The following is a 55087-nucleotide window of genomic DNA, read 5'->3' as shown; positions in this document are numbered from 1 at the left end:
TTTCAGCTGGGTGCGCAAAAAGTTATCGATACGTTGCCCCGCGTCATCTTCGGCGATGGCAACCATTTTTACGGCTGGAGTCTCTGTTTTCATGGTTGGCGATTCTAAATATCGACAGCCATTAGCGCCACTCATTTTTCTATGCTTATATTTACTTTTATCCGGCCTGTCCCCCGTTTCGCGCAACCGATTTGGTGGTTATTAAACCAATCGCCATTCTGAAGTGAAGAAACTGTGAGTAACCGGGTGATAATTGGTAAAAGTCATCTTGCTATAACCCGGCGAGCAGTGGAATAATGAGGCTGTTTTCCGTGTTAAATCCTGGTTAAGTAAGGATGTTGACGGAATGACCAATTTTGTCTGACCGATCATCCACGCAGCAATGGCGTAAGACGTATTGATCTTTCAGGCAGTTAGCGGGCTGCGGGTTGCAGTACTTCCCGGTATAAGGATTGTTCTCTGGAGAGTTCTACCCAGGCAATTCCCCTGATAATTGCGCTGTGTTTCCGTATGAAATACAGGCAACCGACACTCTGCGCCTCTTAAGCGAGCGACAACCGTGAGGTTGGCGACGTGAACAGACACGAGGCCATCGGTTCATACCCCGGAAAGCGTCACCTTGCCCGCAGCTTTGTCGTCAATGTAAGAATAACGAGTAAGTTACGATGAAAAGAATGTTAATCAACGCAACTCAGCAAGAAGAGTTGCGTGTCGCCCTTGTGGATGGGCAGCGCCTGTACGATCTGGATATCGAAAGTCCTGGACACGAACAGAAAAAAGCGAACATTTACAAAGGTAAAATCACCCGCATTGAACCAAGCCTTGAAGCTGCATTTGTCGATTACGGTGCTGAGCGTCATGGTTTCCTCCCTCTGAAAGAAATCGCCCGCGAATATTTCCCTGCAAACTACAACGCCCATGGCCGACCAAACATCAAAGATGTTCTGCGTGAAGGTCAGGAAGTTATCGTTCAGATTGATAAAGAAGAGCGTGGCAACAAAGGTGCCGCACTGACCACCTTTATCAGCCTGGCAGGGAGCTATCTGGTGTTGATGCCTAACAACCCGCGTGCGGGTGGCATCTCTCGCCGTATCGAAGGTGATGACCGTACCGAGCTGAAAGAAGCGCTGGCAAGCCTTGAACTGCCTGATGGTATGGGGCTTATCGTGCGTACCGCGGGCGTGGGCAAATCAGCCGAAGCGCTGCAGTGGGACCTGAGCTTCCGTCTGAAGCACTGGGAAGCCATCCAGAAAGCAGCGGAAAGCCGCCCTGCTCCGTTCCTGATCCACCAGGAAAGCAACGTGATCGTGCGTGCCTTCCGTGACTATCTGCGTCAGGACATCGGTGAGATTCTGATCGATAACCCGAAAGTGCTTGAGCTGGCGCGCCAGCACATCGCCGCGCTGGGTCGTCCGGATTTCACCAGTAAAATTAAAATGTACACCGGCGAAATCCCGCTGTTCAGCCACTATCAGATCGAATCCCAGATTGAATCCGCCTTCCAGCGTGAAGTGCGCCTGCCGTCCGGCGGTTCTATCGTTATCGATACCACTGAAGCGCTGACCGCTATCGACATCAACTCCGCGCGTGCAACTCGCGGCGGCGATATCGAAGAGACCGCCTTCAACACCAACCTTGAAGCCGCTGATGAAATCGCCCGCCAGCTCCGCCTGCGCGACCTGGGTGGTCTGATTGTTATCGACTTCATCGACATGACCCCTGTTCGCCACCAGCGTGCGGTAGAAAACCGTCTGCGTGAAGCGGTGCGTCAGGACAGGGCGCGTATCCAGATTAGCCATATCTCACGCTTTGGCCTGCTGGAGATGTCCCGTCAGCGCCTGAGCCCGTCGCTGGGTGAGTCCAGCCATCACGTTTGCCCTCGCTGCTCCGGCACCGGTACCGTGCGTGATAACGAATCGCTGTCCCTCTCTATTCTGCGTCTGATTGAAGAAGAAGCGCTGAAAGAGAATACCAAAGAGGTGCACGCGATTGTTCCTGTGCCAATCGCCTCCTACCTGCTGAACGAAAAACGTGCTGCGGTAAGTGCTATTGAAGCGCGTCAGGGCGGCGTTCGCTGCATCATCGTGCCAAACGACCAGATGGAAACTCCGCACTATCACGTGCTGCGTGTCCGTAAAGGTGAAGAGACGTCCACGCTCAGCTACCTGCTGCCGAAGCTGCACGAAGAAGAGATGGCCCTGCCTTCCGATGAAGAGCCAGCCGAGCGCAAACTGCCTGAGCAGCCTGCGTTAGCGACCTTTATCATGCCAGAAGCCCCACCGGAAGCGGCACTGGAAAAACCTGCGGCTAAACCTGAAGCGCAGAAACCAGCAGCAGCGAAAGCCCAGCCGGCGCAGCCGGGTCTGCTGAGCCGCTTCTTTGGCGCGCTGAAGAAGATGTTCGCTGAAGAAGAAGCTCAGCCAGAACAGCCGAAGGAAGAGCCAAAAGCGGCCAAGCCTGAACGCCAGCAGGACCGCCGTAAGCGTCAGAACAACCGCCGCGATCGTAACGACCGTAGCGATCGTAATGACCGCAGCGAGCGTCGTGACAACCGCGACAACCGTTCTGAAAATAACGAAGGTCGTGAGCAACGCGAAGACAACCGTCGCAACCGTCGCGAGAAACAGCAGCAGAATGTTGAAGATCGTGAAATTCGCCAGCAGGCGGGCGATGAGTCTGAGAAGAGCAAACAGCGTGACGACCAGCAGCCGCGCCGTGAACGCAACCGTCGTCGTAACGACGAGAAGCGTCAGGCACAGCAGGAAGTCAAAAACCTGAACCGCGAAGAGCCTGTTGAACAGCAGGACGGCGAGCAGGAAGAACGTACTCAGGTTATGCCGCGCCGTAAGCAGCGCCAGCTTGCTCAGAAAGTCCGCTTCGCCTCCGAAGCAACCGAAGAGTCAGCCGTTGTCGCAGTTGAAACCCGCGAGAACGCAACCGGCACTCAGCTGGCGAAAGTTGATCTGCCTGCGGTCGTTGAAAACAACGTTGAGCAGGATGAAAACGGTGAAAACCGTGATAACGCCGGTATGCCGCGCCGTTCACGCCGTTCCCCACGTCATCTGCGCGTCAGCGGCCAGCGCCGTCGTCGCTATCGTGACGAGCGTTACCCAACTCAGTCGCCAATGCCGCTGACCATTGCCTGTGCTTCGCCAGAAATGGCTTCCGGCAAAGTCTGGATCCGCTACCCGGTTGCTCGCCCGGAGCAGGTTGTTGAAGAGCAGCCTGTAACCGAAGAGGTGATTGCACCTGCGGCAGCGGTAGAAGACGTTGTGACTGAAGCGGCAACCGTGGTTGAACCTCAGGTTGTTGAAACGGAAGCACCTCAGGCAGTTGAAGTCGAAACCACTCATCCGGAAGTAATTGCCGCGCCGGTTGATGCCGCACCGCAGCTTATTGCTGAAGAAGATGTCGTGGTGGCTGAGGAAGTTGCTGAAGAAGCTGAACCTGTAGCCGCAGTGGAAGACACCGCTGAAGCTATCGTTGAAACCACCACTGAAGAAGTCGTTCAGGACGTTGAGATTGAGGTTGAACCGGTTGTTGAAGAACCGAAAGCGCCTGAAGTGAAACCTGAACCGGTTGTCTCTGCGCCAGCCGCTGCCCACGTGGCGACAGCACCGATGACCCGCGCTCCGGCGCCGGATTACGTGCCAGAAGCTCCGCGTCACAGTGACTGGGTACGCCCGGCATTCAGCTTTGATGGTAAAGGCGCTGCTGGCGGCCACAGTGCAACGCATCAGGCGACTGCACCGGCAACGCGCCCGCAGTCTGTCGAATAACGACGCTGAAAGTAAAAAGCCGACCTTAGGGTCGGCTTTTTTTATGGCTGCTGCACGGGCCTTCTCATCCCGGAGACCTCCGGCATGACCTGCCGCATCAGCTCCAGAAAACGCCGCAAGCGTGCCGGATAATAACGGGACCAGGGGTAAACCAGATGCACCGGCAGCGCCGCTGGCTGCCACTCCGGCAGCAAATGCACCAGCCGCCCTTCCCGAATATCATCCTGTACCGTCCAGCTGGATAGCACCGCCACACCGAGACCGGTGAGCACCGTATTGCGTGCGACATACAGGCTGTCGGTGCTGAGGCGTGGCGTAATAGCAATCCGCGCGGTGGCGGGCGAGGCATCGTGAAAAAGCTCCACGTGGCGCTGGTAAAAAGAGCTGATCGCTATCCAGGGAAACTGCTGCAAATCTTCTGGCGTATTCACCGCCGGGAAGCGGGCCAGTAGTGCCGGAGAGGCGACTACCGAGCGCGGCACTTCCGCCAGCAGCACGGATACGGTCGCCGGATCGACCTCCACGCCCACCCGAATAGCGCAGTCAAGGTTGTCGCCGAGGAAGTCCGCCGACCGATCGTTGAGCATCCACTCAATCGAAAGCTGCGGATAGCGTTGCAAAAATTCGGTTACGGGTTTCAGAAGCTGATCCTGACCAAACGCGTGGGGTGCCCGCACCCGCAGCACGCCTACGGGCTCATCTTCCGTCTGCCCCACCTCATCTTCCAGCGCCAGCCAGCTGTCAATCACCCGACGAGCGTGCTGGTAGCAGCGTTCGCCATCATCCGTCAGCCGCGTCGTGTGGGTAGTGCGCAGTATCAGGCGCACGCCCAGCATGGTCTCCAGCGACTGTAGCCGTCTGCTCACCGTGGCCTGGGTGGTGGCCAGCTGCCGTGCCGCCGCAGAGAGGGAACCCGCCTCCACTATCCGGACAAACGTCCGCATTAGCTCCACCCTGTCTATACGCTCAGCTCTTTTCATTGCATTTTCACTTATACGTTAAACGTATAAGCGTTTTACCACCGGGCCCGCTACCGTCGCAAGGCGTACTGATAAAAAATAGCCGCACACGACGAATGAGGAACAACTTATGAACACAACAACGACTCCCCATGCTGTAAGCCGCTGGGTGATTTTTATGCTGGCTCTGGGGGCCGGTTTCAGCGTGGCATCAATCTATTACGCGCAGCCCCTGCTGCCGCTAATGGGTGCCGATCTGCATCTGAGCATTGAAGGTATGGGTCTGGTCCCAACGTTAACTCAGGCAGGCTATGCGCTCGGTATCCTGTTCCTGCTTCCCCTGGGCGATCGCCACGACCGCAGGACGTTAATTCTGATTAAAAGCGCAGCGCTGGCGCTGTTTCTTCTCGGCTGTAGCCTGACCGGGCAGATCCATTCTCTGCTGCTGGCAAGCCTGCTCATCGGCATGGCCGCCACCATGGCACAGGATATCGTCCCTGCTGCGGCGATTCTTGCACCAGAAGGTAAACAGGGGAAAACCGTGGGCACGGTAATGACCGGGCTGCTGATGGGTATCTTATTATCAAGAACCGTGAGCGGCGTAGTGGGCGAAGCGTTTGGCTGGCGCGTCATGTACCAGCTGGCGGCGGCGAGCATTGCGTTCATCGGGGTGATGATGTGGTTTGTGCTTCCCCGTTTTGCCATTCACTCCACGCTGAGCTATCCCGCGCTGATGCGTTCAATGGAACATCTGTGGCGTCGTTATCCGGCGCTGCGCCGCGCGGCGCTGGCTCAGGGTTTTCTGTCGATTGCCTTCAGCGCCTTCTGGTCAACGCTCGCGGTCATGCTGCTGGAACGCTATCACCTTGGCAGTGCCGTAGCGGGTGGGTTTGGTATTGCGGGTGCCGCCGGTGCATTAGCCGCCCCGCTGGCGGGGGGTCTGGCGGACAAACTGGGCGCAGGAAAAGTTACGCAGCTTGGTGCCGTCCTAGTGACCGTTTCATTCGCCCTGATGTTCCTGATGCCCGCGCTGAGCGTTCATGGACAGCTGATGCTGATCGCCGTCTCTGCCGTCGGGTTCGACCTGGGCCTGCAGTCCAGCCTGGTCGCTCACCAGAACCTGGTCTACAGCCTTGAACCGCAGGCGCGCGGTCGTCTCAATGCCCTGCTCTTTACGGTGGTCTTTATCGGGATGGCGCTGGGCTCCGCGTTAGGCAGCAATATCTACTCGCTGGCTGGCTGGACGGGTGTGGTCGCGCTGGCGACAGTCAGTGGCGCCATTGCGCTGGCCATCCGTCTGATAGAAAGCGCGCGTGTAGCCTCCGTACCGGCAGAAGCCGCATAAAAAAAATGCCCAATCCAGACGGATTGGGCAGTAAAACATGCCCAGTTTCAAGACATGTTCCAAGAGGTCAAGATGTTATTTGTTCAGCTGGAACAGAGACATGCCCTGCATATCGCTAAACGCTTTATAAGACGCCTGCAAGGCCGCCTGCTGCATGGTGTAAGAGGAAATCGCTTCGTTCCAGTCGACATCTACCAGATCACTCATCTGCTTAGTCTGACCCAGGGCACGGTCATCTCCCAGCGTATCGAGTTTTTCCAGTTCGTTCATCTTGGTTCCCACATCCGCAACGACCGTCAGGACGTTGTTCTGGGCGTTTTTGATGCCGATCTGCGCATTGGCAATCACCTGGTTTTGCGCCGTTGCGGCAGCCGGATCGTTCTCAATCGGTGTCTTCAGGGACGCAATGGCAGAATCCAGGATTTTGAACATGTTGGTCTGGCCATATCCACCGCCCGGCAGCTGTTCCGCATTACTGGTAATGCTTTCGAAAATTTGCTGTCCGGTATGGCTAATGGTCATATTTCGCGCCGTATCAACCTGCTGCGAGATGGCCTCTGCGCCGCCGTTATAATCCCCGGTCACGGCATCAAACGGTGCGCTCTCGGTTTTGTATCCCGCGAAGATAAAGCGACCATTGCCATCCGTCGTGTTGGCCAGGTTCATCAGCTGATCGCGGATCCCCTGGATATCGGTCGCCAGAGAAAGACGGTCGTCATCGCTTAATGTGCCGTTCGACGCGTAAACTAACTTCTCGCGCACGCTTGAGATTGCGGTGTTCACCTGGGTTAACACGTTATCTTCCAGCGAGACCTTCTGCGTTGCAAAGGTACGCGCAAGCGCGAACTGGCTGTTTTGCGACTGAGATTGCGACAGAACGATGGCCTGCGACGCGGCGATAGGATCGTCCGAAGGACGGTTAACGCGCTTACCGGTGGACATTTGCTCACCGTAGCTCAGCCATCTGCTCTGGGAATCAGTGATCCCGCGCATGTTCTGCTCATACATCATCTGGGTGCTAATACGCATTATTCACCTCAACCTTAACGAATGTTGATAATTGCATCGAAGAGCGTACTGGCAGTCTGGAGAACCTGGGCGTTCGCCAGGTAATACTGCTGATAACGCTGCAAATTGCCATACTCTTCGTCGAGGTTTACCCCAGAGATGGTCTGCTGCTGCTTGATTAACTGCGTTTCCACATTGGCTTTCGTCTGGCTGCTCACCTTCAGTGACGCCGTGGTGCTACCGACGGTACTGACGAGAGAGGCATACGCATCGTTGAAGGTTTTATTTCCACCCACCACTTTGCCGTTTTGCAGATCGAGCAGTTTCTGACCGTTACGGTTGTCACTTTCGCCGCCGTTCTGTACCGACGCCATCGCCAGTTTGGACTCGTCGCTGATCGCCAGATCCATGTTCATGATGACGTTGGAAACCGGCTTCACGGTGAAACTGTCTTTGGTATTTGCCGTACCGCTCACGTTGACGTTAAGGCCATCAAACGACAGATTACCGCTGGCATCCGGGCTCATCGTAAAGCTGGTTTTGTCTGATGTGCGGGTGACCGTCCAGTCAGTGCCGTTAAACTGCAGCTTATAGTCAGTCGCCTGGACCTGTTTGCTGTCCGCCACAGAGGCCGTAACAACCGCCGATCCGCCGTTCTTGCTGTTGGACAGCACCGCAGGCGAACCAAAGTTGAACAGCTTACCGCCCGCATCACCGTTTGCATCAAAACCGGCTTCATGCTGCGTGTTCATCGCATCGGCAAAGGCCAGCGCCATCTGGTTCAGAGTGTTACGCGCTTTATCCAGATCTTCATTACGGAAGGTCAGTAAACCGCCTAAAGAACCGGTGGTGATAAATTTCTCGGGGATCTCAATATTACCCGCCACGTCATCGACGTAGGCAATGGTCGTACGCGCCGGATCGGCGCTGGACTTCACGGCAGCCAGCTGGCTGGCTTTGCTGCCCTGCACCAGGCTGTAACCATTGCCGAGAGAGATATTAAACGTGCCGCTATCCTGTACGGAGACTTCCACGCCCACGATTTTGTTCAGTTCAGTCACGAGCTGATCGCGCTGGTCGAGCAGGTCGTTAGGCGATGCGCCCGCACCGACGCCAGTCAAACGAGAAATCTGATCGTTCAGGTTCGCAATCTGCGTCGCGTAGTTGTTGATCTGAGATACGCTGCTTGAGATGGCGGTATTCACCTGCGTATCCTGGTCACGAAGATACTGATCGTTGGTTTTAAACTGATTGACCAGACCGCCCGCTTTCCCCAGCACCGTCTGACGTGCAGCCGGATCTTCCGCATTGCTCACCAGCGTTTGCAGACTCTTGAAGAAATCCTGCAGCGTGGTGGAGAGCGAGTTGGTGGTATCGGAGAGCACATCGTCAATTTTTGACATCTGCTGATAGCGCGTCGTCAGACCGCTACTCTGCGTCTGCGCGGCGCGCAGCTGGTTGGTGATGAAGGCGTCATACTCACGCTGGACACCGGAGACATAGACCCCGTTACCCACCCAGCCACCGCCGGTCAGCGTGCTGTTAGATGCGCCCAGCACCGTGGTCTGGCGGGTGTAACCTGCCACGTTATAGCTTGAAATATTATTACTGACGGTATTGAGTGCCGACTGAGCAGCACTGAGGCCACTCATGGCACTGTTAATCAAACTGGACATGGGGGTTCCTTTTATACGTTCAGACACGAGTCCTGATGAAGGTTATCGGCAACCTCCACCGGGACTTGAGAACTTTCAGAACAGATTTTCGATATCTGTGCTATAGGCTTTGCTGACCTTCTCGCCCATGGATTTCAGCTGCTGGATCATGCTGGTGAGCTTGCGTGCATAGTTCGGGTCGGTCGCGTAGCCCGCGTTTTGCAGCGCCTGAGCCCCCTGCTCCGCCGTCGCCGCCTGCGTAACGGCGGTATAACGCGGATTTCGGCTCAGCAGGCCGACATAATCGGACAAGGCTTCCAGATAAGAGCTGTAGACGCGGAATTTGGCTTTGACCTTCACCGCCGCACCGTTCTCGTATTCGGTGGTCGTGATCTCCGTTGTCGGCCCCTTCCAGCTGGAGGTGGCCTTCACGCCGAAAATGTTGAAGCTCGGCTCGCCGTTTTCCTTGCGGATCTGACGCTGACCCCAGCCCGACTCCAGCGCGGCCTGCGCCAGAATCAGGTGATGCGGCACGCCGCTCTGTTCGCTGGCAAGGCGCGCAGGCAGAGAAAGCTGCGCCAGGAAGTCTTTGCTGTCACCGGAGAGCGGCTCATCGCCGCTGCCCGTGGCTTTTGGCATCGCTTTACGCACCAGCTGCGTCAGGGCCTGGTTCTGATAGCTGGTCACCGTTTCCAGGTCGAACTTCATCGGCACCTGCTGCGGCTGCTCCTGAGGCTGAATGCCCTGCGCGGCTTCGGTCTGTTTCACAATCATGTCAGCCAGACCGAGGCCTTTACCCGCAGTCATCTGCTGCGCAATCTGCTGGTCATACATGCTGGTGTAGAGACGCGTTGAATCACTGCTGAACATCCCGTCTTTCGGCAGGGTTTCGCGCATGCTTTTCAGCATCATCTGTACAAACATCCCTTCCACCTGGCGGGCGACCGGGCGGATATTCGCCGCCGGGTCTTTACCTGCTTTGGTTTTCAGCTCGTTGAGCGACTGGGCGTCCCAGGCTGCACTGGTCAACAGTTTGCTATCGGTCAGCATTAGATGATTTCCAGTTTGGCGCGCAGGCAGCCCGCGCTTTGCATCGATTGCAGGATGGACATCAGATCCATCGGCGTTGCCCCCAGGGCATTCAGGGCACGCACCACGCTGTTCAGGTTGGCGCTGGAGCGCACGCTTTGCAGTGACCCGCCGCTCTGACGCATATCAATTTGCGTTTGCGGCGTCACCACCGTCTGACCGCCACCAAATGGCGTATTCGGCTGGCTCACGTTCGCGGAGCGGTTTACCGTCACGGAGAGGTTACCCTGCGCCACGGCGCAGCTGTCGAGCGACACTTCCCGGTTCATGACCACCGAGCCGGTACGGGAGTTGATGATCACCTTCGCATCCTGGACCGGAACATTCACTTCCATATTCTGGATATCTGCCAGCATGCGCACCTGGTTGCTGCTGCCGGTAGAGGTACGGATCTGTACAGTGCGCGCATCGAGTGCCGTTGCATTACCGTAGCCGCGGCTGCGGTTGATGGTATCGGCAATCTGCTGCGCCATCGTGAAGTCTTCATTATTGAGCTGCAGGTTAATGGTATTGCCCGCGCCAAACTGGGTCGGCAGTTCACGCTCAATGATCGCCCCGTTGGTAATCCGTCCGCCGTTGAGCTGGTTCACCTGCACGCTGCTTCCGCCTGCGGATGCTCCCGCACCGCCGACCAGAATGTTCCCCTGCGCCAGCGCATAGACCTGGCTGTCGACGCCTTTCAGCGGGGTCATCAGCAGCGTACCGCCGCGCAGGCTTTTGGCGTTACCCATTGAGGAGACCACCACGTCAATGGTTTGTCCCTGGCGCGCAAACGCCGGGTAGGACGCGGTGACCATTACTGCCGCCACGTTTTTCAGCTGCATGTTGGTTCCCGCCGGCACGGTAATGCCGAGCTGGGAAAGCATGTTGTTCAGGCTTTGGGTGGTGAACGGCGTCTGGGTCGTCTGGTCACCGGTACCATCCAGACCCACCACCAGACCGTAGCCAATCAGGGAGTTTTCACGTACGCCCTGAACGCTGGTGAGGTCGCGAATACGGTCAGCCTGGGCAAACGTTGCCACCAGCGCAAGCGCCACGGCGAAGATCGATTTAAACATGGGTCACCTCGCTTACATCGGCGATAAATTAAGGAAGAAGCGCTGCAGCCAACCCATATTTTGCGCTTCATTGATATAGCCGTTACCGACGTACTCAATGCGCGCATCCGCCACCTGGGTGGACGGAACGGTGTTGGTGCCGCTGATGGTGCGAGGGTTAACCACGCCCGAGAAGCGAATGAATTCAGTGCCCTGGTTGATGGCGATCTGTTTTTCACCCACAACGTGTAAGTTGCCGTTAACCAGAACCTGGTCAACCGTGACCGTCAGCGTACCGCTGAAGGTGTTGCTGGCGTTCGCGCCGCCTTTGCCGTTAAAGGTGTTGCCGCCGGACGCGTTCACATCAGCACGCGCGTTGCCGAACAGCCCTTCGAGATAGCGTGGCACGGTATCGAAGCCAAAATTGGTTTTGCCATCGCGGCTGGCATTCGCCGACGAGCTCTTGCTCGCGCTGACGTTTTCCTGCAGCACAATGGTCAATGTATCGCCGACGTTACGCGGGCGGCGATCTTCAAACAGCGGTTGATAGCCGTAATTAATCGGCTGCGCGGTCTGGAAAATGGAGCCGTTTACCACTGGCGCAGGGCCAGGAACGGGCTGGGCAGTCGTCGCACCCTGGACCAATGGTTTGGACGGGATCAAAGCACACCCGCTGAGGGTGACAGCCAGAACAGTCAGTATCGGATAACGAAACGCCGCGTTTTTTTGCATTGCCTTCATCTTCGAAAACAGGGAGCCGGCGCGGCGTTTACCGCACCGGGCTACACCTTAGAGTTGCGTCAGTTTCTGCAGCATCTGGTCGGTCGTCGACACTGCTTTACTGTTAATTTCATACGCGCGCTGAACCTGGATCATATTCACCAGCTCTTCCGCCACGTTCACGTTGGAGGTTTCAACATAGCCCTGGTACAGCAGGCCCGCACCGTTCAGGCCCGGGGTGCTCTCATTTGGCGTACCGGAGGATTGCGTTTCGGTGTAGAGGTTCTCACCAATGCTTTCCAGACCGGTATCGTTCATGAAGGTGGTCAGGTTGAGCTGCCCAACCTGAACCGGCGCGGCCTGTCCCTGCTGGGTCACGCTGACCACACCGTCACGTCCGATGGTGATGCTCAGGGCGTTGGCCGGGATGGTGATCGCAGGCTGGACCTGGAAACCGCCCGCCGTCACCAGCTGGCCGTTCTGATCGACCTGGAACGAACCGTCGCGGGTATAAGCAGAGGTGCCGTCAGGCAGCTGCACCTGGAAGAAGCCCTGCCCTTTGATTGCCACGTCTTTACTGTTGTTGGTCTGAGACAGGTTGCCCTGACTGTGCAGACGCTCGGTGGCCACCGGGCGAACACCGGTACCGATCTGCAGGCCCGAAGGCAGAGTCGTCTGTTCAGAAGACTGCGCCCCCGGCTGGCGGATGGTTTGATAAAGCAAATCTTCGAAAACGGCGCGCTGACGCTTGAAACCATTGGTGCTCACGTTTGCCAGGTTGTTGGCAATCACGTCCATATTGGTTTGCTGGGCGTCCAGGCCTGTTTTCGCGATCCATAAAGAACTGATCATAAGGAGTCCTGTTAACTCATAGCCAGAAGTTGGTTAGCCTTGCCCGCGTTTTCATCCACGCTGCTGATGATCTTCATCTGCATTTCAAAGCGGCGGGCGCTGGCGATCATGTCGGTCATGGCTTCAACCGGCTTGACGTTACTGCCTTCCAGAACGCCGGACATCACGCGGATGCTCGGATCGGCCTGTAACGTGGCACCCCGCGTCGCCTGCGCCGCCTGGGTCAGACGGAACATGCCGTCATCGCCACGCTGCACCTCTTTGCCTTCCGCCTTAACCAGCTTCAGACGTCCGACGGGCGCAACGGTGTTGGCCGGGTCGCCCGTGTTCAGCGCCGAAATGGTGCCGTCCGCGGCGATAGTCAGCTCAGAGCCTTCCGGCACGGTCAGCGGACCCGCTTCCCCCATCACCGGATGCCCCTGAATCGTCAGCTGGCCCGTCGCGCTCACCTGGATGTTCCCGTTACGGGTATAGCCTTCGCTGCCGTCGGCCGTTTGCACCGCCAGCCAGCCGTCCTGCTGCAGGGCAACATCCAGCGGGCGTGAGGTATAGTCCATCTGGCCTGGCGTCATATCTGCGCCAGGGGTCGATGCCGTCACCAGCGTACGGGTTGGCAGAGAAAGCCCTTCTACCGGCACCGCGCGCAGCGCATTAAGCTGCGCGCGAAAGCCCGGCGTTGAGGCGTTTGCCAGGTTGCTGGCGGTAACGGCCTGCTGATTGAGCGTCTGGCTTGCCGCGCCCATCGCGGTATATATTGCGTGATCCATTGCGCTTTCCTGTTAGCCGCTTAACGCAGGTTAACCAGCGTGTTGAGGATCTGATCCTGGGTTTTGATGGTCTGCGCGTTCGACTGATAGTTACGCTGCGCGACGATCATGTTCACCAGTTCTTTACTCATATCCACGTTGGAGGCTTCCAGCGCGCCGTTGGTCAGCTTGCCGAAGTTACCGGTGCCCGCGGTACCCAGCAGCGCCACGCCGGAGGACTGAGAGGCAGACCAGACGTTGTCGCCTTCTGATTTCAGACCTTCGTTGTTGGCGAAGTTTGCCAGCACGATCTGACCCAGAACCTGAGACTGTTCGTTAGAGTAGCTTCCCACCACGGTGCCATCGTCGTTGATCTGGTAGCTCACCAGATCGCCTGGCTTGTAGCCGTTCTGATTGGTTGCCACAACGCTGTTCGCACCGGTGTTCTGCTGCATGGAGTTCAGGAAGCTCAGGGAGAAGGTCGCCGCCGTCGCACCGCTGACAGAACCCGTGGTGATGTTAATGGCCGGCGTGGCGTTTGGCGTTGCGCTCAGTACACCCGCAGCGTCGTAGTTATAGACACCCGCCAGGTTGCCGTTCGCATCAAAGTTCATCTGCGCCGCTTTCGCTGCTGTAGAACCTGCAACGCTGCCGTCCTGAGTGTAAAGATCCCATTTATTGTTGGCCGTCTTCACGTAGTAGACGTACATGTTATGGGCGTTACCCTGGCTGTCGAATACGGTCACGGTCCCTTTTTTGTTATAGGTGTCCGGGTTGGTCGCATCGAAAGGGGCAGTTTGAACAGGGTCGGTTGAGTTCAGGTTGATCTGCTGCGTCGCGGTGGTGGTCGATTTTGCCGCCATCAGGGTATTCGGGATAGTAATCGCCTGAGGGTTCGCACCGGTCTGAACGGTAGGCGGCGTACCCGCTACCGGGTAGCCCGTCAGCTGCATGCCCTGCATGTTCACCAGCGTACGGTTTTCGTCCAGCTTGAACTGGCCGTTACGGCTGTAGAACACGGAACCGTTGGAATCGACCATACGGAAGAAACCGTTCTGGCTGATGGCAACGTCCAGACCACGACCGGTGTTGGTGGTGGTGCCGTCGCTAAAGTCCTGAGTGATGCCCGCAACTTTCACGCCCAGACCCACTTTGGAACCGGCAAACATGTCTGCAAATGATGCAGAACCGGATTTAAAACCATAGGTCGCGGAGTTGGCGATGTTGTTGCCAATGACGTCCAGGTTGGTGGCCGCAGCATTCAGGCCGCTGACCGCTTGAGAAAAGGCCATGACTTACTCCTGATAAGTGATAAGGCTTAGATAATCTGCCGAACTTCGTCGAGTGTGGTGGAACCCGAGGTTCCCAAATCCAGTTTGTTGCCGTCGCTTCCTTTAATCACGCCCTGGACCAGCGCGAACTGCAGCGGCTGCGCTACCAGCTGGGTTGTCCCGTTGCTGGCGCTGATCGCTACTTTGTAGGAACCGTTTGGTGCTTTCGTGCCGTCGGTCAGGCTGCCATCCCACGTAAAGGTGTGAACGCCCGCCTTCAGCTCACCGATATCAATGGTGCGAACCACCACGTTATTGGCATCCATGATCGTTGCAGTCACCTTCTCAGCCGGCTGCTGGAGCTCAACGCCAAACGGCGTGGTCGTCGTGGTGGTATTGCCGTCGGTGGTGCTGGTGCCTGCCAGAATCGTGGTTCCCGGGATCATCACCCCGTGGCCAATCAGGCTTGCCGCCTGCAGAGACTGGGCGCTGTTAATCTGCCCAGAGACGGAACCGAGGGTGGTGTTCAGTTTCTCAATGCCGCTCACGGTACTGATCTGCGCAAGCTGCGTGGTCAGTTCGTTGTTCTGCATTGGGTTGGTGGGATCCTGGTTCTTAAGCTGCGCCACCAGCAGCGTCAGAAAGCTGCCCTGAAGATCGGCGGCGTTACTCCCCGTCAGGGAGTTAGAACCCGTCGTACTCTTGGTGTTGTTAACACCCGAGTTCGTAGGATCATTCACATTTACGGCGATGGACATGCATGTCTCCTTTACTGGCCGAGAGTGAGTGTTTTGAGCATCATGCTCTTCACGGTATTAAGCACTTCGACGTTGGCCTGGTAGCTACGGGAAGCCGACATGGAGTTCACCATCTCACCCACCACATCCACGTTTGGCATCTTCACGTATCCGCTGGCATCCGCGAGCGGGTTACCCGGCTCATACACCAGCCTGTCAGGCGCCTGGCTCTCTACCACATCAGACACCTTCACGCCGCCCGTCGCCGCGCCCGGCGCAGCATCGACCTGAAAGACAACCTGTTTGGCACGATAAGGCTGGCCGTCGGGTCCGGTGACGCTGTCGGCGTTTGCCAGGTTACTGGCAGCCACGTTCAGGCGTTTGGACTGCGCGGTTAACGCCGAACCGGCGATATCAAAAATATTCAACAAGGCCATCTATCAGTTCCCCCCCTGCAGGACGTTCATCATGCCTTTGATTTGTCCGCCGAGTACGGTCAGGCCCGTCTGGTATTTCAGGCTGTTATCGGCAAACTGCGTACGCTCCCGGTCCATATCCACGGTGTTACCGTCGAGTGAGGGCTGATCGGGAATGCGGTAAAGTAAATCGGTCGCTGGCGCGGTCATCGCCTGAGCAGGAATATGGCGAGAGGATGTCATGGCAAGTGCAACACCCGTTCCTTCGGCACGTCCACGCTCCATCACCTTTTTGAGTTCACTGGAAAAATCAATATCGCGCGCCTGAAACCCCGGGGTATCGGCGTTAGCGATGTTGGCGGCTAAAATCTCCTGCCGCTGGGCGCGTAAATTGAGCGCTTCCTGCTGAAAACGTAACGCGGCGTCGAGTTTATCGAGCATGTCTCCTCCGCTGATGGCAAAATTTCAGTTCACAGCTTAAATCTCACCCGGTCTCCCCTATCGACGGAATAAGCGCAAAATGCGTCGCTATTTATTGCGTTGATGCAAAACCACTGCAGGTAGAATTCATTCAACTCTGGAAACGGTGGAACTTGCGATGCAAACGTTAAAACGTGGCCTGATGGCAATTTTCTGGCTGTTTAGCCCGCTGGTGCAGGCTGAAGGCTTACAGGATCAGTTGACGGCTTTCTTTGCTGAGAAGCTGGCAGGCTTTAGCGATGACGTTACCGTTACCGTGCGCACGCCACCGAATCTGTACCCGACGTGTGACCAGCCTTCGTTCAGCGTGGTGGGGTTCACAAAGCTTTGGGGGAATGTGAACGTGCTGGCACGCTGCGCCAACGAAAAACGCTATTTACAGGTTGCAGTTCAGGCGACGGGCAATTATGTTGTCGCCGCCGTGCCCATTGCGCGCGGCAGCGTGCTGCAGACGAACAGCGTGACGTTAAAACGCGGTCGTCTGGATCAGCTGCCTCCACGCACCATGCTGGAAATAAACCAGGCACAGGACGCCGTCAGCCTGCGTGATGTTGCACCAGGCCAGCCGATACAGCTCTCAATGCTGCGCCAGGCATGGCGGATAAAAGCGGGCCAACAGGTGATGGTGGTGGCCAACGGAGAGGGCTTTAGTATCAACAGTGAAGGGAAAGCGTTAAATAATGCCGCGGTGGCGCAAAACATCCGCGTCAGAATGTCCTCAGGCCAGGTGGTGAGCGGAACCGTCGATTCTGATGGGAATATTCTGATTAACCTATAATCTTTTTAAAGATTTCGCGGCGCGTGCCGATAAATATTCCACTAATGATGATGTCAGGCGCAAACGCCGCGAACCCTCGATGAGGACAACACTATGAGCATTGATCGTACATCAGCCCTGAAGCCGGTAAGCGCTGTACAACCTCGCGAAACGAATGACACTCCTGCGCAAAAAACGCGTCTGGAAAAACCGTCAACGTCCAACAGCACCAGCGTGACCCTGAGCGATGCGCAGGCGAAACTGATGCAGCCAGGCACCAACGATATCAATATGGAACGTGTTGAAGCGCTGAAAACGGCTATTCGTAACGGTGAACTGAAAATGGATACCAGCAAGATCGCTGATGCCCTGATTCAGGAAGCACAGAGTTTCTTACAGAGTAACTAACCGTATGAGTCGACTGTCAGAAATACTGGATCAAATGACGGTTGTCCTGAACGACCTGAAAACGGTAATGGACGCTGAACAACAGCATCTCTCTTCCGGTCACATCAACGGCAGCGCGCTGCAGCGTATTACTGAAGATAAGAGTTCGCTTCTGGCGACGCTGGATTATCTGGAGCAACAACGCCGCGCTGAGCAGGATCCGAAGCGCAGCGCCAATGACGATATTATTGAGCGCTGGCAGACCATTACCGAAAAAACCCAGCACCTGCGCGATCTTAACCAGCATAACGGCTGGCTACTGGAAGGTCAGATTGAGCGTAATCAGCAGGCACTTGAGGTGTTGAAACCGCATAAAGAAACCGGACTGTACGGTGCGGATGGTCAGACAGCGACTGCGCGTATTGCGGGTGTGAAAAAGATTTCGATTTGACGCATCAGCGACAAATCATGCAGTGGGGAGCACCATAAGGTGAACTCCCCTTTTGGCGTTTATGCCGTCCGACGGGCAAACTCTTTCACTTTGAAGCCCAGCACCGCGAGCGTGGCAAAGTACGCCACCACCCCGACGCCCACCACGGCCATCAGCCGCATCAGACGGTAGGGCATGGTGCCCTGAGACCACTCCGGCATCACGTACATCATGCCGAGCAGCGCGGCAGACATCACCAGTACCGCCACGATCAGACGCACCAGGAAACTTCCCCAGCCCGGCTGCGGCGTAAAGATATCCTGCTTGCGCAGCTGCCAGTACAGCAGTCCGGCATTCAGACAGGCCGCCAGACCAATCGATAATGACAGGCCCGCATGCTTCAGCGGACCAATAAACGCCAGGTTCATCAGCTGCGTCATAATCAGCGTCACAATGGCAATTTTCACCGGCGTTTTGATGTCCTGACGCGAGTAGAACCCGGGCGCCAGCACCTTGACGACGATCAGCCCCATCAATCCGACCGAGTAGGCAATCAGCGCGCGCTGGGTCATGGCGGCATCAAAGGCGGTGAATTTCCCGTACTGGAAGAGCGACACCGTCAGCGGTTTGGCCAGAATACCCAGCGCCACCGCGCTTGGCAGGGCCAGCAGGAAGCAGAGACGTAACCCCCAGTCCATCAGGCGGCAATACTCATCATGATTACCGCTGGCAAAACTTTTCGACAGCGACGGCAGCAGGATGGTCCCCAGCGCCACGCCCAGCACTCCGGACGGGAACTCCATCAGACGGTCGGCGTAGTACATCCAGGAAACCGAGCCGGAAACGAGGAACGAGGCAAAGATGGTGTTGATAATCAGCGAGATCTGGCTGACGGAGACGCCGAGAATAGCGGGCCCCATCTGCTTGATGACGCGCATCGCCCCGGCATCTTTGAGATTGATGCGCGGCAGCACCAGCATGCCGATTTTTTTCAGATGCGGCAGCTGATACGCCAGCTGCAGCACGCCGCCCACGGTGACCGCCCAGGCCAGCGCCAGCACCGGCGGGTTGAAGTGCGGCGCAGCGAACAGGGCAAAGCCGATCATGCTGACGTTGAGAAACGTTGGCGCAAACGCCGGAACAGAGAAGCGGTTCCAGGTATTCAGGATCGCCCCCACCAGCGAGGCCAGCGAGATCAGCAGAATATAGGGGAAAGTAATGCGCAGCAGCTGCGAGGTGAGCGCAAACTTGTCGGCCGTATCGGCAAAACCTGGCGCGGTTACCATAATCACCCACGGCGCGGCCAGCATCCCGAGTACCGTCACCACCGCCAAAGCCAGCGTCAGCAGCCCGGAGACATAAGAAACAAAGACGCGCGTCGCGTCTTCACCCTGCTTGCTTTTATATTCCGCCAGGATAGGCACGAATGCCTGGGAAAACGCCCCTTCAGCAAAAATACGACGCAGCAGGTTCGGCAACTTGAACGCGACGAAAAAGGCGTCCGTGGCCATCCCTGCACCAAATACCCTTGCCACAATGGCGTCGCGCGCAAAACCCAGCACGCGGGAAAACATGGTCATCGAGCTGACGGCCGCCAGCGATTTTAATAAGTTCATTAACGTGAATTTCCAGAACCATACGGATTTGTAGGCCAGGTGAGCCTAAGCGCCACCCGGCAAAGCCAACAAGCGGCGCTTAGTCTAACCGGATTTCAACGAATTACTATCCGCAGATGTTACAGCGAGTTATTCGCTCATGGCCTCGCGCCAGAGCCTTTCCACAATGCGCTGCGCCATAATGGCCTGCTCGCCGGACGTTTCAGGAACCGTCTGATTTTGCACGCAGGTGATAAAGTGACGGACACAACCGGCAAAACCGCGCTGTTCAAGCGTGCTCTGCCAGCCAGGGGCAGGTAGCGTCACCACGCCGCTGCCCTTCTCTTCCCACCATTCACGCATGTCGGTTATGTCGTACAACGCGCCGTCTGTGACGGCCTGGACGGATTCACGCTGACTCCCCGCACGACGATGCATGCTGGTCGTGATCTGTAGATGGTCAATCGCGAAATGATGTTCGGCGTAGACCATTTCACCCTGCTCGTTCGTAAGTAGCGTGCCACTTTGCAGCTGTGCATTGCCGCTGGCGAGCCACAGCGCCGTATCCACAACGTGCAGATAATCATCCAGCAGCGTGAAGCGCAAATCGTTTGGCCCAATGCTGTCGGTACGGTGCTTATCCATCCGCAGCGAGGCGAGCGTGCCCGACTGCGCCTTCAGCTGTTGATAAAGCGGCGCAAAGCGGCGGTTGAAGCCCACCATCAGCGTCAGTTTTTTGCGCGCGGCCAGCTCAATCAGCCGTTCGGCATCCTGAACATTTTCAGCCAGCGGTTTATCCACGCAGACGTGAACCCCCAAATTGAGCAGCTCGCTCACCACCTGATAGTGGGTTGCCGTTGAGGTATGAACAAAAACCGCATCACACTCGCGGGCCAGATCCTGCAGGGAGGCAGCATACGGCATGCGCCAGGTTTCGCAGATACGTTCTGCCTTTTCTCGGGTGGGTGACCATGCCCCTTGCAGGGTCCAGTCCGTCGCCGCACCTAAAACATGCAGCCAGGCTTTTTGCGCGATGCCGCCCAGCCCCACCACGCCTACGCGTAATTTTTTCACCGTCAGTCTCCTAAATGTGCCAGCAACGCATCCAGACGCTGTTTCAGCCCGGCGACCTCGTCTTCCAGCGCCTCTACGCGCGCGGCAAGGCTGTCATTGCTTGCTGAGGCTCCCGCGTCGCTCTCCATGGTAGCGACATCGACGTCACCGCTGAACAGATGCATATAGCGGCTTTCGCGTTTGCCCGGCTCGCGCGCCAGACGCACCACGTATGGACCGTCTTCGCGAGAAGCCAGCCCTTCCAGGGTCTGCTCGACCTCCTGCATATCGCTGAACTCATGCATACGGGAAGCGCGCGTGCGCAGTTCCCCCGGTGTCTGCGCCCCGCGCAGCAACAGCGTGGTGATGACCGCCACTTCCGCACTGCTCAGCTTCAGGTCCCCAAATTCGGAGTTACAAAAGCGCTGTTCGTATTTGGTCACGCGGTTGCCGAAGCCGCTGACGGTGCGCAGATAGTGGCGTTTTACCAATGCATCGAGCACGTCCTGAACCTCATGCTCGCTGAGGTTCATCACCGGCTCGCGGTTGGTCTTCTGGTTGCAGGCCATGGTCACGGCGTTGACAGAGAGCGGATACTGCTCCGGCGTGGTGACCTGTTTTTCGAGTAAGCACCCAATCACGCGCGCTTCTGTACCGTTTAGCTGATACTTCATCTTTTCTCCTTAACGACCTGCGGTCCAGTCCCGGGTGGTTAACGCCGTCAGAACGTGGTCGCGCCACTCTCCGTCTATCAACAGATAGTCTTTGGCGTAACCCTCTTTCTCGAACCCTAAACGCGCCAGCAAATTGCCGCTGCGCTGATTATGCGGCATATAGTTCGCCATGATGCGATGGATATGCTGCGTGCGTTGCATATAGCGGATCGCCACCGTTAACGCCTCGTACATCAGCCCCTGCCCCTGCCATTTCTGGCCGATGGAGTAGCCAAGGTAGCAGGCGTGAAACGATCCCCGCACCACGTTTGAAAAATTGGCGATCCCGATAATCTCTTTCTCTTCAGGATCCAGCAGCGCGAAATAAAACGCGCTGCCCTGCTTGTGAAATTCCGTAATCATGCTGAGGCGCGCCTGCCAGCCGGAAGGGTAACAATGGCTCTCATCCCGAACGGGTTCCCAGGGTTTTAAAAACTGGCGATTCTCGGCGTAATAATCCGCCAGACGCCAGGCATCACGCTCATGCACCAGACGAACGACCAGCCTGTCCGTTGTCAGACGCACTTTTGGCACATTACTGCGATAGCCAAACATCGTTACCACTCCTTCCCGTCACTTCTGCTTACCCATTAGCTTTACTATACCTGCGCCTGCGCCGTCTGTGAAAACAGTGACATACCATTTTGCCCTCTTTTCACACTTTTCGATGAGAACTCTCTATCAAAGCACCCTTTTGATAAAAAAATATTGTCGCGTTCAGGGGTGGGAAAAAACGCGGCGACACCGCAGAATGTTAGCGTGCTCACCATCTTATTTTCCCTGGAGGGAAAATGTCCCGCGTCTCACAGGCCAGGAGCCTGGGTAAATACTTCCTGCTCGTCGATAACATGCTGGTCGTGCTCGGCTTTTTTGTCGTTTTCCCGCTGATATCGATTCGCTTTGTCGATCAAATGGGCTGGGCGGCATTAATGGTCGGCATTGCTCTGGGGTTACGCCAGTTTGTCCAGCAGGGTCTGGGCGTCTTTGGTGGGGCCATTGCCGACCGCTTTGGCGCTAAACCGATGATCGTGACCGGTATGCTGCTGCGCGCGGCAGGCTTTGCCACGATGGCGGTCGCTCAGGAGCCGTGGCTGCTCTGGTTCTCCTGTTTCCTCTCCGGTATCGGGGGCACGCTGTTCGATCCGCCACGCACCGCGCTGGTGGTGAAGCTTATTCGCCCGCAGCACCGCGGCCGTTTCTTCTCGATTCTGATGATGCAGGACAGCGCCGGGGCGGTTGTCGGCGCCCTGCTGGGAAGCTGGCTGCTGCAGTATGACTTCCGTCTGGTCTGCGCGGCTGGGGCGGTGCTCTTTATTCTGTGCGCGCTGTTTAATGGCCTGTTCCTGCCCGCCTGGAAACTGTCGACGGTCAAAGCACCTGTCCGGGAAGGGCTTGGCCGCGTCATGCGCGACAAACGTTTTGTCACCTATGTGCTGACCCTGACGGGCTACTACATGCTGGCTGTGCAGGTCATGCTGATGCTGCCGATCATGGTTAACGACATTGCTGGTACGCCTGCTGCCGTTAAATGGATGTACGCCATCGAAGCCTGCCTGTCGTTAACGCTGCTTTATCCGATTGCCCGCTGGAGCGAACGACGTTTTCGTCTGGAGCATCGCCTGATGGCCGGGCTGTTCCTGATGACGCTGAGCATGATGCCGATCGGCCTGGTGAACTCTCTCCAGCAGCTGTTTACCCTGATTTGCACCTTCTATATAGGGTCGATCATCGCCGAGCCTGCGCGTGAAACGCTGAGCGCCTCCCTTGCGGATGCGCGTGCGCGCGGCAGCTATATGGGTTTCAGCCGGCTGGGGCTGGCGCTTGGCGGCGCCTTAGGTTACGCCGGGGGCGGCTGGTTGTTTGATGCCGGCAAAGCGTTAAACCAGCCCGAACTCCCGTGGATGATGCTCGGCGTGGTGGGCTTTATGACGCTCCTTGCCCTGTGGTGGCAGTTCAGCCAGAAACGCAGCGCGAGCGGCATGCTCGAGCCTGGCGCGTAGCCTTTCCCTCGGGCGGGAGTCCCTCCCGCCCCACTTCTCAGTTTTTTCTGCTGGTTTCTGCCCATTCACGCTGACATACTGGCGTAACAGGACAGAAGCGCCGATTTTTCGTTGAGGAACACTATGAAGAAAATTGTCTTTGCCGCTGCATTAGTTGTCAGCGGTCTGCTGGTTGGCTGTAACCAGCTCACGCAATATACCGTCAGTGAACAGGAAATTAATCAGGCGCTGGAAAAACATAACAATTTTTCTAAAGACATTGGCGTGCCGGGGCTGGCGGACGCGCATATCGTGCTCACGAATCTGACCAGCCAGATCGGACGTGAAGAGCCAAACAAAGTCACCCTGGCCGGTGACGCGGATCTTGATATGTCCTCCCTCTTTGGCAATCAGAAAGCCAACATCAAGCTCAAGCTGAAGGCACTCCCCGTTTTTAACAAAGAGAAAGGGGCGATTTTCCTCCAGGAGATGGAAGTCGTCGATGCGCAGGTGTCGCCGGACAAGATGGCGCCGGTTCTGCAAACCCTGATGCCCTATCTCAACCAGTCGCTGCGTAATTATTTCAACCAGCAGCCCGCGTACGTCTTAAGCGAAGATAAAAGCAAGGGCGAAGCCCTGGCGAAAAAATACGCAAAAGGAATAGAGGTTAAGCCGGGTGAAATCATCATTCCTTTCACCGATTAACCTGAAGGGCGCTGCGGCGCCCTTTTTTTTACGGAAAAGTGTGCAAACGAAAACGTTTCCGCTTATGATTTGTGTCCGGCAAAAACAGCCATCCTTATGACTGATTCCTGACAAGCCGGAGCTTCCATGACTGCACAACCCCAGGTTCTTAAAATCCGCCGCCCTGACGACTGGCATATCCATCTGCGTGATGGCGATATGCTGAAAACCGTCGTGCCTTATACCAGCGAAATTTATGGCCGCGCGATTGTCATGCCTAACCTGGTTCCACCAGTCACCACCGTCGATGCCGCGATAGCCTATCGCCAGCGCATCCTGGATGCCGTGCCTGCGGGACACGATTTTACCCCGTTGATGACCTGCTATCTGACCGACTCGCTGGACCCGAACGAAGTGGAGCGTGGGTTTAACGAAGGCGTATTTACGGCGGCGAAACTCTACCCGGCGAATGCCACCACCAACTCCAGCCACGGCGTCACCAGCATTGATGCCATCATGCCGGTTCTGGAGCGCATGCAGAAACTGGGCATGCCGCTGCTGGTCCATGGTGAAGTCACGCATGCCGAGATTGACATCTTCGACCGTGAAGCCCGGTTTATCGAGACCGTGATGGAGCCTCTGCGCCAGCGCCTGCCCGCGCTTAAAGTGGTCTTTGAGCATATCACCACCAAAGACGCGGCAGAGTACGTGCGCGACGGCAACGATCTTATCGCCGCCACCATTACGCCGCAGCACCTGATGTTTAACCGTAACCACATGCTGGTGGGCGGGGTGCGCCCTCACCTGTACTGCCTGCCGATTCTCAAGCGCAACATCCACCAGCAGGCGCTGCGCGAGCTGGTTGCCAGCGGGTTCTCCCGCGCGTTCCTCGGCACCGATTCCGCGCCTCACGCCCGCCACCGTAAAGAGGCAAGCTGCGGCTGCGCAGGCTGCTTCAACGCCCCAACGGCGCTTGCCAGCTACGCGACCGTATTTGAAGAGATGAATGCGCTGGAACATTTCGAAGCGTTCTGCTCCCTTAACGGCCCGCGCTTCTACGGCCTGCCGGTCAACGACAGCTTCATCGAACTGGAGCGTAAAGCGAGCCACGTTGAGGAGTCCATTGCGCTGACGGATGACACCCTGATCCCCTTCCTGGCGGGCGAAACCGTTAACTGGACGGTAAAACGTTAAAAAATCAATGCCCCTTGTTGTCAAACCGATAATATGCCTGTATAAATAAACAGTATATTACACAGGGGGCATTTATGCGTATTGAAGTCACCATAGCCAAAACAACTGTTCTGCCTGCCGGCGCACTTGATGCACTGGCAGGCGAATTATCCCGCCGTATTAACAACACCTTTCCCGACAACGCGGGTGCCGTAACGGTGCGTTACGCCGCGGCGAACAACCTCTCCGTCATTGGTGCGGCGAAAGAAGATAAAGATCGCATCAGCGAAATCCTGCAGGAAACGTGGGAAAGCGCAGACGACTGGTTTATCACAGATTAATACTGCTCCCTCATTGTGTTTTTTTGCCGGGTCGCCCCGGCTTTTTTTTGTCTAAAAATACGGTAAGTTCAAATTAATTCGGCATCTTCTTTAAGAATCGTGAACAAGATGGTGTTTTATTGTTCGAACAATCCTAAAAAGCAGAAAAATGTGTTGCCACCTGTTTATTTTTCCCTTCGGAACCCTTATTACTTGGTATACTGAAGATGCTTTCAGAAAAACATGCATTGAACCTCAAAGCCGTTGTCTTCTAACACGCATTAAGGGGGTTATAATGGAAAAGAATAGTGAAGTGATCCAGACCCATCCACTTGTTGGCTGGGATATCAGTACCGTAGATAGCTACGATGCGCTGATGCTGCGTTTGCACTACCAGACCCCGAATCAACTCAACCGTGAAGAAGCGGAAGTTGGACAGACGCTGTGGCTAACAACAGACGTCGCCCGTCAGTTTATTTCTATTTTAGAGGCAGGTATTGCAAAAATAGAATCTGGCGACTATCAGGAAAATGAGTATAAACGGCACTAAGCTTATGCCCACTTTTCTCTCTACAGGCACCCTCGCGGTGCCTTATTTATTTCTCCCTTGTCTAACTCCGCGTTGTTAATTACTCTGCTAACAAAACGTCAGTTTATGAGATGCATATGAGATACGACTTAATCATTATTGGTAGCGGCTCCGTGGGTTCCGCTGCCGGTTATTACGCAACACAGGCAGGTCTGAAGGTCCTGATGATCGATGCCCACCGCCCTCCCCATGCGGAAGGCAGCCATCATGGCGATACCCGCCTCATGCGCCATGCGTATGGAGAAGGCGAGCGCTATGTCCCGCTGGTGCTTCGCGCCCAGACGCTGTGGGATGAACTGGCGAAACAGACCGAAGAGCGTATTTTCGAGCGTACCGGGGTTATCAATCTTGGCCCGGCTCATTCGGAATTTCTTGCCGGCGTCGAGCGCAGCGCAAAAGCCTTTAATCTGGACGTTGAGAAGCTGGACGCAACGGGCATAACCGCGCGCTGGCCTGAAATTAGCGTCCCGGACGATTATATTGGCCTCTTTGAAGCCCACTCCGGCGTACTGCATTGTGAAACAGCGATCAAAACCTGGGTCGACCTTGCCGCGAAAGCTGGCTGTGCACAGCTGTTTAACTGTCCGGTGGAGGCCATCACCCATGACGAGAATGGCGTCACGGTAACGACCATTGACGGCGACTACTCAGCCTCTCGCCTGCTCGTCAGCGCAGGAACATGGGTCACTCACCTGCTGCCGGAGCTGCCAATCCAGCCGGTGCGCAAAGTCTTCTCCTGGTTCCAGTCAGATGGACGCTACAGCGCGCAGAATAAATTCCCGGCCTTCACCGGCGAATTGCCGAATGGCGATCAGTTCTACGGTTTCCCTTCCGAGAAAGACGCGCTGAAAATTGGTAAACACAACGGGGGCCAGGCGATCACCTCCCCTGAAGAGCGTAAGCCTTTTGGCGCCTTTCCTCAGGATGGTTCGGAAGCCTTCTCATTCCTGCGGAATATTCTTCCGGGCGTCGGTGGCTTGCTGTATGGCGCGGCCTGTACCTACGACAACACACCGGATGAAGACTTCATCATTGATACGCTGCCCGGGCATGACAACACCCTGCTAATCACCGGGCTGAGCGGCCACGGCTTTAAATTCGCTTCCGTGCTGGGTGAAATCGCCGCGCAGTTTGCTCAGGGTATCACGCCGCAGTTTGATCTGACGCCCTTCTCACTCTCGCGTTTTAACGGATAATCCACACGGGCTCCGGACGTCCCGGGGCCCGTTTCACTCACACTGCATTACGAGGCGTTATGCGCAGGATCGTTAGCTTTCTGATGAATAATATTCGCGAGCATTTTATGCTCTATCTCTTATTGTGGGCGCTGTTGGCCATTATTGATTTTGTTTACATTGTATTTTACTGAAAAGCCTTACTGACAATAATTGACGTTAATTTATCTTTATTGAAACTCATCATTTCGCTTGCACGAAGAGATTGAATTAGCGTTAGCGATCCTTTTCAAAATTGCTGAAATAAATAAAATAAAAATCAATAGACAATTATTTCAGTTGCAATATCCCGCCTTCCCGTTCATTTTTACTTTCCGGTTAATTTGAAAATGGACATTCTGATGCAATTGCGTAACTCCTCCCGGCGCTACGGAATAATATCCATAGGTTTGCACTGGATATTTGCTCTTGCCGTCTACGGTATGTTTGGACTTGGGCTCTGGATGGTCACGCTCAGCTATTACGATGGCTGGTATCACCAGGCACCGGAGTTACATAAAAGCATTGGTGTCCTGCTGATGCTGGGCCTGGTTTTCCGCGTGATCTGGCGACATATTTCCCCACCGCCTGCCGCGCCGAAGACCCACAGTAAATTTACCCGCGTCAGTGCAGTCGCCGCGCATATTGCGCTCTATGCGCTGCTCTTCGCCATTCTGATTAGCGGATACCTTATCTCGACGGCGGACGGTAAGCCGATTAGCGTCTTTGGCCTTTTTGACGTCCCGGCAACGCTCAGCGATGCGGGCGCTCAGGCAGACACCGCAGGGGTCGTACACCTCTGGCTTGCGTGGAGCGTCGTGATCCTGTCCGTACTGCACGGGCTCGCCGCCCTCAAACACCATTTTATTGATAAAGACGATACGCTAAAGCGCATGCTTGGCCGCTCGTCAGTTGACTCTGGAGCATAAAATGAAAAAACACCTGCTGGGTATCGCCCTGGGTTCTCTGTTATTCACCGCCGGTTCCGCCGTGGCGGCTGATTATAAAATTGATAAAGAGGGCCAGCACGCTTTCGTCAATTTCCGTATTCAGCACCTGGGTTACAGCTGGCTGTACGGTACCTTTAAGGATTTTGACGGCACATTCACCTTTGACGAGAAAAATCCTGCCGCCGACAAGGTCAACGTGACCATTAATACTAACAGCGTTGATACCAATCATGCTGAACGTGATAAACATCTGCGCAGTGGGGAATTCCTCAATGTCGGGAAATACCCACAGGCTACTTTCACCTCCACGGAAGTGAAAAAAGACGGTGATAAGCTGAATATTACCGGCAACCTGACGCTTAACGGCGTAACAAAACCGGTCACGCTGGAGGCTAAATTATTGGGTCAGGGTGACGACCCGTGGGGCGGTAAACGCGCAGGTTTTGAAGCAGCGGGTAAAATTCACCTGAAAGATTTTAATATCACAACCGATTTAGGCCCGGCGTCTCAGGACGTGGAGCTGATTATTTCCGTTGAAGGTGTACAGCAGAAATCATAATAGATTCGCCCGGCAGGCTTTTGCCGTGCCGGGCGTTATTATCATTCCGGGTCAGGGATACCCAGTTTGGTATTCAGACGGCCGCGGGATTTATTGAAAATCTTGTTGCCGTTTTCACGTCCTGCACGACGACGACGCTGCTCTTCTTCCGGCAGGATGCTCTCTTCGCTGCACAGCTCGCTACAGCAGCCGTTAAACTTCTCGGCACAGGCCGGGCACTGAATAAACAGCAGATGACACCCGTCGTTTTTGCAGTTGGTATGGGTATCGCACGGCGCGCCGCACTGGTGGCACTGGGCAATAACGTCTTCCGAGATACGCTCCCCCATACGCTCGTCAAAGACAAAGTTTTTCCCGATAAAGCGTACCGGTAAACCCTGTTCACGGGCGCGGCGGGCATACTCGATAATGCCGCCTTCAATATGCCAGACCTTATTAAAACCGTTGTGCTTCATCCACGCGCTGGCTTTCTCACAGCGGATACCGCCGGTGCAGTACATAACGATCTTTTTATCTTTATGTTCCTGCATCATCTCAACCGCTTTGGGCAGCTGCTCGCGGAAAGTGTCGGCCGGGATTTCCATCGCGTTCTCGAAATGCCCCACTTCGTACTCATAGTGGTTACGCATATCAATGAACACGGCATCCGGATCGTCCAGCATCGCATTCACTTCTGCAGCCTTCAGATATTCGCCGACATCCGCCGGGTTAAACTCAGGATCGTCGATACCGTCCGCCACGATGCGTTCACGCACCTTCATGCGCAGCACCCAGAAGGATTTCCCGTCATCATCCAGGGCAATGTTCAGGCGTAAGCCGTCGAGGGCCGGATCGAAGTGATAAAGAACGTCGCGGAAAGCGCTGACTTTGCTTTCCGGTACGCTAATCTGCGCGTTGATGCCTTCACGGGCAAGGTAGACGCGTCCGAAGACGTTCAGGGCCGTGAACGCCTGATAAAGCGCATCGCGGGTTGCCTGCGGATCGTTGATCGTGAAGTATTTGTAGAAAGAGATGGTGGTGCGCGGTTCGGTTTCAGCCAACATACGCGCTTTTAACATCTCATTCGACACGCGGTTGTGTAACACTGGCATGGTGTACAGTCCTGGAATCGTTAGAGAGAATGAAAAATCGGTCGGCATCATATAGCAAATAAAACTAATTTACATCCACACAATTTACGCTACATTTCACACACCCTGATTAATCAGGCTTAACAATTGCTGTATTCGTGCACGCTTCGAAAGCAGATATTTTGGCTACGTCTAAAAAAATGAGACACTAGCAAAACAGGACGTTTGAACACAGGAAAGACATGACCCAGTTACCAAAATTTACTGCCGCCCTTTTGCATCCCCGCTATTGGTTGACCTGGCTTGGCATTGGCTTTTTATGGCTCCTGGTACAGCTTCCCTACCCTGTAATTTTTCGGTTGGGTAAATTTCTGGGCCGTTTCGCGCAGCTGTTTATGAAGCGTCGCGCCAAAATCGCGTACCGCAATCTTGAGCTCTGTTTTCCGCAGATGAGCGAGACAGATCGTCACGATATGGTCTCGAAGAATTTCGAATCCGTCGGGATGGGGCTCATGGAAACCGGTATGGCGTGGTTCTGGCCAGACAAACGCATGGCCCGCTGGAGCGAGGTGACGGGAACCGGCATGGATCCGGTGCATACGCTTCAGGCCAACCAGACGGGCGTTCTGCTGATCGGCGTCCATTTTCTGACGCTGGAAATCGGGGCACGCATGTTCGGCATGCAGGCACCCGGCATTGGCGTTTATCGTCCTAACGATAACCCGGTCATCGATTTAATCCAGACCAACGGCCGCATGCGCTCCAACAAAAGCATGATCGACCGTAAGGATCTGAAGGGCATGATCCGCGCGCTGAAATCCGGTGAAGTGGTCTGGTATGCCCCCGACCACGACTATGGTCCGCAGGCCAGCGTATTTGTCCCCTTCTTCGCCGTTGACGAGGCCGCCACAACCACCGGCACCTGGATGCTGGCGCGGATGTCCAAAGCTGCCATCGTGCCTTTTGTTCCTCGCCGTAAACCGGATGGTTCAGGCTACGAGCTGATGATGCTGGAGCCGGAACTCGCGCCGCCGCTTGACGATGCAGAAACCACCGCGCGCTGGATGAACAGCGTTGTGGAGAAGTGCATCATGCTCGCCCCGGAGCAGTATATGTGGCTGCACCGTCGCTTTAAAACGCGGCCAAAAGGCACGCCGTCCCGCTATTGATTTTCAACGTGCGGCCCTCAGGGCCGCATGCTGTTTTAGCTTTAAAAGCTCCCCCTCATTGCGGCAATCATAACCCAGGCGCATAATTAGCATGCTTATTACTTCATGCTTCAGGTGCTCAGCACCTCATTATGCGGATTGTTATGTCACCCTCAGATGCCCCCATAAACTGGAAGCGTAACCTCACGGTTGCTTGGCTTGGCTGTTTTCTTACCGGCGCGGCGTTTAGCCTGGTCATGCCCTTCCTGCCGCTCTACGTCGAACAGCTGGGCGTGACGGGTCACAGCGCGCTCAATATGTGGTCCGGCCTGGTATTCAGCATCACGTTCCTGTTTTCTGCGATAGCCTCGCCCTTCTGGGGCGGCCTTGCCGATCGCAAGGGACGTAAAATCATGCTGCTGCGCTCGGCGCTGGGGATGGCCATTATCATGGCGCTGATGGGCGTGGCGCAAAACGTCTGGCAGTTCCTGATCCTCCGCGCGCTGCTGGGCCTGCTGGGGGGCTTTATTCCCAATGCCAATGCCCTGATTGCCACACAAATTCCCCGCCATAAGAGCGGCTGGGCGCTGGGCACGCTTTCAACCGGCGGCGTGAGCGGCGCCCTGCTGGGGCCACTGGCCGGTGGACTCCTGGCCGATAGCTATGGCCTGCGGCCGGTTTTCTTTATCACCGCCAGCGTGCTGTTCCTGTGCTTTATCGTCACCCTGCTCTGTATTCGGGAAAACTTCACGCCTGTCGCCAAAAAAGAGATGCTCCACGCCAGGGAGGTGCTGACCTCGCTTAGAAATCCCAGACTGGTGCTGAGCCTGTTCGTGACGACAATGATTATCCAGGTGGCTACCGGGTCGATTGCCCCTATTCTGACGCTGTACGTTCGCGACCTGGCGGGTAACGTCAGCAATATTGCGTTCATCAGCGGGCTGATTGCCTCCGTACCCGGCGTGGCGGCGCTACTGAGCGCCCCGAGGCTGGGAAAACTGGGGGACCGGGTGGGTCCGGAAAAAATCCTGATCTGCGCGCTGGTGATTTCCGTCCTGCTGCTTATCCCGATGTCGATGGTGCAAACGCCATGGCAGCTGGGCGTCCTGCGCTTTTTGCTGGGTGCCGCCGACGGCGCGTTGCTGCCCGCCGTACAGACCCTGCTGGTCTACAACTCCACGAACCAGATTGCCGGGCGTATTTTCAGCTATAACCAGTCATTCCGGGATATTGGTAACGTCACCGGACCGCTGCTCGGGGCCGGGATCTCTGCCAGCTTCGGCTTTCGCGCCGTCTTTATCGTGACGGCGGGCGTCGTGTTGTTCAATGCCATTTATTCGTGGTTCAGTTTATCCCGCGCGTTACGGCCCGTGACGGAATAAGACGAACGCCTGAAGCTTATTTTCGCATTCATACTTGCAGAATCTTATATTCAGCTATTCTTTCCCTGAAACCTTCTGGAAAACAGGGAGACACTAATGACCATGTACGCTGACCTGCTCCTCGTTGATTAAGACACCGCGATGTAAGTAATGTCTTCATAAGCCACATGAGGACATCCCCATGAAGAAGCGTTTTTCCGACGAACAGATCATCAGTATCCTCCGCGAAGCTGAAGCAGGGGTTTCTGCCCGTGAGCTCTGCCGCAAGTACGCCATTTCCAACGCCACCTATTATACCTGGCGTAAGAAGCTGCTTGCCGAAGCCATGCTGGATAAGGAGGCTCTTCAGTGGCCCTGGGGCGAAAGTACTGACGACAGACCAGAAGCGGGAAGCCGTGGTATTGATGTGTGATGCGACCGGTCGCAGGATCAAGTGCCTGACCTGTGTGGACGACTTCACGAAGGAGTGCCTGACATTACCATCGCATTCGGGATTTCAGGCGTTCAGGTCACGCGTATTCTGGACAGCATTGCACTGTTTCGAGGCTATCCGGCGACGATAAGAACTGACCAGGGGCCGGAGTTCACCTGCCGTGCAATGGATCAATGGGCTTTTGAGCATGGTATTGAACTGCGCTTAATCCAGCCGGGCAAGCCAACGCAGAACGGATTTATTGAGAGCTTTAACGGGCGATTTCGCGATGAATGTCTGAATGAGCACAGGTTCAGTGATATCGTTCACGCAAGGAAAGTCATTAATGACTGGCGGCAGGATTATAACGATGTCGTCCACATTCAGCACTGAATTATCAGACGCCATCAGAGTTTGCAGCACGGTGGCGGAATGGAAAATGTGAAAGTAAACAAACCGACATTACTAACTGATGGTTGTATCTAATACGGGGGGCAGGTCAGGACGGTTATCACATTGCCAATAACTTCATAAACAAAATCGTTAATAATATATTTTTCCATAAACTCACCTCATCTATTGTTGATGTATTTATTGTTATAGTCAGTAATTAAGTACCAAAAAACACCCTCACCATATACAGTGAGGGTACTTAATAAAATGAGGTATTAGCGATTGGCCTGAAACTTTCTTAGTACCAAACGTGTGAGCAAGAACAGTATGGTAGCGTAGATAAGTACCATCAGGATTAAGGCGATGAACCTTACCGGATCTGCATCAGCTTCATATGAACCACTCAGGCCGGAACCGAAAGTACTATAGGCGGTATCCATGACCCATTGCGTTAGTCCATTGAGAGGCTTACCGAAACTTGATAGCCACCATGCAAAGACAATACAGATACTGTATATGGCCGCATTCTTAACGAATCCTGCACTTCGCATAGTCGCTCCCCCCTTGCACATCAACATAACCATATGCCATCAATCCAGTCCTTGATCCTGGTACTTTAACCTTTTTAGTACGGAGCAACTGACTACGTACAGTATAGAAATCGGGTCGATTGACGAAAGTAATACACCCCTCAGAGAAACCAGAACCATCCGGCCTGAGTGGATGTAACCGGAAACTACCACGCGATACACCGTTAATCATTATGCTATCTGTCATGGTTTGAGCACTGAAGAGTGCAAACCATTCGGAGTGGTCATTACCTGTGATTGTATCAACGCCCCATGCCCGGATCTTATTCAATGTAGAGCCAGTTGGCCTATCAACTATCCAGTACCGTCCAGTAGGTATTGCACTGTTTGGTAAGTACGCACAGTTGGGATCATTGGTATATGGGTTTTGCCCACTGAATGCAGAGAAAGTTCCTATTCCATAGACGTGTAATTTGGCATAGCCATTTTTATCAATGTCGTCGTATGTCATCCTCATTATTTGCATTTTGTTTTCCCTGCTGTTTGCATAGGGCGATTCTATCATGTGTCGAGTAATCGAACATCACCACTATAAGGTAGGTAAGTACGCGAAGGGATTCAACAGCCCGCAACCCTGACAAGGAGCAAGGCGACGCGTAATTACTCGCAAAGACTTTAGGTACGTAGTACCGACCCCAATCACTTTGATTCAGTACTATCATCTGTCGAGCAAAGTGAGTAATAACGCCTTGCGGGTTTTCGAGTACTGGCGTGACCTGCCTCCATCGGTAGATACATCTTGTTTATTATTCGGAGGTTTATTACTGTTATGTGGAATATGGATAGGGAGAAACATGGGAAGGATTCATGAGCTACAACTCGCTTATACTGAACAAACTTGATGCTGATCGCTACATGGCTAACCTGCTGGATAAAGCCTTGCTGGTGTTCAACAGCAAGCCGTACAACAGGCTCATTTAATATACTCTGGGGTGGAAAGGCTTTCGTGGTATAGCTCGTGCTTCCTCGACAACTACCAGGACGTATGTACACGTTTGAAGCAAGAAGATAAGAGGTTCTTGAAGGCTCTTGTAGTACTCGTAAAACATCATGACACTATAAGAGAGATGCTTGAAATCTATATCAACTATATGTTTGAAAATCTCTCAGACCAGCGCATCAGGAACATTACGTTAATCTTGTCTAAAGCAGGAGCTGGGTTTACAACTGCCACCCTTACCAAGTTTACCATTGCGTACACTATCGCTACGTTAGCGGCTTCAAGTCTTTCAATGCAAGTATCGATCTCCTCGGCACTCACCAAATGGTCAACGCGTGGTGTAGCTGCGGCGGGAATATATGGGTACGCACAGGTAGCTTCACAGGCTGCGGAACGTCTTTTATATAAACATAGTCGGTACTATAGAGATCTCTATAATCGTGATCTGGAAATGTTATACTTCCTGGTTGAACCAATAATTGATCGTGTTGACGTACACAACCAATACCAAAAAAGCGATAACGATATTGTTTCTGATATTCTTAGGATAGTACGATGAAAAAAATGTTTAGCGTGTGGTGGCAGGAATTAGTTAGGCTTGTTATGCAAGTTTATATACCTATTGGTTTAACTATTATTTTCGGTATGCTCGCCGTCACCTTTTGGGAAGATTATGCATTAATATCTACTGTTATATTCCTGATAGTTGCATTTATTGTCAGCGATCGTTTATTCAAACCAAAAAAGAAGCGTTGATATGGAATCAAGAAAAAGCCCCGCTTAATGGGCAATGCCGTTCAGTTAAGGAGCGGTTGACCGATTCTTTACCGCGGCACTATAACGGCTTCCACTACAGGGAGCCGTTTTCTTATGCCATTTCTCAACGACCTGCTCGTTTTCAGCGACGGTTCGCCCATGTCGTCGTCTGCCGCCATCGGAGATGTCAGTACTGGTGAATACCGTCAATCCAAAAACAATTAGAGCACATGTGTGGAGATCTGGAAGCGGTGTTCATAACAAAACGCCTCCAGCCATTAAGGCCGAGGGCAGTTAAGATGTCAAAAATCCGTTACGCGGTGAACTCTCGTGCCGCACCGCTTAAGTGGGCGGCATTGAATGTGTGACGTCTTATTTTCACATTCATACTTGCAGAATCTTATATTCAGCTATTCTTTCCCTGAAACCTTCTGGAAAACAGGGAGACACCAATGACCATGTACGCCACGCTGGAAGAAGCTATTGATGCCGCTCGTGAAGAGTTCCTCGCCGACAACCCCGGCGTTGATGAAGAAGATGCTGACGTGCAACAGCTTAATATCCAAAAATACGTTCTGCAGGATGGGGATATTATGTGGCAGGCCGAATTCTTTGCCGATGAAGGTGAAGAAGGGGAATGTTTGCCGATATTGAGCGGTGAAGGTGCGCAGGCCGTCTTCGATGGCGACTATGACGAAATCGAACTTCGGCAGGAATGGCTGGAAGAGAACACGCTACACGAGTGGGATGAGGGCGAGTTTCAGCTCGAGCCACCGCTGGATACGGAAGAAGGTCAAACCGCAGCCGATGAGTGGGACGAGCGTTAATTTACGCTATTCGTAAGGGCCATGGCTGGCATCAATCGGCAGCAACAGCGTGTCGAAAATCAGCGAAAACGGCAGATCGAGCATGGTCAGGTAACGCCATGCGGAATCACGGAGATCCCATTTTACCCCCGGGTAATACTGATTACCGTGGCCTTGCCCTGGAATGGTGCGACTGATGATACTGCCGCAGCCGCTGAGCAGGCATGCCATCATGACGACGATGGTTATTCTCATCTCTAACCTCTAAAAAAATACCGGCCTCGCAGCCGGTATTTTATCTGGCGGGTAGCGCTTCGCTACCCGCCCTGCTTAACGACTTACTTCGCCTTCAGTGCAAGCGGATTCAGCTTCACGCCCTTATAGTAGTTCACCCACGAAGAGTATTTCTCCGGAGCGGACCACACGCGGTAGTGAAGACGCGCCATGGTCACCGGGTCGCTCAACAGCACCAGTCGACGGTCGCGGTTGAGTTTTTCCGGGGTCTCGTTAAGCGCCTGCTCAACGTGACGATCGCGGGCAATCTCCAGCACCTGGCTGGCACGGTGACGCGCAGTGGCCATCGCCGTTGCCAGGGCGTTGAATGACGGGTTAAACACGGCGTGCATAAAGCCGTCATCCAGCGTGCGATTGCGGTTCTGCTCGAGATAACGATCGGTATCCACCAGCACCTGCGGCGGGGAATACTCTTCCGGGATCAGGAACAGTTTCCAGCGTTTGGTCCGCAGCCCCACCGTTGAACGGCTGGAGATCACGGAGACAAACGGCGACAGGATCAGCGAGAAGACAATCGGCGCCAGCCAGAACAGAAAGCGCAGATCCAGCCAGGCCATTCCGGCCGCCCACACCAGACCCAGCAGCAGCTGAGAACCGTGGCGCATAAAGGCTTCGCTCCACGGCGTGGAGTCGTCATCACGCTGCGGTGAGTTCCAGACCACTTCCCAGCCCAGGAACGCACTGACCACAAATACGGTGTGGAACAGCATACGCACCGGTGCCAGCAGCACGGAGAACAGCACTTCCAGCAGCAGTGAAAGGGTCACGCGGAAGAAACCGCCGTACTCTTTCGAGCCTTTGCACCAGATCAGGATGATACTGAGCAGCTTAGGCAGGAACAGTAGCACCATGGTGGAGGCAAACAGCGCAATCGCCAGCTCCGGACGCCACTGCGGCCACACCGGGAACAGCTGCCGCGGTTGCAGGAAGTATTGCGGCTCCGTCAAGGCATGGACCACCTGCAGCGCAGTGGAGAGCGCAAGGAACATAAACCACAGCGGTGCGGAGAGATAAGACATCACGCCCGTCAGGAACACCGCACGGTGAACCGGGTGCATCCCTTTAACAAGGAACAGACGGAAGTTCATCAGGTTACCGTGACACCAGCGGCGGTCACGCTTGAGCTCGTCCAGCAGGTTCGGCGGCAGCTCTTCGTACGATCCCGGCAGGTCGTAGGCAATCCAGACGCCCCAGCCAGCACGACGCATTAGCGCTGCTTCCACGAAGTCATGCGACAGAATAGAGCCTGCAAATGACCCCTCACCCGGCAACGGCGCCAGCGCACAGTGCTCAATGAACGGCTTCACGCGGATGATGGCGTTGTGACCCCAGTAGTGCGACTCACCCAGTTGCCAGAAGTGCAGACCCGCGGTGAACAGCGGCCCGTAGACACGGGTGGCGAACTGCTGGCAGCGCGCATAAAGGGTGTCCATGCCGGACGCTTTTGGCGAGGACTGAATGATACCCGCGTTAGGGTTGGCTTCCATCAGACGCACCAGACCGCTCAGGCAGTCACCGCTCATGACGGAGTCCGCATCCAGCACGACCATATAGCTGTACTGATTACCCCAGCGACGGCAGAAGTCATCGATGTTACCGCTTTTACGCTTCACACGACGGCGGCGACGGCGGTAGAAGATCTGCCCTTCGCCCTGCACTTCTGCAATCAGCTCCATCCACGCTTTTTGTTCTGCAACGCAGATATCCGGGTTGTAGCTGTCGCTCAGGATGTAAACGTCAAAATGCTCCGCGTTACCGGTCGCCTTTACGGACTCCCAGGTCGCACGCAGGCCCGCAAATACGCGGTCAACGTCTTCGTTACAGATAGGCATAATCAGCGCGGTACGGTGCTCGGGATTGAGGGGTTCATCCCCGACCGTTGACGCCGAAATGCTGTATTTGTCACGCCCCATCAGCAGCTGCAGGAAGCCCATCAGCGCGGTCCAGAAACCGGCCGAGACCCAGCAGAAGAGAACCGCGAACAGCAGAAGGATGCCGCTCTGCAGAATATACGGCAGCAGCTGCATGAAGGAGACCCAGAGATCCTGGCCCATCATGTCCGTCGGGTTGATGAACGCCCAGCCCTGATAAGGCAGGATGGTTTTCATGTACCAGGTCGCGACGACCGTCTGCGCCAGCGTAAGAAGCAGCAGGATATAGCGACGGATGGTCCCCACGGTACGCCATTTCTGTTCGGACGCCTGCTCTTCTTTTGTCAGGCGCGACAGATAGCGCGGCGTCACATCACGCCCGCGCAGGCGATCCCAGAAGCGGCCCACCGGGTTGGTGCGCCATGGATCGGGGAACATTGAGGAACGCGTGGCCTTCGGCATCGCCTGAAGCTGATCGCGTCCTTCATCGTCTTTAATCAACTGCCCTTCCGCCAGCGAGTCCGGCCAGGCCTGCTCCAGACGCGCCTTGACTGACCCGAGCGGCGTATCATCATCACGGGAAAACTGACGATGTTCACCATCCAGCGCGGTGTGAACCGCGCGGATGTCGCTCTTAGGCAGTGCCGCTTTTTCGATATCCGTCAGCGGCATGGCATCAATATATTCAGATGTATTATTCATTGGCAGGTAGCTGATAGCTCCAGGTTTCACTCAGCGGCTGATCGTTACTGACCAGCGCAGCACGCATTTCAGTGGTCTGTTTCGGATCTTTCACTTTCACGCGCAGGGTCAGACGCCAGCCTTTGGTTACCGGGTTGTAACGCACGGTATTCTCAACGATTTCACCGTTATCACCGATGCTGGCCTGAGCGGCAACGGCGGTGTCCGGCGACAGTTTCTTCATATCCTGGCCGGTGAAGTCCACGACAAACGCCACGGTCCCGTCAGGCTGACGGATAAGATTAGACTGCTTCACATCACCCGTTGAGCGGCGAGTCTGCATCACATACGCGTTATCCGGCGCATGCAGCTTATCTTCGTCGCGGCTGAAGGTAATGGTGTACTTGAAGTTCATCTCTTTACCGGCTTCCGGCAGCTGATCCGGTGTCCAGTAAGCGACGATGTTATCGTTGGTTTCATCGTTGGTTGGAATTTCTACCAGCTCGACTTTACCTTTACCCCAGTCACCGTTTGGCGTGACCCAGGCGCTTGGACGCTGGTCATAACGATCGTCCAAATCTTCAAAGCGGGAGAACTGACGACCACGCTGTAGCAGGCCGAAACCTTGCGGGTTTTCCATTGCGAAGCTGCTCACCGCCAGATGTTTCGGGTTATTCAGCGGACGCCAGATCCACTCACCGTTACCGGCATGAATAGACAGACCGTTGGAGTCATGCAGTTCCGGGCGGAAGTTGGTTGCCGGAGACGGCTGGTTCGGCCCAAACAGGAACATGCTGGTCAGTGGCGCAACGCCCAGTTTGCCTACTTTGTCACGCAGGTAAACCTTGGACTGTACGTCAACCACCGTGTCACGACCCGGCATAATCACAAAGCGATAGGCGCCGGTTGCACGCGGGGAATCCAGCAGCGCATAAATGGTCAGACGTTTGTCAGTTGGTTTTGGACGCTCAATCCAGAACTCACGGAAACGTGGGAACTCTTCACCTGATGGCAGCGCGGTATCAATAGCCAGACCACGCGCAGAAAGCCCGTATACCTGCCCCGCGCCAATGACGCGGAAATAGCTGGCACCCAGCATGCTGACGATTTCGTCGTTTTTATCTTTGCTGTTGATCGGGTAAAGCACCTTGAAGCCTGCGAAGCCCAGGTCTTTCACCGTATCTTTATCGTGTTGCACATTGCCAAAATTGAAATAATCCGGGCTGTACTTAATCTTACGAACCGCTGTCGCCGTCACTTCATTGATGGCAACAGGCGTGTCGAAGTACATACCCTGATGATAAAATTCAAGCTTGAACGGGGTTTTGATATTGCTCCAGTACGCTTTATCGTGATTGAACTGGATCTGCTGATAGTCCGCATACTTCATGTCGCGGAAAACGGAGGGCAAGTTACTTTTCGGCGCTTCGTAGCTCTTGCCTGCCATCGATTTTGCCTGTTTTGCGACATCGTCGATGTTAAAGGCCAGTGCCGATGAGGTATACAGTGACAACACCACTGCAGCACCCAACCAACGCATTTTCATCATCTGTGGTTTATGTTTCATAATAAGTAAGCACTTCCCCCTTTGTGTGCTTATATCGATCCGATCCATTTTAATGGAAACTCAGGCAATCCGACAACATTATCACTGCTTTGTTCAGCTGCTGGCTCAGGGATTAAGCAAATGAAAGAACCCGCTATTCACTTTGCGTGCTTATCCTGGAGACAGGGTGTCGGTCTTGGTGTAGGGTTGCCTTCGAATGTAACCATTATGAGTCTTAGGGATAAGACGAAAAGTCTGAGAATGCACAACGTTATATGAGCACAACACCAACAGAACGTGAATATTTCCTCGACTCGATCCGGGCATGGCTGATGCTATTGGGGATCCCCTTTCACATTTCACTGATTTACTCCAGCCACACCTGGCACGTGAATAGCCAGATGCCCTCCTGGTGGCTGACGCTGTTTAATGACTTTATTCACGCCTTCCGTATGCAGGTGTTTTTCGTCATATCCGGCTATTTCTCTTACATGCTGTTTCTGCGATACCCGCTCAAGCGCTGGTGGAAAGTGCGCGTAGAGCGCGTGGGGATCCCCATGCTGACCGCCATTCCGCTGCTGACGCTGCCCCAGTTCATTATGTTGCAGTACGTGAAGGGTAAAGCGGAGAACTGGCCGAATCTGACGCTGTATGAAAAGTACAATACGCTGGTCTGGGAGCTGGTATCTCACCTGTGGTTCCTGCTGGTCCTGGTGGTGCTCACCACGGTGAGTCTGTTGATTTTCAGCCGCCTGCGCCACCATCTAAGTACGAAAGCCGACGTCTTTTTCGCCAACGTTACGATGGGCAAACTGTCAGTGCTCTTCTTGCTGTTGGGGATTGCCTATGCCGCCGTGCGACGGACCCTGCTTATCGTCTACCCGCCGATTTTGAGCGACGGGTTATTTAATTTTGTGGTGATGCAGTCGCTGTTCTACATTCCGTTCTTTTTAATCGGCGCGCTGGCGTTTATTCATCCGAAGCTTAAATCGCTGTTTGTCACCCCGTCACCGTGGTGCGCACTGGGAGCCACTCTCGCGTTCGCGGCCTATCTGCTGAATCAGCGCTACGGGAGCGGCGACGCCTGGATGTATGAAACGGAAAGCGTGATCACGATGCTGTTGGGCCTGTGGATGGTGAACGTAGTATTCGCGCTGGGCCACCGTTTGCTGAACTTTAAGTCTCACCGCGTGACCTACTTCGTTAATGCTTCGCTGTTTATCTATCTGGTGCATCACCCGTTGACGCTTTTCTTCGGGGCTTACATCACACCGCACATCGCCTCCAACACGCTGGGCTTCTTTACCGGGCTGGTGTTCGTTGTGGGGGTGGCGATCGTACTCTACGAAATCCATCTGCGGATCCCGCTGCTGCGTTTCCTCTTTTCAGGAAAACCGCAGGCGAAAGCCTCTTAGAACACGCGGCGCACCGGATGCGCCGCGTTTGCTTCAGCTTTCCAGCTCTTGTCTGCGCTGAGTTAGCAGCCGCTGATAAAGATGCGTGGTATCGTCGTCGAAACAGACAAAAATCACCTTCTCCGGCAGCGGTTTTAACGACAGGTAGCGGTAAACGGTTTCTACGGCGATCGTTGCGGCGGCGGCCTTAGGGTAACCATACACGCCGGTGCTGATGGCCGGGAACGCCATCGTTTTATAGCCGTTGTCGGCGGCCAGCCGCAGACAGTTCCGGTAAGCCTCTTCCAGAATACTCGCTTCGTGCTGGTCCCCGCCATGCCAGACGGGCCCTACGGCATGAATAACCGCTCTGGCAGGCAGATTGCCCGCAAGCGTAATCACCGCGTGACCGGGAGGACATTCGCCCTGCTGTTGCCGCACGGTTTTACAGGCTTCCAGCAGCTGCGGTCCGGCAGCCCGGTGGATAGCCCCGTCCACGCCGCCTCCCCCCATCAGGGAGGGATTGGCCGCATTGACGATAACGTCGACGTGCATGGTCGTAATATCGCCATGAATAATGTCAATTTGCGGTTTCATAAAGCCCCTCTGCAACCCGCCTTTTTCTTAAGTGTATCGCAGAGGAGACCGGGAGAAAAAACTATCAGATAAAATCCTCTTCCACCGCTGGGCGGAAGAGTGCGCATTAGCGATACTGGATTTCGACAACCGCGAGCGTTTTTTCAGGATTTAGGTATTTCATATTGAGCGTCGCCAGGTTTGAGTCGCTCACTTTCCCGTTAAGCGCCTCTTCATAGCTCACCATACGCGTTTGCATACGGTTATTATCTGGACATGACATTGCAAACTGTTGCTTCTGGGGAGTGACTTCACAGGGGTCTGCAACAATGGCACCGCGAAAATGAATGACACCACCGTCAACAACTGTGGCCGAATAAGCCGGGATACTCAAAGCAGAAACGACCAGACCCAGACCTGCCGCGAGTCGAGCAAAATAGTTGTTCATTATAGGTACTCCTCAATGAAAATCGTCCATGAGGGGTAAACGCGCTTCATTTATTACGGCAAACGAAGTCTCACGTTAAGGAACATGACGACCAGGTCCCTGATATCAGCATAGCTCAACGGCGCAGACCCGCCACATTCGCAACACATTGATTTCATGAATATTTAGATCGGACTTCCCGCCGGTGACCACTGTTGTGATAAATGAAGCGATTTTCCATCTGAAACGGTGACCACGATTTTTACCGTGTCTCCTGCGTTAATATTTAAACTCAGGCGCATTAAATCAATCGTCTGATTAGCGGGTATAAAAAGGGTATTTTGCTGTCGGGACGAACTTTGTCCCCCCTGCCCTTCCCGAACAGAAACAATTTGAACCTGACAATCACACGATTGCGCCAGAGTGACCTGCGGAATAATGGTGGTCATGTTTTCCTGCTGCGACGTTTTGAAGGTTATCTGGCTGGAAAGCGCGGCGAGTAGAATTAAGGTATTCATGATGAACTCCCGAAAAAAAACAGGGCTGATGCCCTGTTTTTTTGTAGCACAGATTTCAGTATCAGTACTGATGAGCTGTCGCGTGGTTACCAAAACCGATCTGGGTAACGTTAACAGTTGAGTTGGACGCAGTCTGGTCTACGAGTGCACCGTTAAAGCCGCCGGTCTGGCTAACATTCATGACGGATTTTTTACTGTTCCACTGATCAAGTGTCGCACTGTTGCCAAATCCTTTCTGGGTCAGGTTGATTTTACTGTCATCAGAACCCTGACCAACGTCAGCACCGTTACCGCCACCTTTCTGGGTAATATTCAGCACGGAATTTCTGGCGTCTGTCTGCAGAGCAACCGCGGAGTTACCGCCACCGTCCTGATAAATATTCAGGGTTGAATTAGGGCCACTGTATCCACCGTGACCATGTCCATGACCCCAACCGCCCTGATTAATAGAACCCGCCATAGCACTACCAGAAACTACGATTGCTGCAAGTGCTGCCACTTTGATAAATTTCATGGTAAACCCCCATCGGATTGATTAAAGTCGTCGCGAAAGCGCTAATGTTGAATAACGTTAATAGCCATTTGCGACTGTTTCTGCACTACAACTGCGGTTTTCTGCGTACCGTACTGCGTAATATTTGCTCTATTACCCGACCCTTTCTGGATAATTTTCGCGCTATTACCGTATCCATCTTGCGTAATACCTGCATCATTCGCGTTACCGCTCTGATCGATCCAGGCTAAATTGTAACTCCCTGATTGATCAACCCTCGCTCTGTTGCCTGCCCCATCCTGGGAAACAATGGATAAGAGTCTTGAACCGTCCTGGCGAACCTCAGCGTTATTGAAAACGCCCCGTTGACCAATAATGGCTGCCTGATTTAGTGATGAAAGACTTAATTCGTTAACCGCAAAATTATATTCAGAATTTGCCAAATCTGAATTCGCTGCGGTTACAAATCCAGGCGCACCCAGTAATGTAAACATCATAATTAACGATGTGTTTTTCATGTTGTCACCCTGGACCTGGCTATTTAATCACTCCATGTTTAAACGACTCGTATTGTGTTAACGCGTCGTTACGGTGAAGAGTATGTCCGCTGAAACATTTTAAATATCTCACCCGCGTGGCTTATTTTTATTTATCGGGTCACCACAAAGTCGTAATTTACATCAAAAATCACTTTAATCAGGCCAGCTTATATTTTTTATTAAAGGTGTGTTGCGAAAGGGTGTACAACGAGACGAAGGCTGTCCACGCTTCCTCCCGGGTTGTTTAAACGTAACGGCAGGAGAACATTTTTCTCATCGCGTGACACGTAGCTTCTTTTCTTAAGCCAGACAGTCACTCATTCGCGGGCTTAGAAATAATCTGAAACTCATACTTAATTAATGCTTTATAAAAATAGCAAATAACATTAAAAATCAAATAATTAAAAATATTTGTATGATTTTTAAAATCTGTGCACATCTATTTCTGTGTACAACTTTCTCATCAATTATTGCCATTCCAAACATCCTAATTTCACAAATTAATATTGATTTTTACATCCTGTTACATGTTTAACACTTGCTTTAAACTTCGTAAAAGCTAGATTGAAATTAGATGTACGAAATTGGTTTTATATTTACCTCCCTGTGGAGGTTATGGTCTGATTCTACACACAGCAGTGCAACATCTGTCAGTACTTCTGGTGTCCTCTTTTAAACAGGAGGACAGCTGTCAGGTGCCAAAATAAAGTGGGGTTTCATCATGTATAATGAAGTCCATAGTTTACATGGTCATACATTACTGTTGATCACAAAACCTTCTTTGCAAGCGACAGCATTATTACAACATTTAAAGCAATCTTTATCACTGAACGGGAAATTGCATAATATTCAACGTTCTTTTGATGATATTGCACCTGGCAGCATCATTCTTTTCGATATGATGGAAGCTGATAAAAAGCTTATCCATTACTGGCAGGATATTTTAAGCAGGAAAAACAATAATATCCGCGTGCTATTGTTGAATACGCCTGATGAATATCCTTTCAGAGATATTGAAAGCTGGCCGCATATCAATGGCGTGTTCTACGTCACGGAAGAAGAAGACCGGGTGGTAGAAGGGCTGCAAGGTATATTGCGCGGAGAGTGTTATTTTTCGCAAAAGCTTGCCAGCTATCTCATCACGCACTCCGGAAATTATCGCTATAACAGCACAGAGTCAGCACTGCTCACGCACCGTGAGAAAGAGATCCTGAATAAGTTACGCATTGGTGCTTCAAATATTGAAATCGCCCGTTCGTTATTTATCAGCGAAAATACGGTAAAGACGCACCTTTATAATCTTTTCAAGAAGATAGCTGTGAAAAACCGAACTCAGGCGGTTTCGTGGGCAAACGATAACCTCAGGCGTTAATCACATGAAGCGCACGTTGAGTTGGATCGCCGCAGCGAGTTTCCTGCTCGCTGCTGGGAATCTGAAGGCCGTCGAGGTCGAAGTTCCCGGATTGTTAACAGACCACACTGTCTCATCGGTCGGGCACAGTTTTTACCGTGCCTTCAGCGACAAATGGGACAGTACCTACACGGGTAATATAACAATCAACGAGCGGCCCAGTGCACGATGGGGAAGTTGGATAACAATAACGGCTAATCAGTACGTTATTTATCAAACGTTTTTATTCCCGACCAAAATAGACTTCGATAAAAACGTAGTCTTAGCACTGGCACAATCAGAAGACGCTATTAATCGCCTGCAAATAGATAAAGCCCTATTAAGCACCAGCGATTTAGCAAAAGACGAGTTCTAGCGAACCGATATGCGGAGGCTGTCATGCGTATTGCATATGCAGTTGTTTCGATAATGCTGATCACACCCATCAGCTGGGCCGGAAACATGACGTTTCAGTTCCGTAACCCTAACTTTGGCGGTAACCCTAACAACGGTGCGTTCCTGCTGAATGAAGCTCAGGCGCAAAACTCCTATAAGGACCCAAGCTTAAAGGATTTTAGCATTGATACCCCATCCGCCCTGGACAACTTCACGCAGGCTATCCAGTCGCAGATTTTAGGCGGGTTATTGACCAACATTAATACCGGTAAACCCGGCCGAATGGTGACCAACGATTTTATCGTTGATATCGCCAACACGGACGGACAGCTTCAGCTGAACGTGACCGATCGTAAAACCGGAAGGATCTCCACCATTCAGGTTTCCGGTCTTCAAAGTAATTCAACTGACTTTTAAACAATAGCTAAATAAGGACAACGATCATGCAGCGCTTCCTGATATTTGTTGCAGTGTGCTTATTGAGCGGTTGTTTAACTGCTCCACCTAAAGAAGCTGCAAAACCAACATTAATGCCTCGGGCCCAGAGTTATCGTGATTTAACGCATTTACCTGCTCCAACGGGGAAAATATTTGTCTCCGTATACAATATTCAGGATGAAACCGGGCAATTCAAACCTTACCCGGCAAGTAACTTCTCCACGGCAGTGCCGCAGAGCGCCACCGCGATGCTGGTTACCGCGCTCAAGGATTCGCACTGGTTTATTCCGCTGGAACGTCAGGGTCTTCAGAACCTGTTGAATGAACGAAAAATCATTCGTGCCGCACAGGAAAATGGTACCGTCGCGGCCAATAACCGCACGCCTCTGGAATCTCTGGCGGCAGCGAACGTAATGATTGAAGGATCGATTATTGGTTACGAAAGTAACGTTAAATCGGGTGGTGCGGGCGCGCGGTACTTTGGTATCGGTGCGGATACCCAGTACCAGCTTGACCAGATCGCCGTTAACCTGCGTGTGGTTAACGTCAGTACAGGCGAAGTGCTCTCTTCGGTGAACACCAGCAAAACCATTCTGTCTTATGAAGTTCAGGCAGGTGTATTCCGCTTCATCGATTACCAGCGTTTGCTGGAAGGTGAAATTGGCTACACCTCTAACGAGCCGGTCATGATGTGTCTGATGTCGGCCATTGAAACCGGCGTGATCTACTTAATTAACGACGGTATCGACCGCGGGCTGTGGGATCTGCAAAACAAAGCAGACGTGCAGAACCCGATACTGGTGAAATACCGCGATATGTCAGTCCCTCCGGAATCCTGACAGGAAGCGCATAAAAAAGGCGAGATGATCATCTCGCCTTTTTTTATTCGCTCACTGCCGTGATGTTTTGCGCTTTTTCCCGCCGCGATGCCAGCCACAGACCGCTGTTTTTCATGGCATAGCCAAACAGCAGCCCCAGCGCCAGTGAGGGGACCACCAGCTTCCAGTCACCCTGTCCTGCAAAGGTCGCGCACGCCCCCATAAAGGTTCCCGGCACAAATGAAAGCAGCAGATGCTTAGCCTGGATGCACATTAAAAAGGCGACGACACCCGTCATGACGTATCCCAGAATTTCCAGATGCGGCGCCAGCGCGCTGCCTTTCATGATCACCAGCGCCCAGATAACGCCGCTCATCAGCGTGCAGCCTGAGATAAAGAACCCTTTGACTCCCCCCTGCGGACAGGCGAAATAGGCGGTACAGCCGAGGAATCCGGCCCAGCTGAGCAATCCGAGAGACACGGCTACCCATCCCCAGAGCCCGGAGAGAATACCTGTCGTTATTGCGATACAAAGTAATATGTTCATGGCGCGCATCTTAGCAGAAGCGCACCATAGAAATGCGATCATCAGCACATTACATGCAAAATGAACTGATGAGTTGCAGAATTTATGTGACTTACATCACTCTTCGTTCTCTTCTTCCAGCTCATCCCACATTGCCGCGATAGCGTCGCGGGTCAGCGGCGCCAGCGTTCTCCAGAATGGCGAGGTGGCATGCGCTTCAACTTTACCCAGGAACGTCCCGACCCACGGCAGCAGGTACGTTTCGAACAAGGTTTCAATGGCTTCGTTCTCATCATCACCGGCGTTATCTTCAATCCAGGACGCTGCCAGCAGCAGCGTACCGATATGATCGGCTGGCGTATCGCTCAGCGGCATACCGCGAGTGGAGAGGAAAGCACGGACTTCCGCTTCCGTCGCCCCTTCCTGCCAGGCAGAACGGTATGGCGAAACGCGGCACTCATCGCCGACAAACAGCGCATTGTAGTCGGTCGCAATCTGCTGCATGTCGCAGCTTTTTTGCAGACGTTCCAGTAAATCATCCTGTTCCAGCGGCCAGTTCTGCGCCAGTTTACCTTCACGAATTAACGTAAAAAGTGGCACCAGCAGCGGGTCTTGCGGCTGGCGATAATAGAGCGTACCCAGCACGCGGCAGAGGATGGAAAACTCGTTCATTTTTTTTATTCCATTACACAATTAAAGATCGGCAAATTCGGCAATCGGTTCCATTCCGCGCGACTCGAGGAAATCGAGCATGCGGCGTGGGGTCACGTTCAGGATTTGCGCTTCCGGGAAGTTAACATCATTCAGCACTTTCAGGCACTCGCTGAAATCACCCAGCGTAAACGCGGTATGAGAGTCTGAGCCCAACGCCACCATGCCACCCGCTTCACGCACGGCGGCCGCCACGGCGCGACAGTTGTCTTCGCTGCCCTTACGCGAGTGAACAAAGGAGGAGTTATTAATCTCCAGCGCCACGCGGTGTTTTGCTGCCGCCTGCGCGACAGCCTGAATATCAATCGGGTACTTCGGGTTACCGGGGTGGCTGATAATGTGCACATTGCCGCTGGCGATAGTGGCAATCATCGCCGCGGTGTTGGTCTCTTTATCCTGAGGCGGGAAAACCGGCTCATGAAAACCGGCGAGGATAAGGTCCAGAGACGTCAGCATCGGGCCGGTGCAGTCGATCTCACCGTCGATATTTTTGATGTTCGCCTCAATGCCGCGCAGTATCCCAATGCCGTCCACCAGACGTGGCCAGATCCGCATATTCACAAAGTGCCAGTAGTGCGGCGCATCCGCCATGTCCGGGCCATGATCGGTGATCGCGAACAGCTTAATACCTTTAAGCTTCGCCTGAGCGATATAATCATGGAGGTTGCTATACGCGTGGGTACTGGCGACGGTGTGCATATGCAGGTCAACGGGATACATCTCTTTCTCCTCTGCGGTTTTTCCAAAGGATAGCAGTTATCAGCGGCGAATATTAGCAAAAACCCGGCGAACGCCGGGTTTCTCTCAGTAGCCGCGCTGCCTAACGACCTGCCCGGTGACCGCATGACCCTTTTCCATTTCGCTGATGGTATGGGATATATAGGCCACCGCTTCTGCCGGACGCGTCACGGCAGCCACATGTGGCGTCATCGCGACGCGCGGGTGCTTCCACAGCGGGCTTTCAGCGGGCAGCGGTTCACGGCTATAGACGTCCAGCATGGCACCTTTTAGCTTTCCGTTGTCCAGAGCCTTCAGCAGATCGCCTTCCACAACATGAACTCCGCGCGCCAGGTTCATCAGGTAGCTCTGATCGACGAGCTGATTGAGCAAGGTTTCATTGATGATCCCTACCGTTTCCGCCGTGTTTGGCAGCAGGTTGATCAGCACGCGCGTGCCGTTCAGAAAGGCCGGAAGCTCATCCGTTCCGGCAAAGCTCTCTACGCCCGGATAGTCCTTACGGCTGCGGCTCCAGCAGCGCAGCGGGAAGCCCCACGGAGCGAGAGCTTCAGCCACTTTTGAGCCCAGCACGCCCGCACCGAGGATGCCGATCGTAAAGTCTTCGCGACGGTACTCAGGCAGCGGCTCCCAGTGGGCCTGCTGTTTAAAGGCCTGATAGTCATCAAAGCGGCGGAACCAGTGCAGCACCTGGCTGACGGCATATTCCTGCATTTGCTGGCCCATTCCGGTATCTTCGAGACGGAACAGCGGGATCTCTTCCGGCAGCATTTCAGGGTGTGCCTTCAGTTTGCTCAGAATGGAATCCACCCCAGCTCCCAGGGCAAAAACGGCCTTCAGCTTGCGGCCCTGCAGCATCTCAACCGGCGGGTGCCAGACCAGCGCATAGTCGGCATGTTCATTATCGCCACGCTTCCACTCACGTACGCGTGCGCCGGGTAACGCCGCCGTAAGCGCCTTGATCCAGTATGCCGTATCAAACGTGGGGTGATAGAAGAGTATATCCATAGTTATTCCTGCCTTTTATTGCGCTGTTTTGTTTTCATTTTCAAATGGATTGCCAGCATAACAAATTTATTGCGTAACTGTGTTGCTGATAAAAAAGACGCTTTCAGCACATTTAAGAATCATGTTGCCTGAAGTTTGTCTAAACGCGCTAAATTACTGAAAAAGTGAGTTGACGGCAGTTCGGCTTTTCCTTACATTAGCGCCCGTCCCGGCAGCAACGGGATGACAATATGGTGAGGTGTCCGAGTGGCTGAAGGAGCACGCCTGGAAAGTGTGTATACGGCAACGTATCGGGGGTTCGAATCCCCCCCTCACCGCCATATTCGAGATGAGAGCTCGTACGAAAGTACGGGCTTTTTTCTTTTATATTCTCCGAAAGGGGGGATTCGAACCTTGAAACTCCCTGCGCTCTTTATGTCGGGTGGCGCTGCGCTTACCCGACCTACGAAAAGCTACTCTTCCACCATCTTCGCATACTCTTCAGTCAGAAAATCCACCAGCGTCCTGACCGACGGCAGCATGCCGCGCCGCGAAGGATAAACCGCGTGAATCACTTCCCGTCGGGGTTCCCACGCGTCCAGCACCCGTACCAGTTCCCCTGACGCAAGCTGATCCTTCACCATCAATATCGGCAACTGTACAACGCCCACGCCCGCCATCGCCGCTTCCCGCAGTGCCAGCATGTCGGTGGTAATAAAGCGCGGTGCGTAGTGGATCTCCGCTTTCGCCCCCTCTGGACCACTGAGCTCCCATTTATGCACCTGTTTACCGGCCCCCATACTTAATCCAGGCCATTCACTGAGCTCGGAAGGCATTCGCGGTTTACCCATACGTTCAATCAACTGCGGACTTGCCACCAGGCAGTGCCCCCTGTCAGCCAGCACCCTTAAGACCAGATCGCTATCATCAAACGGACGCGGACGCACGCGGATAGCGACATCAATACCTTCGCCAACAAGATCGACCCGACGATTGGTGGCCTCAAGCTGGAGATTAATCCCGGGGTAGCGCGCCATAAACCGCGCCAGCATCGGTCCCACGTGGACGTGCAGTAACGTGACGGGACAGGTGATCCTGACGACGCCGCGCGGCTCAGCCTGCAGCGCAGCAACGGCCTCCTCTGCCGCTTCTGCTTCTATCAGCATTGCCTTACAGTGCTGATAGAAAGTGTGCCCCACTTCCGTCACCGTAAACTGCCGCGTCGTGCGCTGTATCAACCGTACGCCAAGCCGCTCCTCCAGCTGCGCGATCCTACGGCTCAGTTTGGACTTGGGTTGGTCAAGCGCCCTTCCCGCCGCCGCAAACCCCCCGTAGTCCACCACCTTCACAAACCAGACGAAGTCATTGAGATCCTGCATAAGTCCTCATTGTTCTATTTTCGGAACAGTGAATGCCATTTTCACTATCTACCGGGATATTAACCCTGAATATAAGCTAATTACATCAACAGAACATCAGGAGTTAATCATGAAAAACGTAACAGGCGTTTATACCGCTCCTCGTCAGCACTGGGTTGGCGATGGTTTCCCGGTCCGTTCAATGTTCTCTTATCAAACCCACGGCGAGCCGCTGAGTCCGTTCCTGCTGCTGGACTACGCAGGCCCGTACACCTTTCCGGCAGATGGTGCGAAACGCGGCGTAGGCCAGCATCCTCACCGGGGTTTTGAAACGGTCACCATCGTTTATTCAGGTGAAGTGGAGCATCGCGACTCCACGGGTAAAGGCGGTGTGATTGGCCCCGGCGACGTGCAGTGGATGACCGCAGGCGCAGGTATTTTGCACGAGGAGTTCCACTCAAGCGCGTTCTCGCAGAAAGGCGGCGAACTGAAAATGATGCAGCTTTGGGTCAACCTCCCTGCGAAAGACAAGATGGCCGCACCGGGCTACCAGAGCATCACGAAAGCCGACATCCCGGTGGTGACGCTGCCTGACAACGGTGGAACGCTGCGGGTCATTGCCGGTCGCTACGACACGGTTACCGGCCCGGCGCACACCTTCTCACCGCTCAACGTCTGGGACATCGCGCTGAACCAGGGAAGTCATCTGGCGCTCAATCAGCCCGAAGGCTGGAGCACCGCGCTGGTGGTGCTTGAGGGCAACATCACGGTGAACGGTACCACTCAGGCAGGTGAAGCCCAGCTGGTCGTACTGAGTCAGGAAGGCGACAAACTGCACCTTGAGGCAAGCAGCGATGCAAAAGTGCTGCTGATGGCCGGCGAGCCGCTGAATGAACCCATCGTGGGCTATGGCCCGTTTGTGATGAACAGTAAAAGCGAAATCAACGAAGCCATTCGTGATTTCAACTCCGGCCGCTTCGGCCAGATCTGAACGTAATAAAGGAGAAGAAGATGTCTACACCTGCTAATTTTAATGGCTCCCGTCCGGTTATTGATGTGAACGATGCGGTGATGTTGCTTATCGATCACCAGAGCGGTCTGTTCCAGACCGTCGGAGATATGCCAATGCCAGAGTTGCGCGCTCGTGCGGCAGCGTTAGCGAAGATCGCGACCCTGGCGAAGATCCCGGTGATCACCACCGCGTCAGTTCCACAGGGACCGAACGGACCGCTTATCCCGGAGATCCACGCCAACGCACCGCATGCGCAATATGTTGCCCGTAAAGGTGAAATCAACGCCTGGGATAACCCGGAGTTCGTGGCCGCGGTAAAAGCCACCGGGCGCAAAACGTTGATTATCGCGGGCACTATCACCAGCGTCTGTATGGCCTTCCCGTCAATTAGCGCGGTGGCGGACGGGTACAAAGTATTTGCGGTGATTGATGCCTCCGGCACCTACAGCAAGATGGCGCAGGAGATCACCCTGGCGCGCGTGGTGCAGGCCGGTGTGGTTCCGATGGATACGGCGGCGGTGGCCTCAGAGATCCAGCGAACCTGGAACCGTGAGGACGCGGCGGAGTGGGCTGAGGTGTACACCCACATCTTCCCGGCTTACCAGCTGCTGATCGAAAGCTACGGCAAAGCACAGGAAGTGGTTAAAAACAGCGAAGTGCTCGATTCTCAGCGTTAATAACCCGTGCTGCGACAAGAGCTGATTAAGGCTTAACCGAACGCACACTAATACAGAAAATCTGCTTGACCGTTTTAGCGCAACTCCCTATAGTAGCGCCCCGTTGCCCCCCAAGCGGTCAGGCAGCAAAACAATATGGTGAGGTGTCCGAGTGGCTGAAGGAGCACGCCTGGAAAGTGTGTATACGGCAACGTATCGGGGGTTCGAATCCCCCCCTCACCGCCATATTTGAAGAAGAGCTCGCATGAAAATGCGGGCTTTTTTTTCGCATGTTGCACGCCTGCGGGGGGATGAGAATCCCCGACCGGGGTTCGACAACTGGCGACAGCCAGTTGGACAGACTGAGAGCGTAGCGAACAGTCTGCCCGCAGGGCGAGCGAAGCGAGTCAATCCCCCCTCACCGCCATATTTGAAGAAGAGCTCGCATGAAAATGCGGGCTTTTTTTTCGCATATTGCATGCCTGCGGGGGGATGAGAATCCCCCCGGTGCTATATGCAGCTCGATGCGGCCTGAGCCCCTCACCCTAGCCCTCTCCCCAAGGGAGAGGGGATAAAATGCACAAAAAACAAAGCCCGGTTTCCCGGGCCTTGAACACAACAGCAAACTCAATAATACGCTTGCAGCGTGCGCTGGCAGAGCGCCGAACGCACGCAGTCCTCTTTGGTGAAGCGTACCACCCCAATCATCTCATCTTCCTCAAAACGTGACATGGCGTCGCTCAGCCCGGATTTCACGCCGGATGGCAGGTCACACTGGGTAATATCGCCGTTAACGATAACCGTCACGTTCTCCCCGAGGCGCGTTAAGAACATCTTCATTTGCGCAGCGGTCACGTTCTGAGCCTCGTCAAGAATGACGACCGCATTTTCAAATGTACGTCCGCGCATATAGGCGAACGGCGCGATTTCCACCTTGCCAATCTCTGGTCGCAGGCAGTACTGCATGAAGGATGCACCCAGCCGCTTCACCAGCACGTCATAGACGGGCCTGAAGTACGGGGCAAACTTCTCCGAAATATCTCCGGGCAAGAAGCCGAGATCTTCATCAGCCTGCAGTACCGGACGGGTAACAATGATTCTTTCCACGTCCTTATGGATCAGCGCTTCCGCCGCTTTGGCTGCACTAATCCAGGTTTTCCCGCATCCGGCTTCACCGGTTGCAAAGATGAGCTGTTTACTCTCGATAGCATTCAGGTAGTGCGCCTGAGCCTCATTGCGCGCCACAATTGGAGAATTATCACGGCTGTCTCGGGCCATGCCAATTGCTTCTACGCCACTCATCTGCACAAGCGAGGTGACCGATTCTTCTTCACGCTGTTTATGGCTACGTGAATCCCGTCTCAGCACACGTTTTGCTTCGCGACGAGCTTTGATCACTGCTTTTTGTCTTCCCATGGATAGCACCTTGAGTTGTTGGTATTCATCACACGCGCCAGCTTCGGCACGATTATGCGCACGAACATCAGAGGGTTGGCTTCCTTGTAAGCCATTGCTTGCTTTATCGGATGACGATACGGAACAGCTACGCGCACCGTTCTGCACGTCGGTCGAATCAGATTCTTGAGGAAGGGGGGAGAATTTAGTGGTGAGGAAATCGCTGCCGGAGTCTGAGCCTCCGCGCCGGGTGCTGCGGTTGTTATGTTTACCTTGTCCAGTACAGGACGCAACCATTCGCGATCTCCATAGTGATTCAGCATCACTGCCGG

The 55087-nt window shown here is 54.2% G+C and carries 59 protein-coding genes, 2 tRNA genes, 1 other RNA gene and 2 pseudogenes (1 of these 64 only partly in view); 31 read left to right on the top strand and 33 right to left on the bottom strand.

The annotated features are described in order from the left end of the window. On the bottom strand, positions 1 to 93 hold the start of the coding sequence (gene rluC / locus GXP72_RS08685; RefSeq protein ID WP_024909023.1) for a 23S rRNA pseudouridine(955/2504/2580) synthase RluC. Its footprint begins 855 nt before the window's first position; 93 of the gene's 948 nt are visible here — the first part of the coding sequence; it begins with the start codon at positions 91 to 93; the stop codon falls past the left edge of the window. A gap of 572 nt (positions 94 to 665) precedes the next feature. Here rluC and rne point away from each other — a divergent pair. After that, a complete protein-coding gene (gene rne, locus GXP72_RS08680; protein WP_208763757.1) occupies positions 666 to 3779 on the top strand; it encodes a ribonuclease E in 3114 nt (1037 codons plus the stop codon). A 41-nt stretch (positions 3780 to 3820) separates the two neighbouring features. Here the strand turns inward: rne and GXP72_RS08675 are convergent, their stop codons facing one another. Then, a complete protein-coding gene (locus tag GXP72_RS08675; RefSeq protein WP_208763756.1) occupies positions 3821 to 4759 on the bottom strand; it encodes a LysR family transcriptional regulator in 939 nt (312 codons plus the stop codon). A 109-nt stretch (positions 4760 to 4868) separates the two neighbouring features. On the opposite strand from GXP72_RS08675, the gene GXP72_RS08670 reads away from it, so the two are divergent. Then, positions 4869 to 6083 carry an MFS transporter gene (locus GXP72_RS08670; protein WP_090417360.1) on the top strand — a complete coding sequence of 405 codons (1215 nt, stop codon included), beginning with the start codon at positions 4869 to 4871 and terminating at the stop codon, positions 6081 to 6083. 75 nt (positions 6084 to 6158) lie between these two features. On the opposite strand, the gene flgL is transcribed toward GXP72_RS08670, so the two are convergent. From flgL to flgB, 11 genes are all read right to left on the bottom strand, one after another. Next, entirely contained in the window at positions 6159 to 7112 is a 954-nt protein-coding gene (gene flgL / locus GXP72_RS08665; RefSeq protein ID WP_024909019.1) for a flagellar hook-associated protein FlgL, read from the bottom strand. Positions 7113 to 7126: 14 nt separating this feature from the next. Beyond that, positions 7127 to 8767, bottom strand: coding sequence for a flagellar hook-associated protein FlgK (gene flgK / locus GXP72_RS08660; RefSeq protein WP_032650846.1), 1641 nt, complete (start codon positions 8765 to 8767; stop codon positions 7127 to 7129). A gap of 75 nt (positions 8768 to 8842) precedes the next feature. After that, positions 8843 to 9796 (bottom strand): flagellar assembly peptidoglycan hydrolase FlgJ, encoded by a 954-nt coding sequence (gene flgJ / locus GXP72_RS08655; RefSeq protein WP_024909017.1) that lies wholly within the window; start codon positions 9794 to 9796, stop codon positions 8843 to 8845. Beyond that, on the bottom strand, positions 9796 to 10893 hold the full coding sequence (locus tag GXP72_RS08650; protein WP_029740346.1) for a flagellar basal body P-ring protein FlgI: 1098 nt from the start codon (positions 10891 to 10893) through the stop codon (positions 9796 to 9798). The genes flgJ and GXP72_RS08650 overlap by 1 nt, the downstream gene beginning before the upstream one ends. Positions 10894 to 10905: 12 nt before the next feature. Further along, positions 10906 to 11604: a flagellar basal body L-ring protein FlgH gene (flgH, locus tag GXP72_RS08645; protein ID WP_024909015.1), complete on the bottom strand. Its 699-nt coding sequence runs from the start codon at positions 11602 to 11604 to the stop codon at positions 10906 to 10908. A 57-nt stretch (positions 11605 to 11661) separates the two neighbouring features. Further along, positions 11662 to 12444, bottom strand: a complete 783-nt coding sequence (gene flgG / locus GXP72_RS08640) for a flagellar basal-body rod protein FlgG (protein WP_008500810.1) — start codon at positions 12442 to 12444, stop codon at positions 11662 to 11664. An 11-nt stretch (positions 12445 to 12455) separates the two neighbouring features. Beyond that, positions 12456 to 13211 (bottom strand): flagellar basal body rod protein FlgF, encoded by a 756-nt coding sequence (locus tag GXP72_RS08635; protein ID WP_146826501.1) that lies wholly within the window; start codon positions 13209 to 13211, stop codon positions 12456 to 12458. 20 nt (positions 13212 to 13231) lie between these two features. After that, positions 13232 to 14482 carry a flagellar hook protein FlgE gene (flgE, locus tag GXP72_RS08630; protein ID WP_024909013.1) on the bottom strand — a complete coding sequence of 417 codons (1251 nt, stop codon included), beginning with the start codon at positions 14480 to 14482 and terminating at the stop codon, positions 13232 to 13234. A gap of 26 nt (positions 14483 to 14508) precedes the next feature. Then, complete coding sequence (gene flgD / locus GXP72_RS08625; RefSeq protein WP_048990267.1) at positions 14509 to 15219, bottom strand: flagellar hook assembly protein FlgD; 711 nt, start codon at positions 15217 to 15219, stop codon at positions 14509 to 14511. 11 nt (positions 15220 to 15230) lie between these two features. After that, positions 15231 to 15635 (bottom strand): flagellar basal body rod protein FlgC, encoded by a 405-nt coding sequence (gene flgC, locus GXP72_RS08620; RefSeq protein ID WP_008500814.1) that lies wholly within the window; start codon positions 15633 to 15635, stop codon positions 15231 to 15233. A gap of 3 nt (positions 15636 to 15638) precedes the next feature. Then, entirely contained in the window at positions 15639 to 16055 is a 417-nt protein-coding gene (gene flgB, locus GXP72_RS08615) for a flagellar basal body rod protein FlgB (protein ID WP_023311135.1), read from the bottom strand. Between the two features lie 157 nt (positions 16056 to 16212). Here flgB and flgA point away from each other — a divergent pair, with 157 nt between their 5' ends. From flgA to flgN, 3 genes are all read left to right on the top strand, one after another. Then, positions 16213 to 16872, top strand: a complete 660-nt coding sequence (gene flgA / locus GXP72_RS08610; RefSeq protein ID WP_024909011.1) for a flagellar basal body P-ring formation chaperone FlgA — start codon at positions 16213 to 16215, stop codon at positions 16870 to 16872. A 93-nt stretch (positions 16873 to 16965) separates the two neighbouring features. Beyond that, positions 16966 to 17259 carry a flagellar biosynthesis anti-sigma factor FlgM gene (flgM, locus tag GXP72_RS08605; RefSeq protein ID WP_032650838.1) on the top strand — a complete coding sequence of 98 codons (294 nt, stop codon included), beginning with the start codon at positions 16966 to 16968 and terminating at the stop codon, positions 17257 to 17259. A 4-nt stretch (positions 17260 to 17263) separates the two neighbouring features. Beyond that, complete coding sequence (gene flgN, locus GXP72_RS08600) at positions 17264 to 17689, top strand: flagella biosynthesis chaperone FlgN (protein ID WP_008500818.1); 426 nt, start codon at positions 17264 to 17266, stop codon at positions 17687 to 17689. A gap of 59 nt (positions 17690 to 17748) precedes the next feature. Here the strand turns inward: flgN and murJ are convergent, their stop codons facing one another. The 4 genes from murJ to rimJ form a co-directional block, all read right to left on the bottom strand. After that, positions 17749 to 19284 carry a murein biosynthesis integral membrane protein MurJ gene (murJ, locus tag GXP72_RS08595; RefSeq protein WP_024909009.1) on the bottom strand — a complete coding sequence of 512 codons (1536 nt, stop codon included), beginning with the start codon at positions 19282 to 19284 and terminating at the stop codon, positions 17749 to 17751. A 129-nt stretch (positions 19285 to 19413) separates the two neighbouring features. Further along, positions 19414 to 20337, bottom strand: a complete 924-nt coding sequence (locus tag GXP72_RS08590; RefSeq protein WP_208763755.1) for a Gfo/Idh/MocA family oxidoreductase — start codon at positions 20335 to 20337, stop codon at positions 19414 to 19416. 2 nt (positions 20338 to 20339) lie between these two features. Then, the gene (locus GXP72_RS08585; RefSeq protein WP_090417364.1) at positions 20340 to 20990 is read right to left on the bottom strand and encodes a YceH family protein; all 651 of its coding nucleotides are present in this window, start codon (positions 20988 to 20990) and stop codon (positions 20340 to 20342) included. 9 nt (positions 20991 to 20999) lie between these two features. Then, entirely contained in the window at positions 21000 to 21584 is a 585-nt protein-coding gene (gene rimJ / locus GXP72_RS08580) for a ribosomal protein S5-alanine N-acetyltransferase (protein WP_008500822.1), read from the bottom strand. A 236-nt stretch (positions 21585 to 21820) separates the two neighbouring features. Between rimJ and mdtH the strand changes: the two genes are divergently transcribed. The 9 genes from mdtH (at position 21821) to GXP72_RS08535 (ending at position 28497) form a co-directional block, all read left to right on the top strand. Next, positions 21821 to 23029 (top strand): multidrug efflux MFS transporter MdtH, encoded by a 1209-nt coding sequence (gene mdtH / locus GXP72_RS08575; protein ID WP_090417366.1) that lies wholly within the window; start codon positions 21821 to 21823, stop codon positions 23027 to 23029. Positions 23030 to 23152: 123 nt separating this feature from the next. Beyond that, entirely contained in the window at positions 23153 to 23713 is a 561-nt protein-coding gene (locus tag GXP72_RS08570) for a lipoprotein (RefSeq protein ID WP_023311126.1), read from the top strand. Positions 23714 to 23839: 126 nt separating this feature from the next. Continuing rightward, a complete protein-coding gene (gene pyrC / locus GXP72_RS08565) occupies positions 23840 to 24886 on the top strand; it encodes a dihydroorotase (protein ID WP_032650832.1) in 1047 nt (348 codons plus the stop codon). A 74-nt stretch (positions 24887 to 24960) separates the two neighbouring features. Then, positions 24961 to 25206, top strand: a complete 246-nt coding sequence (dinI, locus tag GXP72_RS08560; RefSeq protein ID WP_008500826.1) for a DNA damage-inducible protein I — start codon at positions 24961 to 24963, stop codon at positions 25204 to 25206. A gap of 274 nt (positions 25207 to 25480) precedes the next feature. Next, positions 25481 to 25735, top strand: a complete 255-nt coding sequence (gene bssS, locus GXP72_RS08555) for a biofilm formation regulator BssS (RefSeq protein WP_008500827.1) — start codon at positions 25481 to 25483, stop codon at positions 25733 to 25735. 116 nt (positions 25736 to 25851) lie between these two features. Then, on the top strand, positions 25852 to 26970 hold the full coding sequence (solA, locus tag GXP72_RS08550; RefSeq protein ID WP_208763754.1) for an N-methyl-L-tryptophan oxidase: 1119 nt from the start codon (positions 25852 to 25854) through the stop codon (positions 26968 to 26970). Positions 26971 to 27029: 59 nt separating this feature from the next. Then, positions 27030 to 27143: a DUF2770 family protein gene (locus GXP72_RS08545; RefSeq protein WP_032645429.1), complete on the top strand. Its 114-nt coding sequence runs from the start codon at positions 27030 to 27032 to the stop codon at positions 27141 to 27143. A 207-nt stretch (positions 27144 to 27350) separates the two neighbouring features. After that, the gene (locus GXP72_RS08540) at positions 27351 to 27917 is read left to right on the top strand and encodes a cytochrome b (protein WP_208763753.1); all 567 of its coding nucleotides are present in this window, start codon (positions 27351 to 27353) and stop codon (positions 27915 to 27917) included. A 1-nt stretch (position 27918) separates the two neighbouring features. Then, positions 27919 to 28497, top strand: coding sequence for a YceI family protein (locus GXP72_RS08535; RefSeq protein ID WP_048990275.1), 579 nt, complete (start codon positions 27919 to 27921; stop codon positions 28495 to 28497). A 41-nt stretch (positions 28498 to 28538) separates the two neighbouring features. On the opposite strand, the gene GXP72_RS08530 is transcribed toward GXP72_RS08535, so the two are convergent. Beyond that, a complete protein-coding gene (locus GXP72_RS08530; protein WP_024909001.1) occupies positions 28539 to 29588 on the bottom strand; it encodes a rhodanese-related sulfurtransferase in 1050 nt (349 codons plus the stop codon). Between the two features lie 221 nt (positions 29589 to 29809). Between GXP72_RS08530 and GXP72_RS08525 the strand changes: the two genes are divergently transcribed. From GXP72_RS08525 to GXP72_RS08515, 3 genes and pseudogenes are all read left to right on the top strand, one after another. Further along, positions 29810 to 30736 carry a Kdo(2)-lipid IV(A) acyltransferase gene (locus tag GXP72_RS08525; protein ID WP_090417373.1) on the top strand — a complete coding sequence of 309 codons (927 nt, stop codon included), beginning with the start codon at positions 29810 to 29812 and terminating at the stop codon, positions 30734 to 30736. A gap of 143 nt (positions 30737 to 30879) precedes the next feature. After that, on the top strand, positions 30880 to 32097 hold the full coding sequence (mdtG, locus tag GXP72_RS08520) for a multidrug efflux MFS transporter MdtG (protein WP_090417375.1): 1218 nt from the start codon (positions 30880 to 30882) through the stop codon (positions 32095 to 32097). A 181-nt stretch (positions 32098 to 32278) separates the two neighbouring features. After that, positions 32279 to 32982 (top strand): annotated as a pseudogene (locus GXP72_RS08515) (integrase core domain-containing protein). 448 nt (positions 32983 to 33430) lie between these two features. Here GXP72_RS08515 and GXP72_RS08510 read toward each other — a convergent pair. Continuing rightward, the gene (locus GXP72_RS08510) at positions 33431 to 33943 is read right to left on the bottom strand and encodes a DUF2778 domain-containing protein (RefSeq protein ID WP_343582610.1); all 513 of its coding nucleotides are present in this window, start codon (positions 33941 to 33943) and stop codon (positions 33431 to 33433) included. 544 nt (positions 33944 to 34487) lie between these two features. Here GXP72_RS08510 and GXP72_RS08505 point away from each other — a divergent pair. From GXP72_RS08505 to GXP72_RS08490, 4 genes and pseudogenes are all read left to right on the top strand, one after another. Then, entirely contained in the window at positions 34488 to 34991 is a 504-nt protein-coding gene (locus tag GXP72_RS08505; protein WP_061715554.1) for a hypothetical protein, read from the top strand. Further along, on the top strand, positions 34988 to 35188 hold the full coding sequence (locus GXP72_RS08500) for a hypothetical protein (RefSeq protein ID WP_048990092.1): 201 nt from the start codon (positions 34988 to 34990) through the stop codon (positions 35186 to 35188). The genes GXP72_RS08505 and GXP72_RS08500 overlap by 4 nt, the downstream gene beginning before the upstream one ends. A gap of 181 nt (positions 35189 to 35369) precedes the next feature. Further along, positions 35370 to 35556: pseudogene (locus GXP72_RS08495) on the top strand (IS4 family transposase); the annotation flags it as partial. An 84-nt stretch (positions 35557 to 35640) separates the two neighbouring features. After that, on the top strand, positions 35641 to 36015 hold the full coding sequence (locus tag GXP72_RS08490; RefSeq protein WP_014831418.1) for a MysB family protein: 375 nt from the start codon (positions 35641 to 35643) through the stop codon (positions 36013 to 36015). A gap of 6 nt (positions 36016 to 36021) precedes the next feature. Here GXP72_RS08490 and GXP72_RS08485 read toward each other — a convergent pair whose 3' ends face one another. The 3 genes from GXP72_RS08485 to mdoG all read right to left on the bottom strand — a co-directional run bounded on the left by GXP72_RS08485 (position 36022) and on the right by mdoG (position 40407). Then, positions 36022 to 36249 (bottom strand): YceK/YidQ family lipoprotein, encoded by a 228-nt coding sequence (locus GXP72_RS08485; RefSeq protein WP_090417379.1) that lies wholly within the window; start codon positions 36247 to 36249, stop codon positions 36022 to 36024. 83 nt (positions 36250 to 36332) lie between these two features. Next, positions 36333 to 38861 carry a glucans biosynthesis glucosyltransferase MdoH gene (gene mdoH / locus GXP72_RS08480; RefSeq protein ID WP_048991549.1) on the bottom strand — a complete coding sequence of 843 codons (2529 nt, stop codon included), beginning with the start codon at positions 38859 to 38861 and terminating at the stop codon, positions 36333 to 36335. After that, positions 38854 to 40407, bottom strand: a complete 1554-nt coding sequence (gene mdoG, locus GXP72_RS08475) for a glucans biosynthesis protein MdoG (protein ID WP_021240787.1) — start codon at positions 40405 to 40407, stop codon at positions 38854 to 38856. The genes mdoH and mdoG overlap by 8 nt, the downstream gene beginning before the upstream one ends. Before the next feature lie 254 nt (positions 40408 to 40661). Here mdoG and mdoC point away from each other — a divergent pair, with 254 nt between their 5' ends. Beyond that, positions 40662 to 41801: a glucans biosynthesis protein MdoC gene (mdoC, locus tag GXP72_RS08470; RefSeq protein ID WP_024908993.1), complete on the top strand. Its 1140-nt coding sequence runs from the start codon at positions 40662 to 40664 to the stop codon at positions 41799 to 41801. Between the two features lie 33 nt (positions 41802 to 41834). Here the strand turns inward: mdoC and ymdB are convergent, their stop codons facing one another. From ymdB to csgB, 5 genes are all read right to left on the bottom strand, one after another. Then, positions 41835 to 42377: an O-acetyl-ADP-ribose deacetylase gene (ymdB, locus tag GXP72_RS08465; protein WP_024908992.1), complete on the bottom strand. Its 543-nt coding sequence runs from the start codon at positions 42375 to 42377 to the stop codon at positions 41835 to 41837. 106 nt (positions 42378 to 42483) lie between these two features. Beyond that, a complete protein-coding gene (locus GXP72_RS08460; protein ID WP_048991547.1) occupies positions 42484 to 42804 on the bottom strand; it encodes a type 1 fimbrial protein in 321 nt (106 codons plus the stop codon). A gap of 164 nt (positions 42805 to 42968) precedes the next feature. Beyond that, positions 42969 to 43301, bottom strand: a complete 333-nt coding sequence (csgC, locus tag GXP72_RS08455) for a curli assembly chaperone CsgC (protein WP_208763752.1) — start codon at positions 43299 to 43301, stop codon at positions 42969 to 42971. A 61-nt stretch (positions 43302 to 43362) separates the two neighbouring features. Continuing rightward, positions 43363 to 43815 carry a curli major subunit CsgA gene (csgA, locus tag GXP72_RS08450; RefSeq protein ID WP_048991545.1) on the bottom strand — a complete coding sequence of 151 codons (453 nt, stop codon included), beginning with the start codon at positions 43813 to 43815 and terminating at the stop codon, positions 43363 to 43365. A gap of 41 nt (positions 43816 to 43856) precedes the next feature. Then, complete coding sequence (gene csgB, locus GXP72_RS08445) at positions 43857 to 44312, bottom strand: curli minor subunit CsgB (RefSeq protein ID WP_090417385.1); 456 nt, start codon at positions 44310 to 44312, stop codon at positions 43857 to 43859. 742 nt (positions 44313 to 45054) lie between these two features. On the opposite strand from csgB, the gene csgD reads away from it, so the two are divergent. Genes csgD through csgG form a run of 4 tightly spaced genes read left to right on the top strand, consistent with a single transcriptional unit; the run spans position 45055 to position 47396 of the window. Beyond that, positions 45055 to 45705, top strand: coding sequence for a biofilm master transcriptional regulator CsgD (gene csgD, locus GXP72_RS08440; RefSeq protein WP_090417387.1), 651 nt, complete (start codon positions 45055 to 45057; stop codon positions 45703 to 45705). 4 nt (positions 45706 to 45709) lie between these two features. Further along, a complete protein-coding gene (csgE, locus tag GXP72_RS08435; RefSeq protein ID WP_048991542.1) occupies positions 45710 to 46099 on the top strand; it encodes a curli production assembly/transport protein CsgE in 390 nt (129 codons plus the stop codon). Positions 46100 to 46122: 23 nt separating this feature from the next. Continuing rightward, complete coding sequence (gene csgF, locus GXP72_RS08430) at positions 46123 to 46536, top strand: curli production assembly/transport protein CsgF (protein ID WP_023311106.1); 414 nt, start codon at positions 46123 to 46125, stop codon at positions 46534 to 46536. A gap of 26 nt (positions 46537 to 46562) precedes the next feature. Beyond that, positions 46563 to 47396, top strand: a complete 834-nt coding sequence (gene csgG / locus GXP72_RS08425; protein WP_024908984.1) for a curli production assembly/transport protein CsgG — start codon at positions 46563 to 46565, stop codon at positions 47394 to 47396. Positions 47397 to 47439: 43 nt separating this feature from the next. Here csgG and GXP72_RS08420 read toward each other — a convergent pair whose 3' ends face one another. The 4 genes from GXP72_RS08420 to ghrA form a co-directional block, all read right to left on the bottom strand. Next, the gene (locus GXP72_RS08420) at positions 47440 to 47922 is read right to left on the bottom strand and encodes a DUF1097 domain-containing protein (protein WP_208763751.1); all 483 of its coding nucleotides are present in this window, start codon (positions 47920 to 47922) and stop codon (positions 47440 to 47442) included. Positions 47923 to 48018: 96 nt separating this feature from the next. Then, on the bottom strand, positions 48019 to 48573 hold the full coding sequence (locus tag GXP72_RS08415; RefSeq protein ID WP_029740002.1) for a molecular chaperone: 555 nt from the start codon (positions 48571 to 48573) through the stop codon (positions 48019 to 48021). Positions 48574 to 48594: 21 nt separating this feature from the next. Further along, complete coding sequence (locus GXP72_RS08410) at positions 48595 to 49332, bottom strand: phosphatase (protein WP_090417389.1); 738 nt, start codon at positions 49330 to 49332, stop codon at positions 48595 to 48597. An 84-nt stretch (positions 49333 to 49416) separates the two neighbouring features. Beyond that, positions 49417 to 50355 carry a glyoxylate/hydroxypyruvate reductase GhrA gene (gene ghrA / locus GXP72_RS08405; RefSeq protein WP_208763750.1) on the bottom strand — a complete coding sequence of 313 codons (939 nt, stop codon included), beginning with the start codon at positions 50353 to 50355 and terminating at the stop codon, positions 49417 to 49419. A 232-nt stretch (positions 50356 to 50587) separates the two neighbouring features. Here ghrA and GXP72_RS08400 point away from each other — a divergent pair. Then, positions 50588 to 50675, top strand: a tRNA-Ser gene (locus GXP72_RS08400). A gap of 132 nt (positions 50676 to 50807) precedes the next feature. Here GXP72_RS08400 and GXP72_RS08395 read toward each other — a convergent pair. Next, on the bottom strand, positions 50808 to 51713 hold the full coding sequence (locus tag GXP72_RS08395; protein ID WP_024908979.1) for a LysR family transcriptional regulator: 906 nt from the start codon (positions 51711 to 51713) through the stop codon (positions 50808 to 50810). A 109-nt stretch (positions 51714 to 51822) separates the two neighbouring features. Between GXP72_RS08395 and GXP72_RS08390 the strand changes: the two genes are divergently transcribed. The 4 genes from GXP72_RS08390 (at position 51823) to GXP72_RS08375 (ending at position 53787) form a co-directional block, all read left to right on the top strand. Beyond that, the gene (locus tag GXP72_RS08390; protein WP_090417393.1) at positions 51823 to 52683 is read left to right on the top strand and encodes a pirin family protein; all 861 of its coding nucleotides are present in this window, start codon (positions 51823 to 51825) and stop codon (positions 52681 to 52683) included. 20 nt (positions 52684 to 52703) lie between these two features. Next, entirely contained in the window at positions 52704 to 53381 is a 678-nt protein-coding gene (locus GXP72_RS08385; RefSeq protein ID WP_024908977.1) for an isochorismatase family protein, read from the top strand. Positions 53382 to 53518: 137 nt separating this feature from the next. Beyond that, positions 53519 to 53606: transfer RNA gene (locus GXP72_RS08380), tRNA-Ser, on the top strand. 44 nt (positions 53607 to 53650) lie between these two features. Further along, positions 53651 to 53787, top strand: a non-coding RNA gene (locus GXP72_RS08375) — RtT sRNA. A gap of 200 nt (positions 53788 to 53987) precedes the next feature. Here the strand turns inward: GXP72_RS08375 and phoH are convergent. After that, positions 53988 to 54776, bottom strand: a complete 789-nt coding sequence (gene phoH, locus GXP72_RS08370; protein WP_024908976.1) for a phosphate starvation-inducible protein PhoH — start codon at positions 54774 to 54776, stop codon at positions 53988 to 53990. Between the last annotated feature and the right edge of the window lie 311 nt (positions 54777 to 55087).

It is taken from the genome of Enterobacter sp. SES19 (genome assembly GCF_011765665.1).
GTDB lineage: Bacteria > Pseudomonadota > Gammaproteobacteria > Enterobacterales > Enterobacteriaceae > Enterobacter > Enterobacter pseudoroggenkampii.
Note: the sequence above shows the minus strand (reverse complement) of the source record. Positions and strands in the feature narration are given on the sequence as shown.

Bases quoted from the DNA above. Each gene is read 5' to 3' on its own strand.
- csgD (WP_090417387.1), top strand. From the start codon at position 45,055: ATGTATAATGAAGTCCATAGTTTACATGGTCATACATTACTGTTGATC.
- GXP72_RS08460 (WP_048991547.1), bottom strand. From the start codon at position 42,804: ATGAACAACTATTTTGCTCGACTCGCGGCAGGTCTGGGTCTGGTCGTT.
- GXP72_RS08490 (WP_014831418.1), top strand. From the start codon at position 35,641: ATGACCATGTACGCCACGCTGGAAGAAGCTATTGATGCCGCTCGTGAA.
- GXP72_RS08635 (WP_146826501.1), bottom strand. From the start codon at position 13,211: ATGGATCACGCAATATATACCGCGATGGGCGCGGCAAGCCAGACGCTC.
- GXP72_RS08530 (WP_024909001.1), bottom strand. From the start codon at position 29,588: ATGCCAGTGTTACACAACCGCGTGTCGAATGAGATGTTAAAAGCGCGT.
- GXP72_RS08650 (WP_029740346.1), bottom strand. From the start codon at position 10,893: ATGTTTAAATCGATCTTCGCCGTGGCGCTTGCGCTGGTGGCAACGTTT.
- csgF (WP_023311106.1), top strand. From the start codon at position 46,123: ATGCGTATTGCATATGCAGTTGTTTCGATAATGCTGATCACACCCATC.
- mdoG (WP_021240787.1), bottom strand. From the start codon at position 40,407: ATGAAACATAAACCACAGATGATGAAAATGCGTTGGTTGGGTGCTGCA.
- GXP72_RS08675 (WP_208763756.1), bottom strand. From the start codon at position 4,759: ATGAAAAGAGCTGAGCGTATAGACAGGGTGGAGCTAATGCGGACGTTT.
- mdtG (WP_090417375.1), top strand. From the start codon at position 30,880: ATGTCACCCTCAGATGCCCCCATAAACTGGAAGCGTAACCTCACGGTT.
- flgK (WP_032650846.1), bottom strand. From the start codon at position 8,767: ATGTCCAGTTTGATTAACAGTGCCATGAGTGGCCTCAGTGCTGCTCAG.
- GXP72_RS08395 (WP_024908979.1), bottom strand. From the start codon at position 51,713: ATGCAGGATCTCAATGACTTCGTCTGGTTTGTGAAGGTGGTGGACTAC.
- GXP72_RS08540 (WP_208763753.1), top strand. From the start codon at position 27,351: ATGCAATTGCGTAACTCCTCCCGGCGCTACGGAATAATATCCATAGGT.
- flgH (WP_024909015.1), bottom strand. From the start codon at position 11,604: ATGCAAAAAAACGCGGCGTTTCGTTATCCGATACTGACTGTTCTGGCT.
- flgD (WP_048990267.1), bottom strand. From the start codon at position 15,219: ATGTCCATCGCCGTAAATGTGAATGATCCTACGAACTCGGGTGTTAAC.
- GXP72_RS08390 (WP_090417393.1), top strand. From the start codon at position 51,823: ATGAAAAACGTAACAGGCGTTTATACCGCTCCTCGTCAGCACTGGGTT.
- GXP72_RS08485 (WP_090417379.1), bottom strand. From the start codon at position 36,249: ATGAGAATAACCATCGTCGTCATGATGGCATGCCTGCTCAGCGGCTGC.
- flgJ (WP_024909017.1), bottom strand. From the start codon at position 9,796: ATGCTGACCGATAGCAAACTGTTGACCAGTGCAGCCTGGGACGCCCAG.
- GXP72_RS08570 (WP_023311126.1), top strand. From the start codon at position 23,153: ATGAAGAAAATTGTCTTTGCCGCTGCATTAGTTGTCAGCGGTCTGCTG.
- csgE (WP_048991542.1), top strand. From the start codon at position 45,710: ATGAAGCGCACGTTGAGTTGGATCGCCGCAGCGAGTTTCCTGCTCGCT.
- csgB (WP_090417385.1), bottom strand. From the start codon at position 44,312: ATGAAAAACACATCGTTAATTATGATGTTTACATTACTGGGTGCGCCT.
- ymdB (WP_024908992.1), bottom strand. From the start codon at position 42,377: ATGAAACCGCAAATTGACATTATTCATGGCGATATTACGACCATGCAC.
- mdoH (WP_048991549.1), bottom strand. From the start codon at position 38,861: ATGAATAATACATCTGAATATATTGATGCCATGCCGCTGACGGATATC.
- ghrA (WP_208763750.1), bottom strand. From the start codon at position 50,355: ATGGATATACTCTTCTATCACCCCACGTTTGATACGGCATACTGGATC.
- GXP72_RS08510 (WP_343582610.1), bottom strand. From the start codon at position 33,943: ATGACATACGACGACATTGATAAAAATGGCTATGCCAAATTACACGTC.
- mdoC (WP_024908993.1), top strand. From the start codon at position 40,662: ATGAGCACAACACCAACAGAACGTGAATATTTCCTCGACTCGATCCGG.
- murJ (WP_024909009.1), bottom strand. From the start codon at position 19,284: ATGAACTTATTAAAATCGCTGGCGGCCGTCAGCTCGATGACCATGTTT.
- GXP72_RS08415 (WP_029740002.1), bottom strand. From the start codon at position 48,573: ATGAACGAGTTTTCCATCCTCTGCCGCGTGCTGGGTACGCTCTATTAT.
- flgM (WP_032650838.1), top strand. From the start codon at position 16,966: ATGAGCATTGATCGTACATCAGCCCTGAAGCCGGTAAGCGCTGTACAA.
- GXP72_RS08535 (WP_048990275.1), top strand. From the start codon at position 27,919: ATGAAAAAACACCTGCTGGGTATCGCCCTGGGTTCTCTGTTATTCACC.
- csgC (WP_208763752.1), bottom strand. From the start codon at position 43,301: ATGAATACCTTAATTCTACTCGCCGCGCTTTCCAGCCAGATAACCTTC.
- flgA (WP_024909011.1), top strand. From the start codon at position 16,213: ATGCAAACGTTAAAACGTGGCCTGATGGCAATTTTCTGGCTGTTTAGC.
- GXP72_RS08420 (WP_208763751.1), bottom strand. From the start codon at position 47,922: ATGAACATATTACTTTGTATCGCAATAACGACAGGTATTCTCTCCGGG.
- GXP72_RS08410 (WP_090417389.1), bottom strand. From the start codon at position 49,332: ATGTATCCCGTTGACCTGCATATGCACACCGTCGCCAGTACCCACGCG.
- GXP72_RS08385 (WP_024908977.1), top strand. From the start codon at position 52,704: ATGTCTACACCTGCTAATTTTAATGGCTCCCGTCCGGTTATTGATGTG.
- solA (WP_208763754.1), top strand. From the start codon at position 25,852: ATGAGATACGACTTAATCATTATTGGTAGCGGCTCCGTGGGTTCCGCT.
- rne (WP_208763757.1), top strand. From the start codon at position 666: ATGAAAAGAATGTTAATCAACGCAACTCAGCAAGAAGAGTTGCGTGTC.
- flgG (WP_008500810.1), bottom strand. From the start codon at position 12,444: ATGATCAGTTCTTTATGGATCGCGAAAACAGGCCTGGACGCCCAGCAA.
- GXP72_RS08525 (WP_090417373.1), top strand. From the start codon at position 29,810: ATGACCCAGTTACCAAAATTTACTGCCGCCCTTTTGCATCCCCGCTAT.
- GXP72_RS08545 (WP_032645429.1), top strand. From the start codon at position 27,030: ATGCGCAGGATCGTTAGCTTTCTGATGAATAATATTCGCGAGCATTTT.
- GXP72_RS08500 (WP_048990092.1), top strand. From the start codon at position 34,988: ATGAAAAAAATGTTTAGCGTGTGGTGGCAGGAATTAGTTAGGCTTGTT.
- csgA (WP_048991545.1), bottom strand. From the start codon at position 43,815: ATGAAATTTATCAAAGTGGCAGCACTTGCAGCAATCGTAGTTTCTGGT.
- pyrC (WP_032650832.1), top strand. From the start codon at position 23,840: ATGACTGCACAACCCCAGGTTCTTAAAATCCGCCGCCCTGACGACTGG.
- flgC (WP_008500814.1), bottom strand. From the start codon at position 15,635: ATGGCCTTGTTGAATATTTTTGATATCGCCGGTTCGGCGTTAACCGCG.
- GXP72_RS08670 (WP_090417360.1), top strand. From the start codon at position 4,869: ATGAACACAACAACGACTCCCCATGCTGTAAGCCGCTGGGTGATTTTT.
- phoH (WP_024908976.1), bottom strand. From the start codon at position 54,776: ATGGGAAGACAAAAAGCAGTGATCAAAGCTCGTCGCGAAGCAAAACGT.
- GXP72_RS08585 (WP_090417364.1), bottom strand. From the start codon at position 20,990: ATGAAGTATCAGCTAAACGGTACAGAAGCGCGCGTGATTGGGTGCTTA.
- dinI (WP_008500826.1), top strand. From the start codon at position 24,961: ATGCGTATTGAAGTCACCATAGCCAAAACAACTGTTCTGCCTGCCGGC.
- csgG (WP_024908984.1), top strand. From the start codon at position 46,563: ATGCAGCGCTTCCTGATATTTGTTGCAGTGTGCTTATTGAGCGGTTGT.
- flgL (WP_024909019.1), bottom strand. From the start codon at position 7,112: ATGCGTATTAGCACCCAGATGATGTATGAGCAGAACATGCGCGGGATC.
- flgB (WP_023311135.1), bottom strand. From the start codon at position 16,055: ATGCTCGATAAACTCGACGCCGCGTTACGTTTTCAGCAGGAAGCGCTC.
- bssS (WP_008500827.1), top strand. From the start codon at position 25,481: ATGGAAAAGAATAGTGAAGTGATCCAGACCCATCCACTTGTTGGCTGG.
- mdtH (WP_090417366.1), top strand. From the start codon at position 21,821: ATGTCCCGCGTCTCACAGGCCAGGAGCCTGGGTAAATACTTCCTGCTC.
- flgN (WP_008500818.1), top strand. From the start codon at position 17,264: ATGAGTCGACTGTCAGAAATACTGGATCAAATGACGGTTGTCCTGAAC.
- flgE (WP_024909013.1), bottom strand. From the start codon at position 14,482: ATGGCCTTTTCTCAAGCGGTCAGCGGCCTGAATGCTGCGGCCACCAAC.
- rimJ (WP_008500822.1), bottom strand. From the start codon at position 21,584: ATGTTTGGCTATCGCAGTAATGTGCCAAAAGTGCGTCTGACAACGGAC.